The 55793-nt window shown below is 67.2% G+C and carries 52 protein-coding genes and 1 tRNA gene (2 of these 53 cut by a window edge); 34 read left to right on the top strand and 19 right to left on the bottom strand.

Annotation, left to right across the window (positions count from 1 at the left end; translation table 11 throughout):
* Positions 1–364: the beginning of an A/G-specific adenine glycosylase gene (mutY, locus tag SLG_RS15770; RefSeq protein WP_014077499.1), read on the bottom strand. It extends 704 nt beyond the left edge of the window; 364 of the gene's 1068 nt are visible here — the first part of the coding sequence; its start codon is at positions 362–364; its stop codon lies off the left edge, out of view.
* A 47-nt stretch (positions 365–411) separates the two neighbouring features.
* Here mutY and SLG_RS15775 point away from each other — a divergent pair, with 47 nt between their 5' ends.
* The 5 genes from SLG_RS15775 (at position 412) to SLG_RS21065 (ending at position 7191) form a co-directional block, all read left to right on the top strand.
* Positions 412–972: a DUF721 domain-containing protein gene (locus SLG_RS15775; RefSeq protein ID WP_041392119.1), complete on the top strand. Its 561-nt coding sequence runs from the start codon at positions 412–414 to the stop codon at positions 970–972.
* 59 nt (positions 973–1031) lie between these two features.
* The gene (locus tag SLG_RS15780; protein ID WP_014077501.1) at positions 1032–1742 is read left to right on the top strand and encodes a thioredoxin domain-containing protein; all 711 of its coding nucleotides are present in this window, start codon (positions 1032–1034) and stop codon (positions 1740–1742) included.
* A gap of 48 nt (positions 1743–1790) precedes the next feature.
* Positions 1791–2534: a thioredoxin domain-containing protein gene (locus tag SLG_RS15785; RefSeq protein WP_041392120.1), complete on the top strand. Its 744-nt coding sequence runs from the start codon at positions 1791–1793 to the stop codon at positions 2532–2534.
* 72 nt (positions 2535–2606) lie between these two features.
* On the top strand, positions 2607–6047 hold the full coding sequence (gene smc, locus SLG_RS15790; RefSeq protein WP_014077503.1) for a chromosome segregation protein SMC: 3441 nt from the start codon (positions 2607–2609) through the stop codon (positions 6045–6047).
* Between the two features lie 367 nt (positions 6048–6414).
* Positions 6415–7191 (top strand): sulfotransferase domain-containing protein, encoded by a 777-nt coding sequence (locus SLG_RS21065; RefSeq protein WP_158512733.1) that lies wholly within the window; start codon positions 6415–6417, stop codon positions 7189–7191.
* Between the two features lie 439 nt (positions 7192–7630).
* Here the strand turns inward: SLG_RS21065 and SLG_RS15800 are convergent, their stop codons facing one another.
* The 4 genes from SLG_RS15800 to SLG_RS15815 form a co-directional block, all read right to left on the bottom strand.
* Positions 7631–8059 (bottom strand): VOC family protein, encoded by a 429-nt coding sequence (locus tag SLG_RS15800; protein ID WP_014077505.1) that lies wholly within the window; start codon positions 8057–8059, stop codon positions 7631–7633.
* Between the two features lie 207 nt (positions 8060–8266).
* Entirely contained in the window at positions 8267–8818 is a 552-nt protein-coding gene (locus tag SLG_RS15805) for a hypothetical protein (RefSeq protein ID WP_014077506.1), read from the bottom strand.
* 427 nt (positions 8819–9245) lie between these two features.
* Positions 9246–10157, bottom strand: a complete 912-nt coding sequence (locus SLG_RS15810; protein ID WP_014077507.1) for a TauD/TfdA dioxygenase family protein — start codon at positions 10155–10157, stop codon at positions 9246–9248.
* 160 nt (positions 10158–10317) lie between these two features.
* The gene (locus SLG_RS15815; protein WP_041392122.1) at positions 10318–10668 is read right to left on the bottom strand and encodes a hypothetical protein; all 351 of its coding nucleotides are present in this window, start codon (positions 10666–10668) and stop codon (positions 10318–10320) included.
* A 250-nt stretch (positions 10669–10918) separates the two neighbouring features.
* On the opposite strand from SLG_RS15815, the gene uvrA reads away from it, so the two are divergent.
* The 3 genes from uvrA to SLG_RS15830 all read left to right on the top strand — a co-directional run bounded on the left by uvrA (position 10919) and on the right by SLG_RS15830 (position 14955).
* Positions 10919–13942: an excinuclease ABC subunit UvrA gene (uvrA, locus tag SLG_RS15820; RefSeq protein ID WP_014077509.1), complete on the top strand. Its 3024-nt coding sequence runs from the start codon at positions 10919–10921 to the stop codon at positions 13940–13942.
* A gap of 235 nt (positions 13943–14177) precedes the next feature.
* Positions 14178–14540 carry a glycine zipper 2TM domain-containing protein gene (locus SLG_RS15825; protein ID WP_014077510.1) on the top strand — a complete coding sequence of 121 codons (363 nt, stop codon included), beginning with the start codon at positions 14178–14180 and terminating at the stop codon, positions 14538–14540.
* A gap of 112 nt (positions 14541–14652) precedes the next feature.
* Entirely contained in the window at positions 14653–14955 is a 303-nt protein-coding gene (locus SLG_RS15830; RefSeq protein WP_014077511.1) for a hypothetical protein, read from the top strand.
* Positions 14956–15033: 78 nt separating this feature from the next.
* On the opposite strand, the gene SLG_RS15835 is transcribed toward SLG_RS15830, so the two are convergent.
* Entirely contained in the window at positions 15034–15444 is a 411-nt protein-coding gene (locus tag SLG_RS15835; RefSeq protein ID WP_041393524.1) for a low affinity iron permease family protein, read from the bottom strand.
* Between the two features lie 165 nt (positions 15445–15609).
* On the opposite strand from SLG_RS15835, the gene SLG_RS15840 reads away from it, so the two are divergent.
* The 4 genes from SLG_RS15840 to SLG_RS15855 all read left to right on the top strand — a co-directional run bounded on the left by SLG_RS15840 (position 15610) and on the right by SLG_RS15855 (position 19169).
* Positions 15610–15966 carry a hypothetical protein gene (locus SLG_RS15840; RefSeq protein WP_231848691.1) on the top strand — a complete coding sequence of 119 codons (357 nt, stop codon included), beginning with the start codon at positions 15610–15612 and terminating at the stop codon, positions 15964–15966.
* A gap of 110 nt (positions 15967–16076) precedes the next feature.
* Positions 16077–17273 (top strand): ADP-forming succinate--CoA ligase subunit beta, encoded by a 1197-nt coding sequence (sucC, locus tag SLG_RS15845; protein WP_014077514.1) that lies wholly within the window; start codon positions 16077–16079, stop codon positions 17271–17273.
* A gap of 220 nt (positions 17274–17493) precedes the next feature.
* Entirely contained in the window at positions 17494–18243 is a 750-nt protein-coding gene (locus tag SLG_RS15850) for an electron transfer flavoprotein subunit beta/FixA family protein (protein ID WP_014077515.1), read from the top strand.
* Positions 18240–19169: an electron transfer flavoprotein subunit alpha/FixB family protein gene (locus SLG_RS15855; RefSeq protein ID WP_014077516.1), complete on the top strand. Its 930-nt coding sequence runs from the start codon at positions 18240–18242 to the stop codon at positions 19167–19169. Before SLG_RS15850 ends, SLG_RS15855 begins: the two co-directional genes overlap by 4 nt.
* A 360-nt stretch (positions 19170–19529) precedes the next feature.
* Here the strand turns inward: SLG_RS15855 and SLG_RS15860 are convergent, their stop codons facing one another.
* The 3 genes from SLG_RS15860 to SLG_RS15870 form a co-directional block, all read right to left on the bottom strand.
* Positions 19530–21374 carry a gamma-glutamyltransferase family protein gene (locus tag SLG_RS15860; protein ID WP_014077517.1) on the bottom strand — a complete coding sequence of 615 codons (1845 nt, stop codon included), beginning with the start codon at positions 21372–21374 and terminating at the stop codon, positions 19530–19532.
* A 136-nt stretch (positions 21375–21510) separates the two neighbouring features.
* Entirely contained in the window at positions 21511–23907 is a 2397-nt protein-coding gene (gene lon, locus SLG_RS15865; RefSeq protein ID WP_148276625.1) for an endopeptidase La, read from the bottom strand.
* Positions 23908–23915: 8 nt separating this feature from the next.
* Entirely contained in the window at positions 23916–24338 is a 423-nt protein-coding gene (locus tag SLG_RS15870) for an Hsp20/alpha crystallin family protein (protein WP_014077519.1), read from the bottom strand.
* Between the two features lie 230 nt (positions 24339–24568).
* On the opposite strand from SLG_RS15870, the gene SLG_RS15875 reads away from it, so the two are divergent.
* Both SLG_RS15875 and SLG_RS15880 read left to right on the top strand, forming a co-directional pair.
* Positions 24569–24835 (top strand): type II toxin-antitoxin system ParD family antitoxin, encoded by a 267-nt coding sequence (locus SLG_RS15875; RefSeq protein ID WP_014077520.1) that lies wholly within the window; start codon positions 24569–24571, stop codon positions 24833–24835.
* A complete protein-coding gene (locus SLG_RS15880) occupies positions 24832–25131 on the top strand; it encodes a type II toxin-antitoxin system RelE/ParE family toxin (protein ID WP_014077521.1) in 300 nt (99 codons plus the stop codon). The genes SLG_RS15875 and SLG_RS15880 overlap by 4 nt, the downstream gene beginning before the upstream one ends.
* 109 nt (positions 25132–25240) lie before the next feature.
* Here SLG_RS15880 and SLG_RS15885 read toward each other — a convergent pair.
* Positions 25241–25324 (bottom strand) — tRNA-Leu (locus tag SLG_RS15885).
* Positions 25325–25577: 253 nt separating this feature from the next.
* Here SLG_RS15885 and zwf point away from each other — a divergent pair.
* The 5 genes from zwf to SLG_RS15910 all read left to right on the top strand — a co-directional run bounded on the left by zwf (position 25578) and on the right by SLG_RS15910 (position 31715).
* On the top strand, positions 25578–27044 hold the full coding sequence (zwf, locus tag SLG_RS15890) for a glucose-6-phosphate dehydrogenase (RefSeq protein WP_014077522.1): 1467 nt from the start codon (positions 25578–25580) through the stop codon (positions 27042–27044).
* Positions 27037–28872, top strand: coding sequence for a phosphogluconate dehydratase (gene edd / locus SLG_RS15895; protein ID WP_014077523.1), 1836 nt, complete (start codon positions 27037–27039; stop codon positions 28870–28872). The genes zwf and edd overlap by 8 nt, the downstream gene beginning before the upstream one ends.
* The gene (gene glk, locus SLG_RS15900; RefSeq protein WP_014077524.1) at positions 28869–29840 is read left to right on the top strand and encodes a glucokinase; all 972 of its coding nucleotides are present in this window, start codon (positions 28869–28871) and stop codon (positions 29838–29840) included. Before edd ends, glk begins: the two co-directional genes overlap by 4 nt.
* Complete coding sequence (gene eda, locus SLG_RS15905) at positions 29837–30466, top strand: bifunctional 4-hydroxy-2-oxoglutarate aldolase/2-dehydro-3-deoxy-phosphogluconate aldolase (protein WP_014077525.1); 630 nt, start codon at positions 29837–29839, stop codon at positions 30464–30466. Before glk ends, eda begins: the two co-directional genes overlap by 4 nt.
* Positions 30467–30773: 307 nt before the next feature.
* The gene (locus tag SLG_RS15910) at positions 30774–31715 is read left to right on the top strand and encodes an IS630 family transposase (RefSeq protein ID WP_014077526.1); all 942 of its coding nucleotides are present in this window, start codon (positions 30774–30776) and stop codon (positions 31713–31715) included.
* Between the two features lie 18 nt (positions 31716–31733).
* On the opposite strand, the gene SLG_RS15915 is transcribed toward SLG_RS15910, so the two are convergent.
* Both SLG_RS15915 and SLG_RS15920 read right to left on the bottom strand, forming a co-directional pair.
* Entirely contained in the window at positions 31734–32567 is an 834-nt protein-coding gene (locus tag SLG_RS15915; RefSeq protein WP_014077527.1) for a helix-turn-helix domain-containing protein, read from the bottom strand.
* 190 nt (positions 32568–32757) lie between these two features.
* Entirely contained in the window at positions 32758–33228 is a 471-nt protein-coding gene (locus tag SLG_RS15920; RefSeq protein ID WP_014077528.1) for an SH3 domain-containing protein, read from the bottom strand.
* A gap of 139 nt (positions 33229–33367) precedes the next feature.
* Here SLG_RS15920 and SLG_RS15925 point away from each other — a divergent pair, with 139 nt between their 5' ends.
* The 4 genes from SLG_RS15925 to SLG_RS15940 all read left to right on the top strand — a co-directional run bounded on the left by SLG_RS15925 (position 33368) and on the right by SLG_RS15940 (position 37265).
* Positions 33368–34366, top strand: coding sequence for a 2-hydroxyacid dehydrogenase (locus SLG_RS15925; protein WP_083853468.1), 999 nt, complete (start codon positions 33368–33370; stop codon positions 34364–34366).
* Between the two features lie 107 nt (positions 34367–34473).
* Positions 34474–35766 carry an ammonium transporter gene (locus tag SLG_RS15930; protein WP_014077530.1) on the top strand — a complete coding sequence of 431 codons (1293 nt, stop codon included), beginning with the start codon at positions 34474–34476 and terminating at the stop codon, positions 35764–35766.
* A 1-nt stretch (position 35767) separates the two neighbouring features.
* Positions 35768–36637, top strand: coding sequence for a glycosyltransferase family A protein (locus tag SLG_RS15935; protein ID WP_014077531.1), 870 nt, complete (start codon positions 35768–35770; stop codon positions 36635–36637).
* Between the two features lie 124 nt (positions 36638–36761).
* Positions 36762–37265 carry a nuclear transport factor 2 family protein gene (locus tag SLG_RS15940; RefSeq protein ID WP_014077532.1) on the top strand — a complete coding sequence of 168 codons (504 nt, stop codon included), beginning with the start codon at positions 36762–36764 and terminating at the stop codon, positions 37263–37265.
* Positions 37266–37496: 231 nt separating this feature from the next.
* Here the strand turns inward: SLG_RS15940 and SLG_RS15945 are convergent, their stop codons facing one another.
* The 4 genes from SLG_RS15945 to SLG_RS15960 form a co-directional block, all read right to left on the bottom strand.
* Complete coding sequence (locus SLG_RS15945; protein ID WP_041393529.1) at positions 37497–37697, bottom strand: DUF2093 domain-containing protein; 201 nt, start codon at positions 37695–37697, stop codon at positions 37497–37499.
* An 8-nt stretch (positions 37698–37705) separates the two neighbouring features.
* Positions 37706–39109 (bottom strand): NAD(P)H-dependent flavin oxidoreductase, encoded by a 1404-nt coding sequence (locus SLG_RS15950; protein WP_014077534.1) that lies wholly within the window; start codon positions 39107–39109, stop codon positions 37706–37708.
* 103 nt (positions 39110–39212) lie between these two features.
* On the bottom strand, positions 39213–40376 hold the full coding sequence (locus tag SLG_RS15955) for a glycosyltransferase family 4 protein (protein WP_014077535.1): 1164 nt from the start codon (positions 40374–40376) through the stop codon (positions 39213–39215).
* The gene (locus SLG_RS15960) at positions 40373–41269 is read right to left on the bottom strand and encodes an alpha/beta fold hydrolase (RefSeq protein WP_014077536.1); all 897 of its coding nucleotides are present in this window, start codon (positions 41267–41269) and stop codon (positions 40373–40375) included. The genes SLG_RS15955 and SLG_RS15960 overlap by 4 nt, the downstream gene beginning before the upstream one ends.
* 37 nt (positions 41270–41306) lie before the next feature.
* Between SLG_RS15960 and SLG_RS15965 the strand changes: the two genes are divergently transcribed.
* Both SLG_RS15965 and SLG_RS15970 read left to right on the top strand, forming a co-directional pair.
* On the top strand, positions 41307–42725 hold the full coding sequence (locus tag SLG_RS15965; RefSeq protein ID WP_014077537.1) for a protein adenylyltransferase SelO family protein: 1419 nt from the start codon (positions 41307–41309) through the stop codon (positions 42723–42725).
* 82 nt (positions 42726–42807) lie between these two features.
* Entirely contained in the window at positions 42808–44238 is a 1431-nt protein-coding gene (locus SLG_RS15970) for a succinylglutamate-semialdehyde dehydrogenase (RefSeq protein ID WP_014077538.1), read from the top strand.
* Positions 44239–44259: 21 nt separating this feature from the next.
* Here SLG_RS15970 and SLG_RS15975 read toward each other — a convergent pair whose 3' ends face one another.
* Both SLG_RS15975 and SLG_RS22260 read right to left on the bottom strand, forming a co-directional pair.
* The gene (locus tag SLG_RS15975) at positions 44260–44718 is read right to left on the bottom strand and encodes a VOC family protein (RefSeq protein WP_014077539.1); all 459 of its coding nucleotides are present in this window, start codon (positions 44716–44718) and stop codon (positions 44260–44262) included.
* A gap of 84 nt (positions 44719–44802) precedes the next feature.
* Positions 44803–45375 carry a PEPxxWA-CTERM sorting domain-containing protein gene (locus SLG_RS22260; protein WP_041392125.1) on the bottom strand — a complete coding sequence of 191 codons (573 nt, stop codon included), beginning with the start codon at positions 45373–45375 and terminating at the stop codon, positions 44803–44805.
* Between the two features lie 324 nt (positions 45376–45699).
* On the opposite strand from SLG_RS22260, the gene cobA reads away from it, so the two are divergent.
* The 9 genes from cobA to SLG_RS16025 all read left to right on the top strand — a co-directional run bounded on the left by cobA (position 45700) and on the right by SLG_RS16025 (position 54247).
* Positions 45700–46491, top strand: a complete 792-nt coding sequence (gene cobA, locus SLG_RS15985; RefSeq protein ID WP_014077541.1) for a uroporphyrinogen-III C-methyltransferase — start codon at positions 45700–45702, stop codon at positions 46489–46491.
* Complete coding sequence (locus SLG_RS15990) at positions 46488–46784, top strand: DUF2849 domain-containing protein (RefSeq protein WP_014077542.1); 297 nt, start codon at positions 46488–46490, stop codon at positions 46782–46784. The genes cobA and SLG_RS15990 overlap by 4 nt, the downstream gene beginning before the upstream one ends.
* A 2-nt stretch (positions 46785–46786) precedes the next feature.
* The gene (locus SLG_RS15995) at positions 46787–48418 is read left to right on the top strand and encodes a nitrite/sulfite reductase (RefSeq protein ID WP_014077543.1); all 1632 of its coding nucleotides are present in this window, start codon (positions 46787–46789) and stop codon (positions 48416–48418) included.
* A 48-nt stretch (positions 48419–48466) separates the two neighbouring features.
* The gene (locus SLG_RS16000; RefSeq protein ID WP_014077544.1) at positions 48467–48907 is read left to right on the top strand and encodes a DUF934 domain-containing protein; all 441 of its coding nucleotides are present in this window, start codon (positions 48467–48469) and stop codon (positions 48905–48907) included.
* Positions 48900–49679, top strand: coding sequence for a phosphoadenylyl-sulfate reductase (locus tag SLG_RS16005; RefSeq protein WP_014077545.1), 780 nt, complete (start codon positions 48900–48902; stop codon positions 49677–49679). Before SLG_RS16000 ends, SLG_RS16005 begins: the two co-directional genes overlap by 8 nt.
* A 95-nt stretch (positions 49680–49774) precedes the next feature.
* Entirely contained in the window at positions 49775–50359 is a 585-nt protein-coding gene (locus SLG_RS16010; RefSeq protein ID WP_014077546.1) for a class I SAM-dependent methyltransferase, read from the top strand.
* 89 nt (positions 50360–50448) lie between these two features.
* Complete coding sequence (locus SLG_RS16015) at positions 50449–51633, top strand: NAD(P)/FAD-dependent oxidoreductase (protein ID WP_014077547.1); 1185 nt, start codon at positions 50449–50451, stop codon at positions 51631–51633.
* A 141-nt stretch (positions 51634–51774) separates the two neighbouring features.
* A complete protein-coding gene (locus SLG_RS16020; protein WP_014077548.1) occupies positions 51775–53592 on the top strand; it encodes a DUF885 domain-containing protein in 1818 nt (605 codons plus the stop codon).
* A 166-nt stretch (positions 53593–53758) separates the two neighbouring features.
* Entirely contained in the window at positions 53759–54247 is a 489-nt protein-coding gene (locus tag SLG_RS16025) for a GFA family protein (protein ID WP_014077549.1), read from the top strand.
* Between the two features lie 163 nt (positions 54248–54410).
* Here SLG_RS16025 and SLG_RS16030 read toward each other — a convergent pair whose 3' ends face one another.
* A protein-coding gene (locus SLG_RS16030; RefSeq protein ID WP_014077550.1) for a replicative DNA helicase crosses the window boundary here: on the bottom strand, positions 54411–55793 show its 3' portion. The gene runs 108 nt beyond the window's last position; 1383 of the gene's 1491 nt are visible here — the last part of the coding sequence; its start codon lies beyond the right edge, outside the window; it ends in the stop codon at positions 54411–54413.

A 55793-nucleotide genomic window follows, 5' to 3' on the forward strand; every position in this document is an offset into this window, starting at 1 on the left:
CCACGCCCGGCAGCGCCCGCAGCCCCGCCTCGTCATCCGGGAAGCGCCCGCCCGGCAAGGCCGCGACATGGCGCGCACAGGCCAGCAGATTGCGCGCCCGCGCATAATAGCCAAGGCCCGCCCACGCAGCCATCAGGTCGCCATCCTCGGCGGCCGCCAGCGCCGCGACGTCCGGCCACCGCACCAGGAAGCGCTCATAATAGGGAATGACGGCCGCCACCGTCGTCTGCTGGAGCATGATCTCGGACAGCCAGACCCGGTAGGGATCGGGCGGCGGCTCCCCCGGCGGGCTGCGCCAGGGCAGCAGGCGGGCATGGCAGCGATAATGCGCGAGCAGAGCGGCCGCCACATCGCGCTGCGCCATCAATAATCCGTCGACGGGCATGGCCCGGCTATGGCATGGACCCGGGGATGACGGAAACCCCCGAGAAGAAGACGCCGCGTGCACGCAAGGCAAAGGCCGGCAACAGCGCCGCAACGGCCGAGCGTCCGCGTGTCGGCGCGCCGCGCGCCATCGCGGATCTCATGCCGGACATCGGCCGCGCGGCGTTCCGCAAGTTCGGCTTCATCCAGTCGAGCATCGTCACGCGCTGGGCGGAGATCGTCGGGCAGCGTTATGCGGAACTGACCAGCCCCGAATCGATTCGCTTCCCGACCGGCCGACGTTCCGGCGGCACATTGCAGCTCGTGGTCGCCAGCGGCCATGCGCCCATGGTGCAGCATGTCGTGCCGGAGATCATCGAGCGGGTGAACCGCTTCTTCGGCTATGACGCCGTGTCCCGCGTGGCGATGCGCCAGGGTCAGGTCGTCCCCAGCGAGCCCGTGCGCCGCCCGCCGCCCGCCATGCTGCGCCCCATCCCGCAGGAGCTGGGCGAGGGCCTGCGCGAAGTGAGCGATCCGGAACTGCGCTCCGTCCTCGAATCCATGGCGCGCGGTCTTGCCAATGCGCCCCGGCCGCCGCGAATCAGCTAGTTTGATGCGCGGGGCCGCCGCCTGTTTCCCACCAGCCTGCTTCGGGAGGTTTTGACGAGATGCTGCGCCGTTTCCTCTCCTGCCTTGTCCTGCCCTTCATGCTCGCGGCGCCGGCCGCCGCGCCGGCCCAGCAGCGGGCGGCGGCCACGGACTGGACCAGCACCGTCACCATCGGCCCCAATGGCGCCTTCATCCTGGGCAATCCCAAGGCGCCCAACCGGCTCGTCGAATATCTGAGCTACACTTGCTCGCACTGCGCGCATTTCCAGGCGGAAGGCGCGCCGCAGCTCAAGGCGCAGTGGATCCGGCGCGGCCTGCTCAGCCTCGAATTCCGCAATTATGTGCGCGATCCCTTTGACCTTGCCGCCGCGATGCTGGCGCGCTGCGGCGGCGCCGCGCGGTTCGCAGGCAATCACGAAACGCTTTTCGCCGGCTTCGACGACTGGATGAAGCGGGCGCAGGCTTATGCGGAGACGCAAAAGGACGCCGCGCCCGCCGAGGACCGGGTCGCCCAGATCACCGAGATCGCGGACAAGACCGGCCTGATCGCCCGCCTCGCTCCGCGCGGCCTCACGCCCGCCGCCCAGCGCCAGTGCCTTGCGGACAAGCAGGCGCTGAGCCAGGTCCTCGCCCTCACCGCAAGCGCATGGGATTCAAAGGAATTCACCGGCACGCCCTTCTTCATTCTCAATGGCAGGCCGCTGGCGGACGTGCATGACTGGGCCGGGCTGCGGCCCCTGCTGCCGGCATTGCCCCGCTCCGGCAACTGAGCTAGACCCGCCGCATTTCCCGTCTCTACCTTCATTATGAGGCCCATCATGAAACGCCTTGTCGCTCTCCCCGCCACTCTGGCCCTGATCGCACTTGCCGGCTGCGGCCAGCAGGATAGCGGCGCGAACGCAAGCGCGCCCGGCGGCAATGTCGCCGCCAAGGCCGCACCGGCGGGTTCGAGCTGGGCGCAGCAGGTCGTCGCGACGCCCGAGGGCGGCTTCCGCATGGGCAATCCCGATGCGCCGATCAAGCTCATCGAGTTCGGCTCCTACACCTGCCCGCACTGTGCCGACTTCACCGAGCAATCGCACGAGCCGCTGGAGCGCGATTATGTGAACAGCGGCAAGGTGAGCTTCGAATATCGCAACTTCGTGCGCGATCCGCTGGATATCGCGGTGGCGCTGCTCGCGCGCTGCAGCGGGCCGGAAGCCTTCTTCCCGCTCAATGTCCAGTTCTTCGGCTATCAGGAAGGCATGATCCGCCAGCTCCAGTCGCAAGGCGAAGGCGCCTATCAGGCCGCCCTCACCTCGCCGCCCGAGCAGCGCTTCATCAAGGTCGCCGAGCTGGGCGGCCTGATCGAGTTCGCCAAGCAGCGGGGCATCCCCGAGGAGAAGGCCCGCCAGTGCCTGGCCGACGTCAAGACCGCCGAGGCGCTGGCATCGGGCGTCCAGCGGGATTCGGAAAAATATCAGATCACCGGCACGCCCACGCTCATCCTGAACGAGAAGCGGCTGGAGAATGCCGCGACCTGGCAGGGTCTCGAGGAGCAGCTCAAGGGCGCGGGCGCCTGATTGGACGCGGCCGGCGCACAGGGCGGCGCGATCGACCCGGCGCCGGAAACGGCCGGCGGCCCCGGCCGGGCGATGGAGCTGCGCCGTCTTAAGCTGACCGGCTTCAAGAGCTTCGTCGAGCCCACCGAACTGCGGATCGAGATCGGGCTGACCGGCATCGTCGGCCCCAATGGCTGCGGCAAGTCCAATCTGCTCGAAGCCATTCGCTGGGTGATGGGCGAATCCAGCCCCAAGTCCATGCGCGGCGGCGGCATGGACGACGTGATCTTCGCGGGCACGGCCACGCGTCCGGCGCGCGATTTCGCCGAGGTGAGCCTGCTCGCCGTTCAGCCCCCCGGCATCGTGCTGCCATCCATCGATCTCGGGCCGGAAGGCGAGCTGGAAGTCGTGCGCCGCATCGAGCGGGGCGCCGGCAGCGCCTATCGCGCCAATGGCCGCGACGTGCGCGCGAAGGACGTCTCGCTCATCTTCGCCGACGCCGCCACTGGCCCGCACAGCCCGGCGCTGGTCAGCCAGGGCAAGATCGCCGCCGTCATCGCTGCCCGGCCCGCCGAGCGCCGCGCGATGCTGGAGGAAGCGGCCGGCATCGCAGGCCTGCATGTCCGCCGCAAGGATGCCGAGCAGAAGCTGCGCGCCAGTGCCGCCAATCTCGCCCGGCTCGATGACATCCTCGCCGAGATGGACGGGCGCGCCGCCAGCCTGCGCCGCCAGGCCCGCGCGGCGGAGCGCTACACGGAGCTCAGCGAGAAGATCCAGCTGGCCGAGGGCCGCGCCCTGTTCGCGCGCTATCGGGAAGCCGCACAGGCCGCCGATCAGGCCGCCCGGGACGCCGAGACTGCCGAGGCGCTGGTGCGCACCGCGCAGGACGCGCAGGCCGCCATCGCCGGTGAGGCCCAGCAAGCCATCGATGCGCTCGCGCAGGCCCGCGCCACCGCCAACAGCGCGCGCGAGGCTGCGGCGGAAGCCCGCTTCCGGCTCGAACGCCTGTCCTCGGAGCGGGACGAGTTCGTCCGCCGCATCGCTGATCTCGAAGGGCAGCTTGCCCGCATGGCGCAGGATCAGGAGCGCGAAGGCGCGCTTGCCATCGATGCCGCCGGGGCGATCGAGCGGCTGCAGGCGGAAGAGACGACGCTTGCCCAGCGCCTGAAGGAAGCGCGCGGGTCCCTCCCCGCTTTCGCCGCGCGCCTCGCCGAGGCCGAGCGCGCCAGCCGGGACAGCGAGGTTTCGCTCGCGCAGGCAATGGCACGGCTCGCCGGCGAGCAGGCCGAGCGCCGCGTCGCGGAGGCCCGCCTCGCCACCGCCCGCCAGAAGCTGGCGCGCGCACAAGGCGAGGTCGAGCGCATCGCCACCGCGCTTGCCCAGCTGCCCGATCCGGCCCCGCTGGCAGAGCGGCAGGGCGCGGCCGAGCAGGCCCGCACGCAGGCCCTCGCGGACCGTGCCGCTGCCGAGCAGCTCATGGCCGCCGCCGCCCTCGCCCGCGAGACGCAGACAGAGGCCGTCGCCACCCAGCAGCGCGTGCTGGCGGCGGCGAAGGCCACGGCAGCCGCGCTCGACAGCGAGGCGCGGGCGCTGGAGAAGGGGCTTGAAGGCGCGGGCAAGGGCGATCGCGCGATCGACAGCATCGGCGTCGATCCCGGCTATGAGCGCGCGCTGGCCGCCGCGCTCGGGGACGATCTCCAGGCCGCCCTCGGGGAGAATGGCCGCGCCCGCTGGTCCGGCGCCGCGATCACCACGGACGATCCGCCGCTGCCGGCCGATTGCGAGCCCCTCGCCGCGCATGTGCGCGCGCCCGACGCGCTGGCCCGGCGGCTGGCGCAGATCGCCGTCGCGCCCGAGGATGGCGGGCAGCCACTTCATGTCGGCCAGCGCCTCGTCACGCTGGACGGGCGCCTGCGCCGCTGGGATGGCTTCGTCGCGCAGGAAGGCGGCGCGGCCGCTGCCGAACGCCTCATTCGCATCAATCGGCTGGAGGCCATCGCGCGGGAGCGGCCCGGCATCGTGGCGGCGGTGGACGCGGCCGGTCAGGCGCTGGCTGCGGCGGAAGAGGCGCTGCGCGAGGCCAATGCGCAGGAGCGCGCCGCCCGCGCCGCCGCATCGGCCGCCGAGGATGCCGCGCGCGGCGCCGAACGCACGCTGGCCGAGGTCGCGACCATGCTGGAGCGTGTGGCGGGCCGCCGCGCCGATCTGGACCGTCGCGCCGCCGAAGCCGCTGCCGATCACGCCGCGGCGGAGCAGGAAATGACCGGCGCCCGCGCCGCCCTGGATGCCTTGCCGCAGGGCGAGGAAACCGCTGCCGAGGTCGCGCTGTTCAAGACCGCTGCCGAGCGGTGTCGCGCCGCCATCGGGCAAGTGCAGGCCGAGCAGACCATGGTCGAGCGGGCGATCGGCACGGACGAGGAGCGTCACAAGGCGATCCGCGCGGAAGTCTCCGGCTGGCGCGCGCGGGCGGGTGACGCGGCGCGGCGCATCGCCGACATGAAGGCGCGCGCCGAGACGCTGGGCAATGATCTTGCGGCGATACGCGGCCGGCCCGAAGCCCTGTCCGCCGAACTCGACGCGCTTGCCCTGAGCGCGCGCGAAGGCGCCGAGCGCGCGGAAGAGGCCCGCCTCGCCGAGGCCGCCGCGCAGGATGCGCTCAGCGCGGCGGAAAAGCGCCTCGCCGCCGCCAATGAGGCGCTGTCGGCCGCGCGCGAGGCCCGCGCCGGGGCGCTGGCCCGCGCCGAGCATGCCGTCGCGCGCCGCAAGGATATCGGCCAGGCCTGCGGGGAGCGCTTCGCCTGCCCGCCGCCGGTGCTACCGGGCAAGCTCGGCTTCGCCAGCGAGGAGGTGGGCCATGCCGCCGACGAGCAGGCCCGGCATGACAGGCTGGTGCTCGATCGCGAGCGCCTTGGCCCGGTCAATCTCGTGGCGGCCGCCGAGCTGGCCGAGCTTGAGGAGACGCAGGCGAAAAGCCGCGCCGAGAGCGAGGAACTCACCACCGCGATCAATCAGCTGCGCGGCTCCATCGGCCATCTGAACCGCGAGGGCCGCCAGCGCCTGCTCGCCGCGTTCGAAGCGGTCAATGGCCATTTCCAGCGCCTGTTCACCACCCTGTTCGAAGGCGGCAGCGCGCATCTCGAACTCATCGAGAGCGACGATCCGCTGGAGGCCGGGCTGGAGATCATGGCCCAGCCCCCGGGCAAGCGCCTCACCACGCTGACGCTGCTGTCCGGCGGCGAGCAGGCGCTCACCGCCGTGGCGCTCATCTTCGGGCTGTTCCTCACCAATCCCGCGCCGATCTGCGTGCTGGACGAAGTCGACGCGCCGCTCGACGATGCCAATATCGAGCGCTTCTGTGGCCTGCTCGACCAGATGGTGCGCGACACCGCGACCCGCTATCTCATCGTCACGCACAATGCCGTGACGATGAGCCGCATGCATCGCCTGTTCGGCGTCACCATGGTGGAGCACGGCGTGAGCCGGCTCGTCTCCGTGGATCTGCAGGCGGCCGAGGAGCTTCTGGCCGCGGAGTGACCGCTCTGCCGTGGAGAACCTGGTCCATAGCTCCCTCCGCTGTGACGATGACAAATTTACACCATCACATGCTGGGACCAAATATCTAACCCATCTCCAGCAGAACATGTTCGTTAATAGCTTCGCTTATGCGACGACCGCCTGAATGGGACGCTGATCTCATCGCTGGCCCACGATCGGCTGGCGCCGAGAAACTGGTGCGACGATTGCAACCATAAACGCCCAGGTAGCGCGATAGGAGGGGTAACGCCCGCAAATGCTGCCAAGTCGCTTGCATAACACCGCTCGGATCGGCACATGGCAACCTGGACCGCCAGTTATATGCTTCGCTGTCCTGCCTTTACAACCCAAACAGCAGAGTCCTTCGATGCAAGTTTACTGGATCGCTTCCTACCCCCGATCGGGCAACACGTTTCTCCGCATTGTTTTACATCGCTTGTTTTTCGATGCTCGCTCAAACCTGCTGGATGATCGTCTTCCCGAATATGACCCAGGAAACTCTATCGAATTTATCGCAAAGGCGGAACGGATTTCGGAATCGACAGGCGTCGTTTGGGGAAAGACACACGCGCCGGCCCCTCTCGAAAGCCCCTCGGTAAAAACCCGCGGAGCATGCTATATTTACCGTCACCCGCTCGACGTCTTTTTGTCAGGACTAAATTATATTTACCTTCAGGCAGATAATTCTCGCTTTCGAGAATACTTCATTGAGGGAATTCCAAAGTCCGTTAAGCAAATCGCGCACGATGGCGAGCTAGGACATTACTTCGATCTTTTTTTAAGAGAAGATGGCCTTCAGCCGTTCGAGGCATTTTCAGGAAAGTTATCCGAAAATTTGCAGAGCTGGGCGGAACGGCATTGGTCGGATCCGCAGCGCATTCTCATCGTCAATTATGGTCGACTTGTTTCCGACACCGAGGAAGTTATCAAACAATTGCTACAGTCCGCCGAAATTGACCGACCAGATGCAGAGATCGTCAAAGCCGTTGAGTTCGCCAGAGCCGTGACCAAGCCGGACGGTGCATTCTATTGGCGCGGCGAAGGCGGTACATTCCGGAAATATCTTACGGCTGAGCAAATTGACATGTATTTTAATCGGTATGAAACGACCTGGCGACGTTTTGGGATCGAATATCAACGGTGAAAACGATTCAGGTTGTTGAATATCTTGGGCGGTGGGGACAAATTCAAGGCAGAGCCATGTGCTTCGGTGAAGGCAGGCCTGTCCGTTGGAAAGCGAGCATAAGGCGGGAAGCATCCTCTTCTTCAGGGCGATAGCGCAGCTTGTCCCTGCGCGATGGCGAAATCGGGGCTGTCCTATTAGATCGGATCGAAGCATGAAATGTTTGAGCGCGGACGCCTTGGCTCTTTCTCTCCGCGAATACAGTAACATGCCGGCGAGCGCGCCGGGGCAATTTTTTCGCTGATAATGTGCCTTTCGTGTGACCTTTGGCATCGAGGCCGGCCGGTTTGACAGACGACCTGCAAGGAACCACCGCTCGAATCTGTCCACGCCGCCAAAACATTGGCAGGAAGGGTGCCTGTTCAACGGAAGAAATGAATGTCGATCAGCCCTAAGGGGGCTACATCTCGAACGTCAGCTTGACGGATGGCGCGCTGCGCCCGGCTTCGCCGTGATACACCGCTTCGATGTTGTTGCCGTCGGGATCGAGCAGGAAAGCGCCATAATAACCGGGATGATATCTTGCCCGCACCCCGGGCGCGCCATTGTCCCTGCCGCCCGCTTCGAGACCAGCCGCGTAGAAGGCGTCCACCATCGCGCGGTCGGCCGCCTGGAAAGCGAGATGATGGCGACCGGTCAGGACACCGGCAGCCTCCGGACCGTCGGGCCCGGAGACGAACAGCTCGTCCGCCCAGAAATCATGCGGAGAATTGCTCTCCACCGGAATGTTCAGCACCTTGAGGATCGCCTCATAGAAACGCCGGCTCGCTGCCAGATCGGCAACCACCAGTTGCAGATGATCGATCAGTCGCCCGCGATGCAGTTCCATCGGACCTCCTCCTTCGTCCCCTCGCAACGCAACGGTCGCTCTTCGGCTTCGCCGCAAAAATGCCGGATGCCCGATCGGATCGCAAGGCGGTCATGCCCGGCGCAGCACAGGGAAGATCCGAATAGGAAGGCGGGCGAAGGCTATCCGGCCTTCGCTGCACTTTACCGCCGGGCGGTCTACGGGCCCGGCGGCAGTTGTCTCAACGTCTCAGTTCGGCGCCTTGCTGATGTCCACCTTTTCCACCCATTCGGGATAGAAGGTCGGCTCGCGCGTGGACCAGCCGGCGGCGGTCGCGGCGGCTTCGCTGATCGACTGGAGCAGCGCGCGGCGGCGCTCGGGGTGGAGATGCGGCAGGCTGGCGGCGGCGCAGAAGGCGCCCGGCAGCCACGGCCGCGAATGTGCGCCGATCAGCCGCTCGTAGAGGAAGCGATAGGCAGAAAAGCTGTTGAGCCGGTTCTGCCCGAGATCGAAGGCTGAGACAGTGACCAGCGGCGCCATGAACGGCTCGACCTGATCGAGGCCGCTGTCGTCCGGCACCCGTGCCTTGATTTCCTGGAGCCTGTCATAGAGGCGGGTCTGTGCGCGAATGCTGGCTTCCTCCACCACGTCGCGTCCCCAGGTCTGCATGGGTTCGCCGCGATGCAGGGCCACGTCGAGCGAGCGGCGGATATAGCGCTGGGTCGCGGCGGGGAAGGACGCGAATTCGCGCAATTCCGCCAGGGCGATGGCTCCGTCCGTCGGCTTAGCGTGCTGACCCATAGCTGCCTCCATCAATCGTGTCGTAACGTGATGATGAGCCCGAAATGGTTACTGGGACCTTAAGCATCCGTTACGCAACATTCATGCAACATATGGGATCAGATTCCCTTGTGCGCCGCAACAGAAAAATGCGAAACATCGCACCGGGGCGGCACAAATTCTCGCCTTGAGTGGCAGAAAAAGGACAAATTCCGGGAGAAAACGACGCGTCGGGCCCTTCGCTCCACGAATGCCGCATCGCGAAAGAAAAACAGCGCCTCATCGCCAGTCCGCGACCGAACCCGCGCCCCGGTCACAGGCCGGGTGCGGAAAGTCTAGCCGCTCGCCGCGCAGGTTCAAGCCCCGCCGCCTCGGTTCGTCGCATCGCAGCTACGCCACGACTCATCGATCCGGCGAAGTCCCGGTTCAACCCGGGGATGGGCCGCCTTCAGATCGCCTTTGCCGGCTCGATCCGGGGCGCGCTCCTGAACAGTTCGCCGAAAGGATCGTCCTCGCCCTCGGGAGCGGGCGCCTCGCGCACGGTCGCGCGGCGCATGTCGCGCCGCTCGTTCCAGTCGAACTGGCCGCCCTTGTGGAACACGGCGAGATTGTCCCAGATCACCATGTCGCCAGGCGCATAGTCGACGCTGATGACATATTTGTCCTGGGTCACGAAGTCGTTGAGATAATCGATGAGCTCGCGGCTCTCTTCCCAGCTCCAGCCGACCACGCGATAGCAATGCGCGCCGGCGTAGATCATCTTGCGGCCCGAGCCTTTGTGCGGGGAAACGAGCTTGTGCACCGGCCGGTGGCGCTCCTCGATCTGCGCGCGCGTGATGTCCGCGCCGCCCTGCTTGCGCGACCACCAGAGGCTGTGCTCGCATTCGAGCGTCTCGATGCGGTCCTTCACATCCTGGGGCAGGTCGTCATAGGCCGAGCGCGCGTCGGCAAACCAGGTCGGCCCGCCGGTCGAGGGCACCTCGACCGCGCGCAGCATCGAATAGGATGTGCGCAGGTCCATGAAGGACGAATCGGTGTGCCAGATCTGGTCGCCCTTGCGATAGGTCGTGGCAGCCGGGTCCCAGTTGATCTCGCCCTTCGCGTTGAGATTGCCGGCATTGAACAGATAGAGGCGCGGCCTGTCCTCGCGGGGCGGCAGGCTTTCGAGATGGCCGAAGTTGCGCGCGAAGGCGATCTGCCCGTCATCGTCGAGCCCGGTATCGCGATAGACGGTGACGCCCCATTGGTCCTGCAGGGCAATGAGCTGCTGCACCGTCTGCGGGTCCAGCGGCTTGCTGATGTCCACGCCGGAAATCTCTGCGCCGAAGCGGGGGGTTATGGGTGTAGCGGTAACAGCCATGACAACTCTCCTATCACGATAGGTATCTGTCGTGAATTGCGCTAGTTGTCAAGTTCCACTCTGGAAACGCGCTTGTCCCAGCCGGAAACCGGCCATCCCCGACAAGGACCGGGCACCCGTTACGGCGCCCGCCCCTCATGCGGGGCGATGGTCCGGACGATCAGGGCTGGCGCGGTCCGCACTGGCTGTAGTCGCCCGCCTTGCAGGCCGCGACCGCCGCTTCCCAGCGCGCCTGGTCCTCGGCGGCCTTGGCCTTGATGGCGGCAACCTGCGCATCATGCTCGCGCAGCGCCCGCTTGTAGGCGACGTCCCGTGCCGCCTGCTCCTCGGCCACGGCCGCCTTGCGCGCCTGATAGTCCGCGACCAGATCGGCGGCGAGCTTCGCCTGCTCGGCATTGAGCGCGCGGCGTTCCTCCTGGATTTCCGGCGGGTCCTGCGCCAGCGCGCCGCTTGCCATGCTCAGCAAGGCTGCCGTAAGAAAAGCGCCCCGCATCAAGCTGCCATGTCGCATGTCTGTCTCCTTGCTATCCATGTTCGCTGCCGTCCCGCCCGCGCGCCTTCCGGCGAACGCCGCAGGGCAGAGGCTGCCCCTGAAATAGAGCCCGCCACCTTGACCTGCCATGACCAGGATCAAGACGGCGCGCCTCCCCTTGGCGCGAGACCATGCGACGACCCGTCGCCACCTGCCCTTGTTATTGCCCCCCTGCACTTCCTATCTTGCCCTCTGGATTCCCCGGAAGAACGAAGATAGAACAGCGGACATGAGTCTCACGACAATTTCCGTGCGCGGCGCGCGCGAGCACAATCTCAAGGGCGTGGACGTCGATCTGCCGCGCGATGCCCTCATCGTCATCACGGGCCTGTCGGGTTCGGGCAAGTCCAGCCTTGCCTTCGACACCATCTATGCCGAGGGCCAGCGGCGCTATGTCGAGTCGCTCTCGGCTTATGCGCGCCAGTTCCTGGAGATGATGCAGAAGCCGGATGTCGAGCATATCGACGGTCTCTCGCCGGCCATCAGCATCGAGCAGAAGACGACGAGCCGCAATCCGCGCTCCACGGTCGCCACCGTCACCGAGATCTACGATTATATGCGCCTGCTCTGGGCGCGTGTCGGCATCCCTTATTCGCCCGCGACCGGCCTGCCGATCAGCGCGCAGACGGTGAGCCAGATGGTCGACCGCGTGCTGGCGCTGCCGGAAGGCACGCGGCTCTACCTGCTCGCCCCGGTCGTGCGCGGCCGCAAGGGCGAGTATCGCAAGGAGCTGGCGGAATGGCAGCGCGCCGGCTTCACGCGGGTGCGCATCGACGGGGAATTCTACCCGATCGAGGAAGCGCCCGCGCTCGACAAGAAGTACAAGCACGACATCGAAGTGGTGGTGGACCGCATCGCGGTGAAGCCGGACATCGCCCAGCGCCTCGCCGAGAGCTTCGAGACCGCGCTCAAGCTGGCGGATGGCCTCGCTTATGTCGATCTGGCCGATGGGACGCTCGACTCCCTCGCCCCTTCAGGGGAGAGGGCCGGGGAGAGGGGCAGCGCGTCCGAATTGCGCGAGATGCCGCAGAGCTTCAGCGCCGAGTCTTCCCCCCTCCCAACCCTCCCACCTGAGGGAGGGAGGGCTAACAAAGGCATGAAGAACGCCGGCATCCCGGCCAACCGCATCATCTTCTCGGAAAAATTTGCCTGTCCGGTCAGCGGTTTCACCATTCCCGAGATCGAGCCGCGCCTGTTCTCCTTCAACGCGCCGCAGGGTGCCTGCCCGGCCTGCGACGGCCTCGGCGAGAAGCTGGAATTCGACGAGCAGCTTGTCGTCCCCAATGAGGCGCTGAGCCTCAAGAAGGGCGCCATTGTTCCCTGGGCCAAGTCCAATCCGCCCTCGCCTTATTACATGCAGGTGCTGGCCTCGCTCGCGAAGGAGTTCGGCTTCAGCCTCGAGACGCCGTGGAACGAGCTGCCCGGTGAGGTCCGCCTCATCATCCTGCATGGCACGGGCGGCAAGCCGGTCACCCTCACCTTCCAGGACGGCCGCAAGTCCTATGACGTGCGCAAGCCGTTCGAAGGCGTGATCGGCAATCTCAATCGCCGCATGCTGCAGACGGAAAGCGCCTGGATGCGCGAGGAGCTGGGCAAGTTCCAGACCGCCCAGCCCTGCGAGACCTGCGGCGGCGCGCGCCTCAAGCCCGAGGCGCTGGCGGTCAAGGTCGCCGGCACGGATATCGCCACGCCCACCCGCATGTCGGTCGTGGACGCGCTGGCCTGGTTCGCCGCGCTTCCCGCCCAGCTTGGCGAGCAGCAGAATCAGATCGCCCGCGCCATCCTCAAGGAGATCGACGAGCGGCTCGGCTTCCTCAACAATGTCGGCCTCGATTATCTCAATCTGGATCGCACCAGCGGCACGCTCTCCGGTGGCGAAAGCCAGCGCATCCGCCTCGCCAGCCAGATCGGTTCGGGCCTCTCGGGCGTGCTGTACGTGCTGGACGAGCCCAGCATCGGCCTGCACCAGCGCGACAATGACATGCTGCTCGTGACCCTCAAGCGCCTGCGCGATCTCGGCAACACCGTCATCGTCGTGGAGCATGACGAGGATGCGATCCGCGCCGCCGACCATGTCGTGGACATGGGGCCGGGCGCGGGCGTGCATGGCGGCACCATCGTCGCGCAGGGCAGCCTTGCGGACGTGCTGGCGACGGAAGGCTCGCTCACGGCCGATTATCTCACTGGCGCGCGCGAGATCGCGGTGCCGGCGCGGCGCCGCAAGGGCAGCGGCAAGAAGCTTACCGTCAAGGGCGCGCGGGCGAACAATCTCAAGAGCGTGACCGCGAGCATCCCGCTCGGCACTTTCACTTGCATCACCGGCGTCTCCGGCTCGGGCAAATCGAGCTTCACCATCGACACGCTTTATGCCGCCAGCGCCCGCACGCTCAATGGCGCCCGCGTCATCGCCGGCGCGCATGACAAGATCGAGGGGCTGGAGCATCTCGACAAGGTGATCGACATCGATCAGTCGCCCATCGGCCGCACCCCGCGCTCCAACCCGGCGACCTATACCGGCGCCTTCACCAATATCCGCGACTGGTTCGCGGGCCTGCCCGAGGCACAGGCGCGCGGCTACAAGCCGGGGCGCTTCTCCTTCAACGTGAAGGGCGGCCGCTGCGAGGTCTGCCAGGGCGACGGCGTCATCAAGATCGAGATGCACTTCCTGCCGGACGTCTACGTCACGTGCGAGGAATGCCACGGCAAGCGCTACAATCGCGAGACGCTGGAAGTGAAGTTCAAGGGCCACAGCATCGCCGACGTGCTGGACATGACGGTGGAAGACGCGGTCGAGTTCTTCAAGGCCGTGCCGCCCATTCGCGACCGGATGGCCATGCTCGCCGAAGTGGGCCTGGGCTATGTGAAGGTCGGCCAGCAGGCGACGACGCTCTCGGGCGGCGAGGCCCAGCGCGTCAAGCTCGCCAAGGAGCTGAGCCGCCGCGCGACCGGCAACACGCTCTACATTCTGGACGAACCCACCACCGGCCTCCATTTCGAGGATGTCCGCAAGCTGCTCGAAGTGCTTCATGCGCTGGTCGAGCAAGGCAACAGCGTCGTCGTCATCGAGCATAATCTCGATGTCATCAAGACGGCGGACTATATCATCGACCTCGGGCCGGAAGGCGGCGTCAAGGGTGGCGAGATCGTCGCGACCGGTACGCCCGAGCAGGTGGTGAAGGAGAAGCGCAGCTACACCGGCCACTATCTCGCGCCGCTGCTGGCCAAGGGCAGCGCGAAGGTCGCAGCGGAGTAATTTTCCGCCCCGTCGGGGGAATGGCAAACGAGGCGCTGCGCGAGGCTGTGGGAGCGCAGGGCATTGGCGCGCCTTGCTCGCTCTCCTCCCACATTGCGACGGACGAGGATCACGGCTCCCACGGCAGGCGGGTTAGCCTCCCTTGCGGAACCGCCTGCCGCGCCCGACCATTCTCCCCGGTGGAGAGGCGGACGCTCTGTGCCCGTCCTCCGCTCTGCAATGAAAGGCCAGACTCATGACTATTCCCCACGCCCGCGCCCTTTTCCTCGCGCCCGTCGCTCTTGTCCTCGCGCTGCCGCTCGGCGCCTGCAGCGACTATGGCAATGACCGGCCGCGTTACGGCTATCGCGGCGACGGCCATCGCGGCGGCGAGCATGTGATGGGCCGGGGCGACCGGGTCTATCGGGATCGCGACGGCAATTATTACTGCCAGAAGCCGGACGGCACGCGCGGCACCATCATCGGCGGTCTCGCCGGTGGCGTGCTCGGCAACGTCATCGCGCCGGACGGCAACAAGACGCTGGGCACCATCCTCGGCGCGGCGGGTGGCGCGGTCATCGGGCGCGAGGTGGATCGCGGCCAGGTGCGCTGCCGCTGAGACGCGGCGGGCGGCGCGGGCCGGCCCTGCCCTCCCGGCAGGAACCGGCCCTGCCGCCGCACGTTGGCTGCTGGAGAGCGGGGCGCATTCGCCCCCACGAAAGGAGAGAATCATGCTGAGGACTTTTCTGACCGGCGCCGTCGCTGCGTTCATCGGCAGCCGGCTCATCCGGGCGAACCGGGAGGGCAAGCTCGAAGGGCCCAAGCAGCGCCTGCGCGAAGGCGCGGAACGAGCGCGCTCCAGGCTCGATCAGCGCTGGAGCGATGCGGCCAAGAGCGCCTCGTCCGCCCGCCGCGCGCCGCCTGCCACGCCCAAAAGCAAGGCCACGAAAACGCCGGCGATGGACGATGTCTCCAGCCCCGCCGCTGCCCATCCCTGGCCGGTCGATCCCAAGGCGATGCCGCAGGAAAGCTGAACCGCCCGCCCGGGCTTCGCCGCGTCCGCGAGGGAAGAGCACCCCGCCGCCCAATGACATGGGGCGGCGGCGGCCCGTTCAGCGGCGCTCGACCAGGCGAATCAGCGCCTCGCTCTGCTGCCTGCGCAAGGCCCCTTCGATGCCTTGGTCCTTTTCCAGCGCTTCCCGGATGCGGCAGATCTCGATATCGGTCAGATGCTCGATGCCGATATAGTCATTGCGCGCGGTCTTCATCGCGCGGATGAGCTCGTCGAGCTTCACCTGCATGGCGCTCGCGTCGCGGTTCTGGGCGTTCTGGATGAGGAACACCATCAGGAAGGTGACGATCGTCGTCCCTGTGTTGATGACCAGCTGCCAGGTGTCCGACCACTGGAAGATCGGGCCGCTGATGCCCCACACGATGATCGTGCCCAGCGCCAGGAAGAAGGTTTTCGGCTGACCGGCCAGTGTCGCCATGCGGCTGGCGATATCGGAGAAGAAGCGATCCATGGACATGCAGCTCCATCGGCGGGCGACCATGCGGCCCGCGGGGTAACCCATGCGATGCGTCGGCGCGGCGCGCGCGTCAATCGGCTTCTCCCCCGCCGGGCTGCCGCCGGATCGCCCTGCCCCTTTGCGCGCACCACGCGGCGATCTATAGGAAGCCCCATGCCCATGCCCGCCCCACTCGTTCACACGCCCCGTCCCGCCCTCTCGCGCCGTGCCGCTTTCGCTCTGGCGCCGCTTTGCGCCCTCCTCGCGCTTTCCGCCTGCGCCACGCCGGAAGCGCAGCTGCGCCAGGGCCTCGTCAATGCCGGGCTCAGCGAGCCGATGGCGCGCTGCATGGCAAGGCCGATGGTCGAGAAGCTCAGCACCGGCCAGCTCATGAAGCTGCGCTCGCTCGGCAGGACAGCCGATCTCGATCCGAGCCGCACCAGCTATAACGAACTGATGCGCCACCTGCGCGCGATGCAGGATCCGGAGATCATTCGCGTCACTGCGTCCGCGGCGCTGGGCTGCTCGCTCGGCTGAGCGGCGCCTGCCGGCCAGCGTCCGGCCGGATCACTTCGCAACTTTGCAACGCACTTTCCGGCGCAGGGCGCTATGGCGCTCCCATCCCTCTCGCTCAGGAAAATGCGTCCATGAACATTCATGAATATCAGGCCAAGGAACTGCTCGCCAAGTTCGGCGCCCCCGTGCCCGCCGGTTTCGCCGCGCTCACCGTGGAGGAAGCCGTCGAGGCCGCGAAGAAGCTGCCCGGGCCGCTTTATGTGGTGAAGGCGCAGATCCACGCGGGCGGCCGCGGCAAGGGCAAGTTCAAGGAACTCGGCCCCGATGCCAAGGGCGGCGTCCGCCTCGCCAAGACGCTCGAGGAAGTCGAGGCCCATGCGAAGGACATGCTCGGCAACACGCTGGTGACGATCCAGACCGGCGAGGCCGGCAAGCAGGTCAACCGCCTCTACATCACCGATGGCGTCGACATCGACAAGGAATTCTACCTCGCCCTGCTCGTCGACCGCGCGAGCGGCCGCATCGCCATGGTCGCCTCGACCGAGGGCGGCATGGATATCGAGGAAGTGGCGCATTCGACGCCCGAGAAGATCCACACCATCACCATCGATCCCGCGACCGGCTTCATGCCGCATCATGGCCGCCGCGTGGCTGCCGCGCTGGAGCTTTCGGGCGATCTCGCCAAGCAGGCCGCCAAGGTCGCGGGCGCGCTCTACAAGGCGTTCCTCGGCACCGATGCCAGCCAGATCGAGATCAACCCCCTCGCGATCGCCGGCGGCAAGATCCAGGTGCTCGACGCCAAGGTCGGCTTCGACGGCAATGCCCTGTTCCGTCACCCGGATCTGATGGACCTGCGCGACGAGACCGAAGAAGACCCGATGGAGTTGGAGGCGAGCAAGTACGACCTCGCCTATATCAAGCTGGATGGCGACATCGGCTGCATGGTCAACGGGGCCGGCCTCGCCATGGCGACGATGGACATCATCAAACTGAACGGCATGTTCCCCGCCAACTTCCTCGACGTGGGCGGCGGCGCCTCCAAGGAGAAGGTGACGGCGGCGTTCAAGATCATCCTGTCCGACCCGGCCGTGAAGGGCATCCTCGTCAACATCTTCGGCGGCATCATGCGCTGCGACATCATTGCCGATGGCATCGTCGCGGCCGCCAAGGAAGTGAACCTCTCCGTGCCGCTGGTCGTGCGCCTCGAAGGCACGAACGTGGCGCAGGGCAAGGAAATCCTCGCCAACTCCGGCCTCGCCATCGTGCCGGCCGACGATCTGGGCGATGCCGCCCGCAAGATCGTGGCCGAGGTGAAAAAGCTGGGCTGAGCGCTTTCGCGCTGCCGCTACGGAACGGGCGCTCCCGCGAGAGGGGGCGCCCGCTTCGCATCCGCTCAAGCCGGAACAACGGCGGCGCAAAGCAAAATTTCGCTGATTTCCGGCGCGCTGCGCTCTATAGACAGCGCGTGAAGGCGGGCCGCGAGGCCTGTGCAATCGCGCAAAATGCTATATAGAATAGCGATCAGGCAATGTCTTGCGGAGAGCTTCCATGAAGATTCTTGTCCCGGTGAAACGGGTGCTCGATTACAATCTCAAGCCACGGGTGAAGGCGGACGGCAGCGGCGTGGACCTCGCCAATGTCAAGCAGAGCATGAACCCGTTCGATGAGATCGCGGTGGAGGAAGCCATCCGCCTGAAGGAGAAGGGCGTGGCGACGGAAGTCGTCGCCGTCTCCATCGGTGAGCCCAAGGCGCAGGATACGCTGCGCACCGCGCTGGCGATGGGTGCGGACCGCGCGATCCTCATCACGCATGAAGGCGTGGCCGAGCCGCTCGCGGTCGCCAAGCTGCTGAAGGCCGTGGCCGATGAGGAACAGCCCTCGCTCGTCATCCTGGGCAAGCAGGCCATCGATGATGACAGCAACCAGACCGGCCAGATGCTCGCCGCGCTGCTCGGCTGGGCGCAGGGCACTTTCGCCAGCAAGGTCGAGGTGTCCGGCGACACCGCCAATGTGACGCGCGAAGTGGACGGCGGCCTCGAGACGGTGGCGCTCAAGCTCCCCGCCATCGTGACCACGGACCTGCGCCTCAACGAGCCGCGCTATGCCTCGCTGCCCAACATCATGAAGGCCAAGTCCAAGCCGCTCGCGCAGAAGACGCCGGCTGACTATGGCGTGGACATGACGCCGCGCATCACCACGCTCAACGTCAGCGAGCCGCCCAGCCGGCAGGCCGGGATCAAGGTGTCCAGCGTGGACGAACTGGTCGAGAAACTGAAGGCTCTGGGAGTTGCGGCATGAAGACGCTGGTTCTTGTCGAGCATGACAATGCAAGCCTGAAGGACGCGACGCTCCACACCGTGAGCGCTGCAGCCAAGCTGGGCGAGGTCCATCTGCTGGTCGCCGGCGCGGGCTGCGCTGCCGTGGCGGAAGCGGCCGCGAAGATCACGGGCGTGGCAAAGGTCCATCTCGCCGATGACGCGGCCTATGCGCATCAGCTGCCCGAGAATGTGGCGCCGCTGGTCGCAACGCTGATGGCCGATCATGACGCTTTCCTCGCCAGCGCGACGACGAACGGCAAGAACATCGCCCCGCGCGTGGCTGCCCTGCTCGACGTGATGCAGATCAGCGACATCATCGCGGTGGACGGGCCGGACATGTTCACGCGGCCCATTTACGCGGGCAATGCCATCGCGAAAGTGCAGACGAGTGACAAGAAGCTCGTCATCACCGTGCGCGGCACGGCCTTCGAGAAGGCAGCGGCCGAGGGCGGCACCGGCACGGTGGAAGCCGTCGCGGGCGCGGGCGAAAGCGGCCTTTCGAGCTTCGTCTCCGAGGAACTGGCCACGTCCGAGCGGCCCGAACTCACCGGCGCGAAGATCATCGTCTCGGGCGGTCGCGGCCTTGGCAGCGGGGATAATTACCACGCGATCATCGAGCCGCTGGCCGACAAGCTCGGCGCCGCCGTGGGCGCCAGCCGCGCCGCCGTGGACGCGGGCTATGTGCCCAATGACTATCAGGTCGGCCAGACCGGCAAGATCGTGGCGCCGGAGGTCTACATCGCCGTCGGCATCTCGGGCGCGATCCAGCACCTTGCGGGCATGAAGGACAGCAAGACCATCATCGCCATCAACAAGGACGAAGACGCCCCGATCTTCCAGATCGCCGACATCGGCCTGGTCGCGGACCTCTTCAAGGCCGTCCCGGAGCTCACCGAAAAGCTCTGAACGCCCCGGCGGAACGCCCGCCAACCAGAAGACAGGAGCGGGCCGGGCAACCGGCCCGTTTTTTTTATGCGGGGGGCGAGAGACGGGGAATGGCGATCCGATTCCGGCCTTGCCCGCAAGCCGCCCGCCGGCGGCGGCAATGCAATGCGGCATTAATCCTTCCGGCGCTCTACTGACTTCGGTTCACTGAAACTCAGACGCACGCCGCTACCGCACCCGTTGCCAAAAGAAGCCCTGTGCCGGCTGGGCAGCAACGCAGGCACAGGCCAGCGCAATCGATATCCTCCGCATAAATCCCTATTCGTCCAAATCACGTCACTGCGCCGTTCCCGGGATTGAGACCGGAGCCCCCCACCCCCCTCAATAAGCCAGCGCGCAGCCATCCGCCCGCATCTCGCTGGCGGCGGCATAGACGCGGGTATCGCCATCCATGCGGTGCTCCACGCATTGATAGCGCCCGAAGCCGCCATCGGACTCGCCGAGCGTCCAGCCCATGCCGGCCAGCGCCTGCTTGGTCGCTTGCGGGACGCCGCTTTCCAGCCGCAGCAGGCCTTTGGGGCCCATCGTGGGATCATCCTCGCCCATGGTTTCGGACGAGCCCTCATGATGCCAGCGCGGCGCATCGCCGGCGGACTGGATCTCCAGCCCATAGTCGACACGATTGACGATGACCTGCGCCTGCCCCTGCGGCTGCATGTCGCCGCCCATCACGCCGAAGCTCATCCACGGGTCGTCCCCGCGCGTGGCGAAACCGGGGATGATCGTCTGGAAGGGCCGCTTGCCGGGCGCGTAGATGTTCGGGTGGCCATCCTGCAGGCTGAAGAGCTGCCCGCGATCCTGGAACATGAAGCCCAGGCCGTCCGCCACCAGCCCTGATCCCATGCCCCGGAAATTCGACTGGATCATCGACACCATCAGCCCCGAGGCATCGGCGCAGCTGAAATAGGTGGTGTCGCCCCGGCTCGGCGCCTGTCCGGGATGGACCGGCGTCAGGATGCGGTCCGGGCGGATGAGCTTGGCGCGCTGCGCGGCATAATCCTTGGAGACCAGCCACTCGACCGGCACCTGCGCGAATTGCGGATCGGCATAATAGCGCGCCCGGTCCTCATAAGCGAGGCGCTTGGCCTCGATCTGGAGATGGATCGACAGGGGCGACTGGAAGCCGGCCGCGTCCATGTCGAAATGCTCCAGGATGTTGAGCATCTGCAGCGTAGCGATGCCCTGCGTGTTCGCGCCGATCGCGTGGACGGTGGCGCCGCGATAGTCCGTGCGCGCCGGCTCGATCCATTCGGAGCGATGCGCCGCCAGGTCCGCCTTGCGCAGCCAGCCGCCGATGCGCTGGAAATAGCGGTCGATCACATCGGCGATCTCGCCCTGATAATAAGCGTCGCGCCCCCCGGCCGCGATCGCCCGGTAGGTGCGGGCGAGGTCGGGATTGCGGAACACCTGGCCCGCGCGCGGCCCCTTGCCGTCGGCCATGCCCCATGTGCGCAGCGCGTTGGCGGTCTCCTCGATGCCGTTGCCGCTGCGGGCGAACAGCGCCATGCCGCGCCGGATGTAGAAGGCGATCATGTCCGGCACCGGCGCACCGGCTTCGGCCAGTGCGATGGCGGGCTCGAACAGGCTCGCCCAGGGCAGCTTGCCGTAGCGCTGGTGCATGGTCCACCAGCCGTCGACCGCGCCGGGGACGGACACGCTGATCGCGCCGTGCGAGGGAAGCACGCCATTCTTCGCGCGGCTGCGCACTGTCTCCAGCGAGAGGCCACGCGGCGACCGGCCCGATCCCGCGAGGCCCACCACCTTGTGCTGCGCCGGGTCCCAGATCATCGCATAGACATCGCCGCCGATGCCGCAGGCCGTGGGCTCCAGCAGGCCTAGGCAGGCATTGATGGCGATGGCCGCGTCCACGGCCGATCCGCCGCGCCGGAGAATGTCGATGCCCACCTGCGTCGCGAGCGGGTGCGACGTGCCTGCCGCGCCGTTCAGCCCGTAGACCGCCGTGCGCGAAGCGAAGGACGCGCCGATCGGCCGGTCGCCGGCATGGACGTCCGGCCGCATATAGCGATCCTCGCCGGCCGGCCATGCGGGCGCTTGCGGCGCGGCGGCCTCGCCTCCGGACGCGCCCGCTCCCTGCGGACGGGCAGCAGCAAGGGCAGGCATGGTGGCGGCGGCCGGCAGGGCGGCCAGGAACGTGCGACGGCGCATGGCGGGATCTCCTCTTTGCGCCATCCTCATCGCTCGATCGCGGATGGGCAACAGGAATATCGCGCGCGCCGGTCAGGGCCGGTCAGGAAGGCCGGTCAGGGAGAGGACGGACGCCCGCCCCTGCCCCGCCGTCACGTCAGGATGGCGCCCCGGCCTCCGGTTCCTCTTCCAGCCCAGCCGCCAGCGCATCCTCGACCGTCTCCAGCCAGATGAATTCCAGCTTGTCGCGGGCGCTGACCGGGATGTCGTCGAAGTCCCGCCGGTTGCGGGCCGGCAGCATCACGCGAGTGATGCCGGCGCCCGCCGCCGCCACGACCTTCTCCTTGATGCCGCCCACCGGCAGCACCAGCCCGCGCAGCGAGATTTCGCCGGTCATCGAGGTGTCGCTGCGCACCGTGCGCCCGGTGAACAGAGAAGTGAGCGCCAGGAACATCGCCACGCCCGCGCTCGGCCCGTCCTTGGGCGTCGCGCCAGCGGGCACATGGACGTGGACGTCGTTCTTCTCGAACGTCTCGCGCGCGATGCCCAGCGCGTCGGCGCGGCTCTTGACGAGGCTGAGCGCAGCCTGCACGCTTTCCTTCATCACGTCGCCCAGCTGGCCGGTGAGGATGAGCCGGCCATTGCCGGGCATCATCGTCGCCTCGATGAACAGGATGTCCCCGCCCACCGGCGTCCATGCCATGCCGGTCGCCACGCCCGGCACGCTGGTCCGCTGCGCGACTTCGTTCTCGAAGATGCGCCCGCCGAGGATCTCCTGCAGATCGTCGGGCGTGATGTCGACATGGCTGGCCGTTCCCTCGGCGATGCGCACGGCGGCATGGCGGATGGTCTTGCCGATCTCGCGCTCCAGGTTCCGCACGCCCGCCTCGCGGGTGTAGAAGCGGATGATCGCTTCCAGCACCGCGTCGCTGACAGTGACTTGCTCGGCTGTCACGCCGTTCGCCTCGAGCTGCCGCCGCACGAGGTAGCGGCGCGCGATGGCGAGCTTCTCTTCCTCGGTATAGCCGGCGAGACTGATGATCTCCATGCGATCGCGCAGCGGGCCGGGAATGGAGTCCAGCATGTTGGCGGTCGCGATGAAGACGACCCGCGAGAGGTCGAACGGCAGCGCCAGATAATTGTCGCGGAACGTGCCGTTCTGCTCGGGATCGAGCACTTCCAGCATGGCGGCGGAGGGGTCGCCATGCATGCCCTGCCCCAGCTTGTCGATCTCGTCGAGCATCATCACGCAGTCGCGCGTGCCGGCCTTGCGGATCGCCTGGATGATGTTGCCCGGCAGCGCGCCGATATAGGTGCGCCGGTGGCCCCGGATCTCCGCTTCGTCATGGACGCCGCCCAGGCTCACCCGCACGAACGGTCGGCCCATCGCCCGCGCGATCGACTGGCCGAGCGAGGTCTTGCCCACGCCGGGCGGGCCGACGAAGCACAGGATCGGCGCCTTGCCTTCCGGCGCCAGCTTGCGCACCGCGAGATACTCGACGATGCGCCGCTTGATCTTCTCCAGCCCGTAATGGTCCGCGTCCAGCACCGCCCGCGCCTGCGCGATGTCGATCGGCTTTTCCTCGGGCAATTGCCAGGGAAGCTCGGTCAGCCAGTCGAGATAGGTGCGGATGATGCCGTGCTCGGCGGCGCCGTCGGGCGTGCTCTCCAGCCGGCGCAGTTCCTTGCGTGCCTGCGCCTCCACGTCCGCCGGCATGCCGGCTTTCTCGATCTTCTCGCTGATTTCCGCCACTTCGGCGGCCTTGCCGTCATCCTCGCCAAGCTGGCGCTGAATCGCGGCCATCTGCTCGCGCAGCAGCGCCTCGCGCTGCCGCGAGCCGAGCGTTTCCTGCACGTCCCGGCCGATCTCCGCGGAGAGGCGCAGCACCTGCAGGCGCTGGGCCAGCGCGCGCGACACCTTGTCCAGCCGCACGTCGAGCGCGACGGTTTCCAGTATCTCCTGCTTCTCGTCCGCGCCCATGTCGAGATAGGCCGCGACCGTGTCCGCCAGCGTGGACGCCGAGCCGATGTTGCGGATCGCGTCGCCCAGGCCCTGCGGCGCCTGCGGCAGAAGCTCCACCGTCTCCAGCGCCTGCCGCCGCAGGTTGATGATCCGCGCCTCGATCTCGGGGGCGTCGCTTTCCGGTTCGGCCACGCGCGCGACCCGCGCCACGAGGAAAGGCCAGCCCTCCAGGAACTCGACCACGCGAAAGCGCGTCTCGCCCTGCAGGATGAGATGATGCGTGTCGTCCTGCGCCGTGACGTAGCGCAGCACATTGGCGATGGTGCCCATGCGGTGCATGTCGTTGGGCGCGGGATTGTCCACGCCGGCATCCCGCTGCGCGAGGATACCCACTGGCAGGCTCTGGCGCACGGCGGCCTGCGCCGCATTGATGGAGGCGGGCCGCCCGATCGCCATCGGCATCACCACGTCCGGGAACATCACGAAGTTGCGCACCGGCACGATGATGATCGCGTCCTCGGGCAGCTCGGGCAATTGCGGTCCGCTCGCGCCGGGCGCCTGCACCGGCTCCGGACTTTTCTGTTCGGTCATGCTGTCCATCACCACTGGCCTCCGCCATTCACCTTGTGCAGGGTGACCAGCAGGCACCCGTGCGCGCTCGTCCGGCTCACATCCTGATAACGGCCACGGGGCAGCGCGAGACGCCGCTCGAAGCGCCCCTGCGGCAGTTCCAGCCTATGGATGCGCGCGGTGCGGATCTCCGGCGGCAGCACGCGCTGGCCCCGCACGACCAGCACGCCATCCTCGATGAAGGCCTCGGCCTGCTCCGGATCGACGCCGGGCAGTGCGACCAGCACGAGCACTTCATGATCGGTCTCGATGATGTCCACGGGGGGCTCCCAGCCCACGCCGCCACGCCCCGCGCGCGCCGGGGAATAGCCTTCCCGGTGCAGGCGCTCCATCTTGTCGATGAGGCCGACCGCGTCAGCCCACATCCATTGCCGCGACCGACCTGAACTCATCTTCCTCACCCCGCGATCCGCTGGCGCGGCACACGCCGCTCATGCGCTAATAAGGAAATGCGGGAGGCCATTTTCAAGCCGCGCGGCAAAATGGGCGCGCGCGACGCGACGACGGGGACGCCCCGATCCCGCCACCCCGGGGCACCGCGATGGCGTTGTCGACGCGGAAAGGGAGACCATCCTTGATAATAGTTATCGGATGGCGATATTCCTGACTCCGGAGGTGCCCCATGGCCAGCAGCGTCGATCTCGGAAAACAGCTCGAAACCTTTGTGGCCCGGCTCGTGAAGACCGGACGCTACAACTCCCGCAGCGAAATCCTGCGGGAAGGCGTGCGTCTGATCCACGAACGCGAAACTCGCCTTGCGGCGCTCGATGCCTCGATTGCGCGCGGGCTGGCCGATGCCGACGCCGGGCGCGTGCTGAGCCTTGACGATGCGGCGGCGCGCCTTGACGCCCGCTATGCGGACGCCGGAGCCGTGCGCGACGCGCCATGAAGGTCGTCATCACCGCCGAAGCTCTTTCCGACCTGGAGACGATCGGCGACTACATCGCGCTGGACAATCCCGCGCGCGCCCGCACGTTCGTGGCGCAATTGCTGGACAAGGCGCGTGGCCTTGGCGATCTCCCACAAGGATTTCCGCTGGTGCCACGCTATGAGCATCTGGGCATCCGCCGCAGGGTTCAAGGCAACTATGTGATCTTCTACCGCGCCGATGAGCATCAGGTGACAGTCATTCACATCCTGCACGGCGCGCGCGATTACGAGGCACTCCTGTTTCCAGATGCGTAATGCGCGCGATCAGGCTGGACGCTATCCCTCTGCGCCCGGAATGAAGGCGTCGAACCGCCCTATTCTCTTCACCCTCAAGTGTCAGGGCTGAACATTCGGCGGAAGGAATTGGTGCGGGCGGTCGGACTCGAACCGACATGGATTGCTCCGGCGGATTTTGAGTCCGCTGCGTCTACCATTTCGCCACGCCCGCGCGCCGCGATGGTGCGGCCATAAGCGGCAGACCGGTTCGCGTCCAGAGGCTTCACCGTTCGGGGCATCTGCGCGCCTTCGACCATGGTCCGGGCGCGCCCGCCCCGTGAAATGGCGGATTCAAGCGGGATTCCGGCGCATGGACTGCCGGCGCGCCTTATTGTGCGGTTGCGCAATGAGTCCGCGACTGTAAAGCTGACCCCTGAAGCTGCTCACGCGCGGCCCTGTCCGCGCTTCGCTATGATGAGGGTCCCTTGGCCGAAAAATCCACGGTTCTGATTTTGTTCGGGGCGACGGGCGATCTTGCCCATCGCATGTTGTTTCCCTCACTTTATCATCTGCTGTGCGACGGGCTGCTGCCGGAGCCGTTTCACATCATGGCCTCGGGCCGGACCCGGATGGACGACGCGGCGTTTCGCGACACGATCGCGGAAGCGCTCAAGACCTATGCCCAGGCGGAGCTGCTGGACGAGGACCGCATCGCCGGATTTCTCGAGCGCATCGTCTACTGCCCCGTCTCGGCGGGCGATGAAGCGCAGTTCGCTGCGCTGGCGGAACGGGCCCGCTCGCTCAGCACCGGGCCTGTCGCCGTCTATCTCTCGACGCCCCCGTCCCTCTTCGCGCCGACCGCGCAGGGCCTGGCCGGCGCCGGGCTGATCGGCGCGGACACGCGCATCGCCATGGAGAAGCCGATCGGCAAGGATCTGGCGTCGTCGAAGGAAGTGAACGACGCCATCGGCGCGCTCTTCCCCGAGGAACATATCTTCCGCGTCGACCATTATCTGGGCAAGGAGACGGTCCAGAACCTCATGGCGCTACGCTTTGGCAACCGGCTGTTCGAGCCGCTGTGGAATTCCAGCGCGATCGATCATGTGCAGATCACCGTCGCCGAGACGGTGGGGCTGGAAGGCCGCGTCTCTTATTATGACGGCGTTGGCGCCCTGAAGGACATGGTGCAGAACCACATGCTCCAGATCCTGTCCATCATTGCCATGGAGCCGCCCGCGCGGATGGATTCGACGGCAGTGCGCGACGAGAAGGTGAAGGCGCTGCGCTCGCTGCGCCCGATGGAGCCGGACAGCGTGCGCACCCACAGCGTGCGGGGACAATATCGGGAAGGCGCGGTAGGCGGCAAGCTCATCGCCGGCTATGCCGAGGAGCTGGGCAAGCCTTCGGACACCGAGACCTTCGTGGCGCTCAAGGCCCATATCGACAACTGGCGCTGGACGGGCGTTCCTTTCTATCTGCGCACCGGCAAGTGCATGCCCAGCCGCCAGTCGGAGATCCTGATCCAGTTCAAGCCCGTCACCCACAGCATCTTTCGCCGCAATGGCTATGGCGATGCGCTGGAGCCCAACCAGCTCATCATCCGCCTGCAGCCGGACGAGAATATCCGCCTGTGTATCATGGCCAAGCGACCCGGCCTCGATCGCGACGGAGTCAAGCTGCAGGAAGTCGGGCTCGACGTCAGCCTCGCCCATGCCTTCGCCAATGAGCGGCGGCGGATCGCCTATGAGCGGCTGCTGCTCGATCTGATCGAAGGCGATACGACCCTGTTCGTGCGCCGCGACGAAGTGGAAGCGCAATGGACATGGATCGACAGCATCACCGCCGGCTGGAAGGAATCCGGGCAGAAAGTGGTGCAATATGCCGCCGGGACCTGGGGTCCCTCGGCCGGCATCGCGCTGATCGAGCGGGACGGAGCAAGCTGGTATGACTGACCTTCATCCCGTCATCGCGAGAGTGACCGAGCGGGTCACGGCGCGCAGTGCCGCGAGCCGGCTGCGCTATCTCGACCTCATCGAGCGCGGGCGCGACGCCGGCACGAACCGGGACATGCTCTCCTGCGGCAATCTGGCCCATGGCTTCGCGGCGAGCGGCGAGGACAAGCCCGCGATCCGCACCGGCCGGGCCATGAACATCGGCATCGTCACCGCCTATAACGACATGCTCTCGGCCCATCAGCCTTATGGGCGCTATCCCGAGGCGATCAAGATCGCCGCGCGGGAAGTGGGCGCCACCGCGCAGGTGGCCGGCGGCGTGCCTGCCATGTGCGACGGCGTCACGCAGGGGCAGGCCGGCATGGAGCTCTCGCTCTTCTCGCGCGACACCATTGCCCTCTCGACCGCCATCGCGCTCAGCCATGCGATGTTCGAAGGCGCGCTGATGCTGGGCATCTGCGACAAGATCGTGCCGGGGCTGCTGATGGGCGCGCTGCGCTTTGGCCATCTGCCGACCATCTTCGTGCCGGCCGGCCCGATGCCCTCGGGCCTCGCCAACAAGGAGAAGCAGCGCATCCGCCAGCTCTATGCCGAGGGCAAGGTCGGCCGCGAGGAGCTGCTGGAGAGCGAATCCGCCAGCTATCACGATGCCGGCACCTGCACTTTCTACGGCACTGCCAACACCAACCAGATGATGATGGAAGTGATGGGCCTGCACATGCCGGGCGCCGCGTTCGTCAATCCGGGCACGCGGCTGCGCAGCGAGCTGACTCGTGCCGCCGTGCATCGCGTGGCGTCGCTCGGCTGGGACGGCGAGGATTATCGCCCGCTCGGCCATTGCGTGGACGAGAAGGCGATCGTGAATGCCGCCATCGGCCTGCTCGCCACCGGCGGCTCGACCAACCATGCCATCCACTTGCCCGCCATCGCCCGCGCGGCCGGCATCCTCATCGACTGGACGGACCTGGCCGAGCTGTCCTCGGTCGTGCCGCTGCTCGCGCGAGTCTATCCCAATGGCGCGGACGACGTGAACCATTTCCACGCTGCCGGCGGCATGGCGTGGATCATCACGGAGCTGCTCGGCAATGGCCTGCTCCACCGTGACATCATGACCGTCGCGCGCGCTGACCTCACCGATTATGGCCGCAGCCCCATGCTGGTGGACGACGCGCTGGTCTGGGACGAGCCGCCCACGGCGCCCGGCAATGACGCGATCCTGCGGCCCGTCTCCGATCCCTTCAGTGCCGATGGCGGCATGAAGCTGCTCGCCGGCAATCTCGGCCGCTGCATCATGAAGACCAGCGCGGTGGACCCGGCGCGCTGGACGATCGAGGCGCCCGCCCGCGTGTTCGCCGGGCAGGACGAGGTCATGGAAGCCTTCAAGGCCGGCGAGCTGGACCGCGACGTGGTCGTGGTCGTCCGCTTCCAGGGCCCGCGCGCTAATGGCATGCCGGAGCTGCACAAGCTCACCCCGCCGCTCGGCGTGCTGCAGGACCGGGGCTTCAAGGTCGCGCTGGTGACGGACGGGCGCATGTCCGGCGCGAGCGGCAAGGTGCCTGCCGCGATCCATCTCTCGCCCGAGGCGCTGGGCGGCGGCCCGGTCGGCAAGCTGCGCGATGGCGACATCGTGCGCGTCTGCGCCGTGGAAGGCCGGCTGGAAGCGCTGGTGAACGAGGCCGAGTGGGCCGCGCGCCCGCAGGCCGAGGCCCCGCCCCCGCCGTTCGACACCGGCCGCGAGCTGTTCGCCCTGTTCCGCCATCACAGCGATGTCGCGGAGGCCGGCGCCTCGCCCATCCTGGCGGCAATGGACCGGGACATCGCGCTGTGACGCAGATCATCGCGGCCGATGTCGGGGGCACCAATGCCCGCTTTGCCCGCGCCACGCTGGATGCCGATGGCGTGCCCACGCTCGGCACCGTGCGCAAGTACAAGGTGGCGGATTATCCCAGCCTCGCGGCCTGCTGGCGTGCCTATCAGCGCGAGGAAGGCGGCGACCTGCCCGACCGGCTTTCCATCGCCTTCGCCGCGCCGATCGCGCGGGAGACCATCAAACTCACCAATTCGAGCTGGATGGTCCGCCCGGCCAGCCTGGCCGCCGATCTCGGCCTTGCCTGCGTCCGGCTGGTCAATGACTTCGAGGCCGTCGCCCATGCCGTGGCGCGGCTACCGATGCGCGACCTGCCGCTGCTGTTCGGGCCGGAGAAGCCCTTCCCCACCGATGGCGGCGTCACCATCCTCGGCCCCGGCACGGGCCTCGGCGTCGGGCTCGTCGCGTTCGACGATGGCGTGCCACACATCGTCGCCACCGAGGGCGGCCATGTCGATTTCGCGCCGCTCGATGCGCTGGAAGGCCGCATCCTCGATCTCCTGCGCGCCGATTTCGTCCGCGTGTCCACCGAGCGGATCGTCTCGGGGCCCGGCCTCAACAATCTCTACAAGGCACTGGCAACGCTCAGCCACGAGCCGGTCACCCTGTGGTCCGATGCCGATCTCTGGGCGGCGGCGCTGGACGGCAGCAATCCGCTGGCCCGCTCCGCGCTGGAACGCTTCTGCCTTTCTTATGGCGCCGTGGCGGGTGATCTGGCGCTCGCGCATGGCCCGCATCAGGTCGTGCTGGCCGGCGGCCTCACCCAGCGGATGCGCGACTTCCTGGTCAACCAGAGCGGCTTCCACAGTCGCTTCACCGCCAAGGGCCGCTATGAAGGGCTGATGCGGACGATCCCGGTCCGCCTCGCCATCCACCCCGAGATCGGCCTTTACGGCGCAGCCGCCGCCTGGCGCGAGAAGAAAGCATGAGCATGACAGTCGATGATGTGATGGCGCTGGCGCCGGTGATCCCGGTGCTGATCGTGGAGCGCGTGGCCGATGCCGTGCCGATCGCGCAGGCGCTGGTCGCGGGCGGCCTCCCCGCGCTGGAAGTGACCATGCGCACACCCGTGGCGCTGGAGGTCATGCGCGAGATGGCGCAGGTGCCCGGCGCGGTCGTCGGCGCGGGCACGGTGCTCAATCCCAGGATGCTCGATCAGGCGCTCGAAGCGGGTGCCCGCTTCATCGTCTCGCCGGGCCTCACCGAGCCGCTGGGCACAGCCGCGCACGCCGCGGGCACGGCGCTGCTGCCCGGCGTGGCGACGGCGGCGGACATCATGCGCGGGCTCGATCTTGGCCTTGATCGCTTCAAATTCTTCCCGGCCGCGACCAGCGGCGGCCTCCCCGCGCTCAAGGCCCTCGCCGCGCCGTTCCACATGGCCCGCTTCTGCCCCACCGGCGGCATCAGCGCCGACACCGCCGCCGACTGGCTCGCCCAGCCGTTCGTCGGCTGCGTCGGCGGCAGCTGGGTCGCCCCCAAGGGCACCCCCGACCCCGCGCAGATCGAACAGCTCGCCCGGGAAGCGGCGGCGCTGCCCCGACCCGCACAGGGCTGAACGAGCGTCTGGAAAGACTGTCGGCGCTTGCGCGACCCCGGCCCGACAACCTCTTGGGGCTGATCGCCATTGTCCTACGGACGCCTTCGGCTCCAGATGATGGCGTGGCGAAAATGGTGGTTTTTCGGGACCCGGAGCGCAGCGTACTTACGGCACGTGAGCACCGGAAGCTCGGGAAACCGCCATTTGCAGCCCGCCAGCGCTGGATGTCGATTAGAGCGTGATCTTGTTTGATTGAATCGATTGGGGATTCACGCGGGCTGATTTTTCTGATTCAACCTGCTGGCTGGGCAGGAGGCCAGCAGGGATGAGCCGAGCCTATTCGATTGATCTTCGTGAGCGGGTTGTTGCTGCGATGGCGTCGGGCGCTTCCGCCCGAACGGCAGCGGCGCAGTTTGGCGTGAGCGTTGCGAGCGCTGTGCGTTGGTCTCAGCGCCAGCGCCGGACTGGCGGGGTTGTCCCAGGCAAACTGGGCGGGCACCGCAAGCCGGTGTTGCTGCCGGAGCGGGAGTGGCTGCTGGCGCGTGTTGCAGCAGAACCCGATCTGACGCTGCGTGGCTTGCTGGCCGAACTGGCAGACCGCGGGGTGAAGGCGAGTTATGGCGCGCTGTGGTTGTTCCTCGAACGCGAGGGACTGTCGTTCAAAAAAAGCCTGTTCGCCAGCGAGCAGGATCGTCCCGCCATCGCCCGCCGACGGATGCAGTGGCGCAAGTACCAGAACCGGCTTGATCCATCGCGCCTCGTCTTCATTGACGAGACCTGGGCCAAGACCAACATGACCCGCACCCACGGTCGCGCCTGGCGCGGACAGAGGCTGCACGCGAAAGTGCCGTTCGGTCACTGGCGCACACTGACCTTCCTCGCCGCGCTGCGCCACGACCGGATCGATGCCCCGTGCGTGCTCGACGGACCAATCAACGGCCAACTCTTCCTTGCCTATGTCGAGCAGTTCCTCGTCCCTACGCTTGCCCCGGGCGACATCGTCATCATGGACAACCTCGGCAGCCACAAAGGCCAGGCCGTGCGTGAGGCTATCCGCAGCTGCGGGGCCAAGCTCCTGTTCCTGCCGCCCTACAGCCCTGACCTCAACCCAATCGAGCAGGTCTTCGCCAAGCTCAAGACGCTCTTGCGAAAGGCAAACGAACGATCAGTCGAGGCAACATGGAAGCGCATCGGATCACTGCTCGACGCCTTCTCCCCCACCGAATGCGCAAACTATCTCAGAAATAGTGGCTATGCTTCAACCTAAGATGATCACGCTCTAGCCCTAGGCAAGCCCGTCGGCGCGCAGCTTGAGCCCCGCCGTGAACAGCGGCGTCGTCACCTTGTCGAACTGCCCCGGCGTCAGCTGGAAGAAATGGCGGAACTCGCGATTGCGATGGCTCTGGTCAAAGTAGCGCAGCGCCGCGAGCTGCTCCGCGCTCGGCTCGCTGAAGCCGCGCATCGCCTGCGCCATGTCCAGGAAGCGGCTGCGGCGCAGGATGACCTTGGGGCTGTGGCCGAAGCTCGCATAGCATTGCCGCTCGAACTGGCGGACCGACAGGCCGACCTGCTGGGCTGCCCGCGCCACGGGAATCGTGCTGTCCTCGCGTGCGATTTCCTCGAAGGCCGCCATCGCCGCCGAGGGCGGCGGGCCGCAATATGTCGCGAGCCGCTGCCGCAGCACCCGCTCGATGGCCTCGACGACGGCATGATCGTCCGGCGCCGCCGCGACGTCCCGGTAAAGCCGCTCGCCCAGATCGCCCCATAAGGCCATCAGCGGCCGGGCGCCGTCGGCGATCGCGCGGGCCGGCTCGGCGAAGAGGCTGGCCCAGCCGCCCGGCCGGATGGCCACGCCGACGACGAGAAACGGCCCGCGCACCCGCACGCGCCAGGGGATGCCGTTGGGCCCCATGAGGGGAATCGGCCCGAAGTTCGACCATTGGTCCGGCCCGGTCTCCGCTGCCCAGTCGCCCTGCAGCAGAATGCGGATGATCGCCGTCTCGGACATGAGCTTGTCGATCAGGACGAAGTCGTCCGGCAGCGGCGCATGGAAAACATAATGGCGCCGGACATAAGCCGCGAGATCGGCCGACGGCGCATAATTGCGAGACAAAAGCATCCGTGCCCACCCCACCGGAAACCCGTCTCCCGGTTCTTGCACCCGGGCGCAGCCGGAGCAACAGCCTTGTCGGCGGATCGCGACGAACCGCAGCCTTCCGGAGCACGCAGCTCGGGCCTCACCGGGCGCGCGCGGCTTTCGGCCGCAGCGAAACCGCCCCGCCAGCCGCATCATGCGGACAATCAGGATGCTACTGGATCGCGCCCCAGAGGCTCTGCGCAGGCACATAGCCGCGCTGGTTGCCCACCGCCACGGAGCACCAGCCGTCCGAGCAGCCCGAGACACGGCCCACCACGCCCGGCTCCAGCCGGTAAAGCAGTTTCGCGCCGGTCGAGGGGCGCTCGCGCATGTCGGCGATGCCGCCGCGCACGATGGCGGTCGGCTCGTCCTTGAGCAGGCGCACATGCATCCAGCCCTGCGTGCCGTCGGGGTCCTCCACCTTGCGCCAGTTCGAATAGACTTCCACCACCTTGAGCGGCAGGTCGCGGCGCTGGTAGATCCAGCTTGCCGGATAATCGAGGCTCGGCCCCACGCGCATGCGCGCCTCGCCCTTGGCCAGCGAGGCCCAGTAAGGCACTCGCTTGCCGGACTGCGCGTCCGCGCTTCCCCCGGCGGCGACGATCAGCATCGCACAGGCCAGATGCGCCCATGGCCGCTTCATATCTCGTCGCCCTCCCATCATCGCCCACATGTTCACTCTGGCGCTTTGCCACGCGCGCCGCGCCCCTTCAACCGTCCCGCAAGGGTCGGACGCATTTGCCGCTTGACCTCCGCCCGCCCGCCGGAGCATGCGCGGCCTCATGACCAGGCGCCCCCGGCCCGCCCGACCCCGTGTCGTCGTCACGCGGCAGCTGCCGCAAGCGGTGGAAACGCGCATGGCCGAGCTGTTCGACGTGCGCTTCAATGCCGCCGATCACCCGATGAGCCGCGCCGAACTGCACGAGGCGATGCAGGCCTGCGACGTGCTCGTCCCCACCGTCACCGATGACATAGACGAAGCCCTGATCGCGCAGGCGGGCGAAGGGCTCCAGCTCATCGCCAATTACGGCGCCGGCGTGAACCATATCGCGCTGCAGGCCGCGCGCGCGAAGGACATCATCGTGACCAACACCCCCGGCGTGCTGACCGAGGATACGGCGGACATGACGATGGCGCTCATCGTTTCCGTCCCGCGCCGCCTCGCCGAGGGCGAGAAGCTGGTGCGGTCGGGCCAGTGGACCGGCTGGAGCCCGAGCAACATGCTGGGCCACCGCATCGGCGGCAAGGCGCTGGGCATCGTCGGCATGGGCCGCATCGGCCAGGCTGTGGCGCAGCGCGCCCGCGCCTTCGGGCTCTCGATCCATTATCACAATCGCCACCGGCTGCCGGCCGTGCTGGAAGCGCAGCTGGCCGCGACCTGGCATGCCGATCTCGACGAGATGCTGGAACGCATCGATATCCTCACCATCCACACGCCCCTCAATGCCGAGAGCGTGAACCTGATCGATCGGCGCCGCATCGGCCTGCTGCGCCGCCATGTCTATCTCATCAATGCTTCGCGCGGCGGCATCGTCGATGAGGAAGCGCTGGTGGAAGCGCTCGAACAGGGCCGGATCGCCGGCGCCGGGCTGGACGTCTGGACGTTCGAACCACGCATCGATCCCCGCCTGCTCGCCCTCCCCAATGTCGTCATGACCCCGCATATGGGCTCCGCGACGTTCGAGGGGCGCATCGCCACCGGCGAGCGCGTCATCACCAATATCCGCATGTGGGTGGGCGGCGACAGGCCACCAGACCAGATTCTCGAAGGCTGGGTGTAAGAGAAAACACAGAAAGCTGCGCTAGGAGTGCCTGCAGGGATGCGCTTTTTCCTGTGCTTCCCCGGAATTCGCCCTCGCGATTTCCGGCACAACAGCGGAGCGGAGCGATGGCAAAGAGAGTGACAGGCATGAAAGCGGGGGCCGCGCTGCTGGCGTTGCTGGCCGCGCGCCCGGCGCTGGCGCAGCCACCCGGCGCGGACAGTGGGGACAATGCCTGGCTGCTGGCCGCGAGCGCGCTGGTGCTGCTCGCGGTTCTGCCGGGCCTCGCGCTCGGCTGGGCCGGCGTCGTGCGGGGGCGCAATCTCCTTCCGGTCTTCACGCAGGGCTTTGCGAGCGTGGCCGCGGTGTCCCTGCTGTGGGCCGTCGCGGGCTACAGCCTCGTCTTCGCGCCCGGACCGTCCGTGATCGGTGGCCTGCAGAATCTGGGCCTTGCCAATCTCGCCGAGCTGCGTCTGGGAACGGCGGTGTCCGAGCCCGTCTTCGCGCTGTTCCACATGATCCTTGCCGCGCTGGCGCCCACGCTGATCGTCGGCGCGCTGGTGGAGCGCGTCCGGCTGGGCTGGCTGGTGCCGTTCCTGCTGCTCTGGTCGCTGTTCGTCTATGTGCCGGTCGCGCGCTGGCTGTGGGGCGGCGGCTGGCTCGCGCAGCTGGGGACGCTCGATTATGCCGGTGGAATCGTCATTCACACCACGGCCGGCATCTCCGCGCTGCTGCTCGCCATTCTCATCGGCAAGCGCGCCTATCCCGCGCCCGTCGCGCCACACAGCCCGGTGCTCAGGCTGGCCGGCGCCGGTCTGGTCTGGGTCGGCTGGTTCGGCCTCACCGGCGGATCGGCGCTCGGCGCGTCCGCCGACGCGGGCTTCGCGCTTCTCAACACGCATCTGGCGGCCGCGTCCGCCGCCTTGTGCTGGATGGCCGCCGAGCGCATCCGCCACGGCGGCACCGGCCTTGCGGGCTTTCCGACCGGCGCCCTCGCCGGCCTTGCCGCCGTCACGCCCGCCGCCGGGCTGATCGGCCCGATGGGCGCCATCGGCCTTGGTGCCCTTGCGGGCATCCTCTGCTTCATCATGGCCGATCTCGTCCGCCGCCGGTTCGACATCGACGATGCCTCGAACATGTTCGCCGTGCACGGGGTCGGCGGCATGCTGGGCGCCTTGCTGCTCGCACCGCTCACCGCCGTGGCGCTGGGCGGCGTCGGCTATGGGGAGGACAGCGGCGTGCTGGTGCAGCTCGTCGCGCAAATCGTCGGCGTCGCTGCCGTGCTGCTCTGGACGACCGTCGTGACTCTGCTGCTCGCGCTGGTCGTCTCGCTGTTCCTGCCGATGCGCGTGCCGACGGAGATGGAGCACGGGAGCCCGGACCCGGCGGGCAACCATCCGGCGGACCCGACTGCCGACTGACATGGCAGGCACCGCCGTCGCCATCTTCGCGCATGACGAGCAGCGCCGGATCGCCGCATGCCTGGCGAGCCTGCCGCTCGACCGGCCCGGCACGGCATTCCACCTGCTCGTCAACGGTTCGACGGACCGGACGGCCGACATTGCCCGGGCAGTCGCCGCGCGGCATCCGGCGCTCATCGTGCATGAATGGCCGCAGGGCGGGAAGGCGCGCAGCTGGAACCGCTTCGTCCACGAGCTGCTGCCGGCCGACATGCCCGAAGCCGTGATCTTCATGGATGGCGACGCGGAAATCGCGCCCGGCTCGCTCGACGCCCTCATTGCCGTCCTGCGCGAGCGGCCGCATGCCAATGCCGTTGCGGGCCTGCCGTTCAACGGCCGCCGGCACCGCGTCTATCAGGCCTTGCTGCGCGAGGAAGGCGGCCTTTTCGGCGATCTCTATGCGCTGCGCGGCGACTTCCTGCGCCGCCTGCGCGCGCGCGGCCTGCGGCTGCCCGTCGATCTGGTGGGCGACGATGGCCTTGTCGCCGCATGGGCCGCGACCGATCTCGGCCCGGATGCCGACTGGGATCGCGCACGACTCGCGCATGCCGATGCCGCCGGGTTCCTCTGCGAACCCGTCCGCCTGCTGAGCCCGCGCGGCTGGCGCCTCCAGTATCGGCGGATGGTCAGCTATGCCGTCCGCCATTTCCAGAACCGCATGGTCAGCCGGATCATGGGCACGCAAGGTCCCGCCGGCCTCCCCGAGCGCCTGAGCAGCCTCTATGCCGGGGAACTGCCGGCGATGAGGCCGCGCCCCGGCCTCGCCAATGCCCTGTTCGACCGCCTCGCGCTGCGGCGGATGGCACATGCGGCGATGCCATCCCGGTCCTGAGAGACTCTCCCGGACGAGGGTTGATCGGCCGGCCGTTGCGGAGCGGTAGCGCCCCCTGTAGATCAACAATGTTCGACAACGGCCGCCACAGGCCGGCGAACATCCAACAGGAGAGGCCCTGACTATGATCCGACCATCCCTGACGGCGCTGGCCGTCCTGCTCGCCATGTGCGCCCCTGCCGCCGCGCAAACCCCTGCGGACGCGGACATCCTGCGCGAGACGCAGGACCGCGTCGCCATCACCGAACTCATGTGGAACTATGTCCGCGCGATCGATTCGCTGAATGAGGACGCCTATCCCACCGTCTTCACGCCGGACGGCTCCTTCGGCGAGGCCAAGGGGCCGGCAGCACTGCGCAAGATGGTGGCCGATCTCAAGCGCAGTCAGGCCGAGCGGCGCGCCAAGGGCGAGACCATCCCGGCAATGCATCACATCATGAGCAATGCCCATATCGAGTTCATCGACCGGGACCATGCCCGCTATCATTATTACTGGATGACCGTGTTCGCCGGGTCGCCCTACACCCAGCCGCCGCGCCTCGCCGCCGCCGGCCGGGGCGTGGACGAGGTGGTGCGGTTGAACGGCAAATGGCTGATCCGCTCGCGCAACGTCGCCCCCACGGACTGAGGGGCGCCGCGGGACGCGCCGGGCGGGCGGGAAGCCGCCGGATGCCGCATCCAACACTTCGAATTCAAATGATTGGACCCGCGCCTGCGCACGCGCGGGACCTGTCCTGCTTTCGGGGCCGGTTCAGCCCGGTGCCGGCACGCGCTCAGGCCCGGATTCCCGCCGTTTCCGGCAGCAGGCAGGCCCGATGCGCGACCTTCCTTTCATATGTCCTGAAATGTCCGGAAATGCTCAGGACGTAGCGAGGGCCCGCGTCGCTTCCGGCGCGCTGCGATAGGCCTCCTGCCGTGCTTCGCTCCAATAGGCCAGTTCGCCCAGCGGGATCTCCGCGCCGCTCACGGCGCAGATGACGAACCGGCCGGGGCGAAGCACCTGATAGTCCGCCGCGCGGTAACGCAGCAGGGCAAGGCCGGGCATGTCTGGCGCGCGCATCACGGACATCAATCCCCGGTCAGGATGCGGTCGACGAGCTGCTTCACCGTCGGCACGAATCCGTTGGAATAGAAGGGGTCCTGCTTGAACCGGTAAGCGCTGTGGCCGGCGAACAGGAGATTGCGGTCGATGTCGCCGCCATGGATCGCGTTCTGCAGGGCCTTCTGGATGCAGAAGCTGCGCGGGTCGGCCAGGCGCCCGGTCGAGAAATCGTCATGGTCCTTCCAGGACGAGAAGGCGCAATGGGAAAGGCAGCCCATGCAATCCGTCTGGTCCTTGCGGATTTCCGCCCGTTCCTCGTCGGTGACGAAGACCAGCGTGTTGTCCGGCGTCTTGAGCGCGTTGGTGAAACCCTGCAGCACCCATTCCCGCGCGCGCAGCAGGTCATTGCGCGTCACCCAGAAATTGCGGCCCTTCACGCCCACGTCGAGCTGATGAGTGTGGTCGCCCGCTTCCTCCATCGAGAAAGCGATCTGCCGCTCCGAGCGCGCTTCCAGCTCGCGCAGGAAGGGATTGCGGATCGCCGAGCTGTAGAAGCCCGTCGGCGAGAAGCGGTGGAGCAGCACGTCGCCTTCATCGAGCGTGGTCAGCTTGTCCTTCCACGCCTGCGGGATCGGGCTCTCCTGCGTGAGCAGTGGCCGCGTGCCGAACTGGAAGGCGATGGCGCCCAGCTCGGGATTGTCGATCCAGTCGTTCCAGTCGCGCAGATGCCAGACGCCGCCGGCCATGACGATCGGCACGTCATCGCTGATGCCGCCTTCCCGCATGGTCTCGCGCAGCGCCTTCACGCGCGGATAGGGGTCCTCGGGCCGCGTGGGGTCCTCGGCATTGGAGAGGCCATTATGCCCGCCGGCCAGCCAGGGGTCCTCATAGACGACCGCCGCCAGCCATTCCGCCGCCTTGTGATAAGCGCGCTTCCACAAGGCGCGGAACGCACGGCCGGAACTGACGATCGGCAGATAGCTCACATTGTGCTGCGCCGCGATCTCGCTGAGCTTGTAGGGCATGCCGGCACCGCAGGTGACGCCGGAGATCATGCCCTTGGTCCGCTCGAGCACGCCTTGCAGCACGCGCTGCGCGCCGCCCATCTCCCAGAGGACATTGATGTTGATGGCGCCCCTGCCGCCGGCGATGTCGAAGGCACGCCGCACCTGCTGGACCGCGCCGTCGATGGCGTACTGGATCAGCTCCTCGTGGCGAAGCTGGCGTGTGCGGCCATGATAGATCTGCGGGATGATGTTGCCGTCCAGATCATAGCTGTCGGCATTGACGGCAGAGACAGTGCCGATGCCGCCGGCCGCGGCCCAGGCGCCCGAGCTCATGTGATTGGAGACCGCAACGCCCTTGCCACCTTCGATCAGCGGCCACACTTCGCGACCGCCATAGACGATCGGCTTCACGCCCTTGAACAATTGAAACTCCTTAGTCGCCCGTTCGCGCTCCGCCCCCGGAGCCGCGCGAGACGCGCCCATAACAGCTTTTCGTTCGCACAGGTGGCTTAATTTGCCATAAAGCTCAGATCAATGCCAGTTCGTCCCGGATCGCCCCGCCGTAGAGACGCGCATAGAGCTGGAACATGACGGTCTCGTCGAAGCACTGCATTGCCCGCGCCCGATTCGCTTCGCCGATCCGCGCGCGCAGGTCCGCGTCGGCGGCGAGTTCGCTCAGCGCCGCCGTGAAGTCGCCAGGGTCGTCCAGCGCCACGATGAAGGGCCGATTGCTCGCCGAGACCATGGCGGAGATATCGCCCACGTCCGTGGCCACCACCGGGAGACCGGCCGACATGGCTTCCGCCAGCGAGATGGGAAACTGTTCGCTGTCCGATGACAGGGCGAAGATATCGAAGGCACCCACATAATCCTGCGGGCGGGGCAGGAACCCCGGCAGCAGCATGTCGTCCATGCCCAGCGCCGCCGCCTCGGCCAGTATGGCCTCGCGCTCCTCGCCTTCGCCCACGATGACGAGGCGCACCCTGTCCCGCAGGGGCGCCACGGCGCGCACCAGCCGCCGCAGGTTCTTGACCGGGCGCAGCCCCGCGAGCGTGCCGACGATGAGCCGGCCATCCGGCACCAGCCCCGGAATGGCCGTGGCCGGCCGCTTGCCCTGGTAGGACGCCACATCGATGCCGTTCGGGATCTGCCGGACCTTGCCGGCGCTCTGGTGCCACTCGCGCTGGGCGATGCGGGCGAGCTGGTTGGAGGGCACGACCAGCGCATGGGCGCTGCCGAGCGCGATCCGGCGATAGCGGTTGCGGAACTCGCTGCGCGTGTTCGCTTCATCCTCGTTGAAGCCGTCCTCATGGTGGATGAGCGGCGGCAGGCGCTTGACGAGATGGAAGAGGCGATGGGCCATCACGCCGTCCATCGCACCCCAGTTGAAACTCAGGATGAGGTCATAGCCCTGCATGGCGCGCGCGAGCGCCATGTAGCGGGGCGGCAAAGGCGGCCCGAACAGCGGAGGCGAAAAGAGAAACCGCACCGGCACTTGCGAGTCGATCCCGGCCCGCGCGCCCGTCGCGTCCGGATCGCCGATCAGCAGGTCATGGCTGGCCCGCGCGCCCCAATGGTTCATGAGGCGCACGACCCGCGCTTCCTTGCCGCCCTGATCGAAGGTGCCATGGAGCTGCAGGATGCGGATCGGCCCCGTCCTGCCGGCCTTGCAAAGCGCCGCGCCGATCATGAGCGCGCCGCCGCGTCGGCGGGCAGGCGCGCCAGCACGTTCGCGAGGAAGGCGTCGATGGCGGCCATCGCGTCGGGCTCCTCGAGCGTTGGCGCATGACCGACATTCGGCACGGTCACCAGTTCGAGCTGCGGCAGGCGCGCCTGCATCGCAGTGGCGGTCTGCGGCGCCAGCAGGTCGCTCAGCGCGCCGCGCACCAGCGTCAGCGGAATGTCGCCGAATGCCTCGAAGGCCGGCCACAGGTCGAAGCCGGCTTCGCTGCCCGGCGCGCGAAAGGGCTCGGCGATGCGCTGGTCATAATCCAGGACGATCCGCCCCTGGCTGGTCAGCTTGTAGAGCCGCTTGGCCAGCCGCAGCCAGTCCTTGAGCCGGTAGCGGGGATAGATCATGCCCTGCACCTCCGCCAGGCTGCGGGCGGCATGGACCCAGGTGGGGTGATGATTGCCCGAGCCGACATTGCGGCGGATGCGCTCCAGCCCCTCGGGCGCGAGATCGGGCCCGATGTCGTTCAGCAGCGCGCCGGCAAGGCACCCCCGCCGCGTCGCCGCCATCAGCATCAGCATGATCCCGCCGAGCGAGGTGCCGATGCCGACCAGCCGGGGCACGCCCAGCTCATCGACGAGGCGCAGCAGGTCCTGCAGATAGACGAGCGGCACATAGCTCATCGGATCCTTGGCATAGGCGCTTTCGCCCCGGCCGCGCAGCTCCACGCAGATTACGCGCCATTCGCCGGCGAGCCGCTCGGCAACCGGTTCGAAGTCCCGCGCGTTACGTGTGAGACCCGGCAGACAGAGGATCGGCGGTCGATCCTGGCCCTGCGGGCCGGGATAGTCGCGATAGTGGAGGCGCAGGCCATCCTGCGACCACCAATATTTGTCCTCATATCCCGCCAAGCTTGATCCTTTTCCCCCGGAGCGTCCATATCAACCCATGGAACACAGCCTGCAAGCCAGCAATTACCGCCCGGAGCGGAAGATCGACGAAATTGCCGACTTCATGGCCGATGCGGTCAGGCCGGCCGACTTTCCCGACCATGTCCTGCGCTTCCGCAATGATCGCGCGGCCGCCACAGTGGGCCTCGAGTCCCTGGATGATGCAAGCTGGATCGACCATTTCGGCCGCTTCCAGCCCTTGCCGCAGGCCCAGCCCGAGCCGCTGGCCCTGCGCTATCATGGCCACCAGTTCCGCGTTTACAATCCCGATCTGGGCGACGGGCGCGGTTTCCTGTTCGCCCAGCTTCGCGAGGACGGAGACGCCGGCGGGCGCCTGCTCGATCTCGGCACCAAGGGTTCGGGCCTCACGCCCTACAGCCGCACGGCGGATGGCCGCCTGACGCTGAAAGGCGCCGTGCGCGAGATCCTCGCGACCGAGATGCTGGAAGCGCTCGGCGTCACCACGTCCCGCAGCTTCTCGGTGATCGAGACCGGCGAAGCGCTGGTCCGGGGAGACGAGCCCTCGCCCACCCGGTCGGCCGTGCTGGTGCGCCTCAGCCATGGCCATATCCGCATCGGCAGCTTCCAGCGGCTCGCCTATCGCGGCGAGCGCGATCATCTCGTCCGCCTCATCGATTATTGCCTGCATCATCTGCTGGCCCGCGAGCCGGGCCCCGTGCCGGCGCTCACGCTGCTCGATGCCGTTGTCGAGCGCACGGCCGATCTCGCCGCCAGCTACATGATCGCCGGCTTCGTCCATGGCGTGCTCAACAGCGACAATATCGCGATCACCGCCGAGAGCTTCGATTATGGCCCATGGCGGTTTGCCCCGCGCTGGCAGCCCGGCTTCACCGCCGCCTATTTCGACCAGAGCGGCCTTTACGCGTTCGGGCGTCAGGCCGAGGCGATCCACTGGGACGTGGCGCAGCTTGCCCAGTCGCTTGTCGAACTCGCCGAAACGGATGCGCTGGTCACCTCGCTGCGCCGCTTCCCGGAAATCTATGTCGCGCGCATGAGCGAGCGCTTTCTCTGGCGCCTCGGCCATGACGCGCCCGATGGGGAAAGCGCGCAGGCCTTCGTCATCGCGGCGATCGGCGCCCTTCAGCAAAGCGACGTCGCGATCGATCGTTTCTTCTTCGACTGGCGGCACGGACCACGGGCGGATGGGCCCTATGCCGGCACGCCGTGGGAGACTGTGCGGGACGCCATGGCGCCCCTGATCCCCCGCCCGGGCGCCCTCGATCACGACTACTGGCGCGGCGGCGCCCCCTGCTCGATGCACATCGACGAAGTGGAAGCGATCTGGAGCGCCATTGCCGAACGGGACGACTGGACGCCCCTTGCGGCGAAGGTCGATGCGGTCCGCGCGATGGGTGCGGCCCATGGCGCACCGCCACCCGCCCCCGGGCGCATCTGACGCGGCGAATTTCCCGGATTCTCTGCCTCCACTCCCCGGATCGTCAACAGGCTGGCAACCAATTCGGGCGCATAGCCCGGCCATGTCGCAACCCATCAGATCCTTCGAACCGGCAACCGGCCACCTGCTGTGGGAAGGGCGGCCGAGCGACCTGGCGGCGCAGGTGCAGGCCGTCGCGCGCTGCTGGCCCGCCTGGGCCGCGATGCCGTCCTCCTATCGCGTCGAAACGATGCGGCGCTTCGCCAATGGCGTGCGCGCCGAGGAGGACGCCTTTGCCGACCTCATCGCGCGCGAGACGGGCCGCCCGCTCTGGCATGCCCGGGACGAAGTGACGGAGCTGATCCAGCGGGTGGACAAGGCCATCCACGCCTGTTCGGAGCGCACTGGCCAGCGGCGCCTCGAAGGGGCGCTGGGCGCCCGCATGGCGCTGCGGCACAAGCCGCACGGCGTGATGGCCGTGATCGCACCGCATGTGTTTCCCGCCCGCATCCCGGCGGACCATATCGTCCCGGCCCTGCTGGCGGGCAATGGCGTCGTCTTCAAGCCCTCCGAGAAAGCGCCGGCGACGGGCGAGATGCTGGTACGACTCCTGCACGAGGCAGGCGTCATCGAGGATCTCGTCCAGTGCGTCATCGGCGGCGAGGCCGCGGGCGCGGCGCTTGCCGCGCATGAGGCCGTGAACGGCGTGCTGTTCACCGGCTCCACGCACACCGGCCTCGCCATCGCCCGGCGATGCGCGGCGAACCCCGCCCGGCTGGTGGCGCTGGCGATGAGCGGCAACAATCCCCTCGTCGCCTGGGACACGCCGGACATACCCGGCGCCGCGGCGCTGATCGTCCAGTCCGCCTTTGGCGCGACCGGGCAGCACTGCCTCTCGGCACGCCGGCTCATCGTGCGCGATACGCTGCGCGGGCCGCTGGTGGAGGAAGTGAAGGCCCTCGCCGACCGGCTCATCATCGATCACCCGCATGCGGCGGCCACGCCCTTCATGGGACCGGTCATCGACATGCAGGCGGCGGACGGCCTCACCGAGAGCTTCCTTTACCTGATGAGCAATGGCGGGCGGCCGATCAAGCACATGCAGCGCCCGTTCGAAGACCTGCCCTTCGTTACCCCGGCGATGATCGATGTGACCAACATGAAGGAGCGCCCCGACATCGAGCTGTTCGCCCCGCTGCTCCAGATCGTCTCCGTCTCGCGGTTCGAGGAAGCGATCGCGGAAGCGAACAACAGCCGCTACGGCCTGTGCGCGACGCTGGTCGGCGGCAGTCCGGATCTCTATGATCGCTTCTGGTCGGCCAGTCGCGCCGGCATCGTCAACTGGAACCGGCCTTCCTGGACCAGCGCGCCCAATGCGCCGATCGGCGGCATCGGCCTCTCCGGCAATCATCATCCCGGCGGCCATTATAGCGCGGATCATTGCGCTTATCCGGTCGCCTCGGCCGAGATGGATCAGCCGCGTGCCGCCATCGGCATTGGCCTGCGGCAGATCGAGATCGTGGCGGACCGGTAAGGCAGAGCCGGGCCGGACGCTTCAGTCCGTTCCCTTCGCCGCCCGTTCCCGGGCCAGCCGGGCGCGGCGCTTTTCCTTCTCGACGAAGTGCATCGCCTCGAGCTTGAGGCCATCGGGATCGAGGAAAAAGACGGCATAATAGCCTTCGCCATAATCCGGATAGTCGGCCGGCGGATCGACGATGCGGACGCCCTGTTCCAGCAGGAAGGCGTAGAGCTCGTCCACCTCCTCTCGGGAGGCCAGCTCGAAGGCATAATGATGGAAGCCGATATCGCCCGTGTGGTGCGGATGGGCCCTGCCGGCATCGTCGGCCTGGGTGATCCAGAACATCGTCTCCCAGTTGTTCCAGCCCACGACCTGCCCGAATTCCCATTCGCGCACGAAGCCCATGAAACCCAGCAGCGCATCATAGAATCGCTTCGAGCGGGTGAGATCGCTCACCCGGATGGCGAGATGGTCGATGCCGACGACGCGGACCATGATTGCCTCCCCAAGGCTTTACCCAAAGAAAATGCCGCCGGTCCGGGACCGGCGGCACCTCATACACCATCGGGACGAGAAAATTCAGCCGAAGCTGATCTTCAACGACTTCTGTCGCCGCAACGCATAGCCCACTGCCCCGAGGCCGGCGAGCATCATTCCCCAGCTTGCCGGTTCCGGAACGACAGTAACCGGGGGAACCGCAGCGCCCGGCCCCGTGATGACCAGCGCATATTTGCCGAAGTCGAAGTTGCCGAAGCCGGTCGTCACTGCGAAATAGGTGATGCCCGTCATCAGCGAAATGCCGGTGAAGCCGGAGATGCCGATTGCCCCGAAATCGTCATTGCCGACCACGCCGTTGGCAAAGGGCGCCAGCGGGTCGAAAGAGCCCGCATAGAGAAACAGATAGTTATCCCAGGAATCCTCGGCGTCAGCCACTTCCAGAAAGTCGTAGAGGCCCGAAACCGTGACCGTGAAGCTGTCCGCGACATAGGCAACGTCCGTCCCGACTGCCGACAGGGCGGAGAAATCCTCAAGCGGCCGGTTCCAGGTCGGCGCGCCTTCGGTCGTTCCCTCGAAAATGGTGATGGCCGCCTGCAGGGGGGCGGCTGCGAGGCCGAGCAGCAGCGCTCCGGCCAGTCCTATGGTCTTCAACATGTCTAGTCTCCCACGCCTGATGCACAAAGGCCCAGAGGCGCCTCTCCCCAACATGCTTCGTTTTTCCCGAAGAGTTTCGGTTTACCATGTTTTCGCAGTGCAGCGAAGCGGCAAAATGCGGCGCAAAGGGCGGACATCCGGGGGCTGATCCTGCGCAGGCACCATTCCGTCGGCCCGTGTTATCACGCGGGCGCGAAAGAGCTGAGAAACAGCGGCGCCGCGAGGCTGCCTCCCGATCCTCATTTTTCCGGCCAAAGTTTCGCTACGAGCGCCTAAAGCAAGCGTCGGTTGCGGGTGGACCCCCGCGAACGCATTTAGAGGTACATGGCAAATCTCGTCCCTTCCCGACCGGGCACGGTCTATCTCGTGGGTGCCGGCCCCGGTGATCCGGAGCTGCTCACGCTGCGCGCCGCGCGCCTCATCGGCAGCGCGCGCCTGATCGTGCATGACGGGCTGGTCGACCCGGCGATCCTCGCGCTCGCACCGGCAACCGCGGAACTGATCTCGGTCGCCAAGCAACGCTCGCGCCATTCGATGAAGCAGGACGCGATCAACTCGCTGCTCGTCGCCGAAGCGCTTGCCGGGCGGGACGTCGTGCGGCTGAAGGGCGGCGACCCGTTCATCTTCGGGCGGGGCGGCGAGGAGCAGGATGCCTGCCGCGAGGCTGGTGTGCCATGCGAGGTCGTGCCCGGCATCAGCGCGGCGATCGGCGGCGGCGCGAGCGCGGGCCTGCCCCTCACGCATCGCGACGATGCCAGCATCGTCAGCTTCGTCGCCGGCCAGTGCAAGGGCCTTTCCGGCCAGAACTGGTCCGGCCTTGCCGGGGCCGGGCGGACGCTGGTCATCTACATGGGCCTCGCGACTGCGCAGGACATTGCCGAGAAGCTGATGGCCGACGGCCTCTCGCCACACACGCCGGTGGCGATCATCGAGAATGCCACGCGGCCGGGGCAGCGCGTGCTGCGCACCCTGCTGGCCGATCTCGGCGATCTCGTCGCCCGGGCCGGCGTCCGCAGTCCGGGTCTCATCGTCGTCGGCGAGGTGGCCCTGCGCGCGGATGCCGTGGATTGCCTGATGCGCACTCAGCCTGCCAATATTGGAGCCATGCAGCCATGAAGATCCTTACCGGCAACGACCTCGCGACCGGGGACGTCATCTGGTGGACCGGCGAGGACTGGTCCCTCCATGTGGACGATGCCGTGGACGTGGGCGACAAGGGTGAAGAAATCGCCCAGGCGCAAGCCGCCGCCCGCAACGTCGTCGTGCCTTATGTCATCGAGGCACAGCGTGACGGCACCGGCATCCGCCCCGCGCACATCAAGGAACGCATCCGCGCACTCGGACCGACGGTGCGCCTCGATCTCAGCCTCAAACCCGCCGACCCTTCGGCCGGCAACTGGGTGATCTGACCATGTATCGTTACGACCAATATGACCAGGCCATGGTGGACGCGCGCGTCGCCGAGTTCCGTGACCAGACGCAGCGCCGCCTTGATGGCCAGCTCAGCGAGGAGCAGTTCCGGCCGCTGCGGCTGATGAACGGCCTCTATCTCCAGCTCCATGCCTATATGCTGCGCGTGGCTGTCCCCTACGGCACGCTCAGCGGGCGGCAGATGCGGATGCTGGCGCATATCGCCCGCAAATATGACCGGGACTACGGGCATTTCACGACTCGCCAGAACATCCAGTTCAACTGGATCAAGCTGTCCGACGCGCCGGACATCCTGGCCGAACTGGCGACGGTGGAGATGCATGCCATCCAGACCAGCGGCAATTGCATCCGCAATATCTCATCGGACCAGTATGCGGGCGTTTCGGCGGACGAAGTCGCCGATCCGCGGCCGCTTGCCGAACTGCTGCGCCAGTGGTCGAGCTTCCACCCGGAATTCACTTATCTGCCCCGCAAGTTCAAGATCGCGGTGATCGCGAGCTCCACGGATCGCTCGGCGATGCGGCTGCACGACATCGGCCTCGAACTGGTCAAGCGGGACGGCGTCATCGGCGCGCGGGTGTTCGCCGGCGGCGGCATGGGCCGCACGCCCATGATCGCGCCGGAAATCCGCGACTTCGTGCCGTTCGGGGAAATAGTCTCCTATCTGGAGGCGTGCCTGCGCGTGTATAATCGCCACGGCCGGCGCGACAACAAGTACAAGGCGCGCATCAAGATCCTCGTCCACGAGATGGGCCGCGACGAATATCGCCGGCAGGTCGAGGAAGAGTTCGCGCATATGAAGACGCTCGGGCTCGATCCGCCGCTGGCCGAGCTGGAGCGGATCGCCGCGCAGTTCGCGCCGCCGCCTTATGAAGCCGGCCTGCCGGACGAGATCGACCTGTCCGACCGCGATTTCGCCCAGTGGGTGGAGACGCAGGTGAAGCCGCACAAGGTGCCGGGCTATGCGATCGTCAACATCAGCCTCAAGCCGATCGGGGGCATTCCGGGCGATGCCTCGTCCGCCCAGATCGATCTCATGGCCGATCTTGCCGAGCGCTACAGCTTCGACGAGCTGCGCGTGACGCATGCCCAGAACATCGTGCTGGCGCATGTGAGGAAGGCCGATCTCCATGCGATCTGGCGGGCGCTGGAAGCAGCCGATCTGGCGACGCCCAATCTGGACCTCATCAGCGACATCATCGCCTGCCCCGGCCTGGATTATTGCAGCCTCGCCAATGCGCGCTCGATTCCCGTCGCGCAGAAGATCGCGCAGCGCTTCGCCGATATCGACCGGCAGAAGGAGCTGGGCGAGCTCAAGCTCAAGATCAGCGGCTGCATCAATGCCTGCGGCCACCATCATGCCGGCAACATCGGCATTCTCGGCGTGGACCGCAAAGGGGTGGAGAATTTCCAGCTCCTCCTCGGCGGGTCGGGCGCGGAGGATGTCGCGCTCGGCCAGATCGTCGGCCCCGGCTTCGATGAGAACGGCGTCGTGGACGCGGTGGAGAAAGCCACCGACGTCTATCTGGCGCATCGCATCGATGGAGAGCGGTTCGTCGACACGTTCCGCCGGATCGGCATGGCGCCGTTCAAGGAGGCGATTTATGCCTGAACATGCTTCACACGCGGTCCGCTCCGGCCGGATCCCCGGAGAAACCGCATGATGGAATTCCTGTCCCTGAGGGAAAGTGGCGAAGCGGCCGAATTGCCGGCCGTGACGCTGGAAGCCTTTTCCGGCCAGAGCAACGCGACCGCGGTGCGGATCGAACCCGGCGAGGATGCGCGGGAGCTGCTGCCGCACCTGGAACGGATCGCGCTGGTCGAGATCAACTTCCCGAGCTTCGGCGACGGGCGCGGCTATTCGGCGGCGCGCATCCTGCGTGAGGCGGGCTATACGGGCGAGCTGCGCGCGGTGGGCGATGTCGCGGTCGATCAGCTCAGCCACATGATCCGCTGCGGCTTCGACAGCTTCACGCCCGACAAGCCGCTCGACCCGGCGCTGGTGGACGCGACATTGGCCCTCTTCCCCTACCGCTACCAGAAAGCGGTCGATGCCACGCGGCCTGTCTGGGCCCTCCGGCATGGACAAGATCATGGGTGAGGCCGCGCGCAAGATCGATCGGATCGACACTGCCCCGCGCTGGACGCAGGCCGATGCCGATGCGCTCAACGCCCGCTTCGAGGGTGTGGATGCCGGCACGATGCTGCGCACCTTGCTGCGCGAAGGCAATCTGGGGAAAGTCGCGGTCGTCTCGTCCTTCGGGACGGAAAGCGCCGTGCTGCTACATCTGGTCGCCGAGGCGGATCGGGACACGCCGGTCGTCTTCGTCGATACGCTCAAGATGTTCCCCGAGACGCTGGAATATCGCGACACACTCGTGGGCATGCTGGGCTTCACCCACAGCGAGGTCGTGACGCCCGACCCCGAGATGCTGGCGCGGAAGGACGACAAGGGCCTGCGCTGGTCCTATGATCCGGATGGCTGCTGCGCCATCCGCAAGGTCGAGCCGCTTGCCCGCGCTAAGGCCGGGCTGGACACCTGGATTTCCGGCCGCAAGGCTTTCCAGTCCGTCACCCGGCAGAATCTGCCGCGCTTCGAGATCGAGGACGGCCGGCTCAAGATCAATCCGCTGGGCGACTGGGACAAGGCCGCGCTCGACGCCTATTTCGCGGCGCATGCGCTGCCCCGCCATCCGCTGGAAGCCCAGGGCTATCTTTCCATCGGCTGCGAGCCCTGCACCAGCAAGGTGATGCCGGGCGAAGACCCCCGTGCGGGGCGCTGGCGCGGCTGGGACAAGGTGGAATGCGGCATCCACACCATTTCCACGCCGAGAGGCGACCCGGACGATCCGGCCAACCAGCCGGCGTTCTGAGGGGCGCCCCCCGGACTGACGGTCGAAAGCGCAATGCCCCGCAGCGGCGCCTCTGCTAAAGCGAGCGCCTCCCATCACGGAAGGCGCCGCGCGGCATGAGCATCGACCGATCGCAGGGCTGGGACGCCATTGCCGATCAATTCATGGCAGTGCGATCCGCCATGGGCGCCACGCGCGTGCGCGACTGGGCGCGAGACGCCCTGCCCCCGGGCGCCGCCATCCTGGATCTGGGATGCGGATCGGGCATGCCGATGGCCGAGACGCTGATCGACGCGGGCTTCGAGCTGTTCGGGATCGATGCATCGCCCCGCATGATCGAGGCGTTCCGCGCGCGCTTTCCGGACAGGCCGAGCGCATGCGAGGCTGCGCAGGACAGCACCTTCTTCCACCGGCCCTTCGATGCCGTCATCGCGATCGGCCTGCTGTTCCTGTTGCCGCCGGAGGATCAACGGGCATTGGTGAACCGCGTGGCCGGGGCCCTGCATCCCGGCGGGCGCTTCCTGTTCACCGCGCCACGGCAGGCCTGCGATTGGCAGGACCGGCTGACCGGGCGCCGCTCGGTCTCGCTGGGCGAGCATGTCTATGAGGAGATGCTCGCCGCCGCAGGCCTGTCGCTGCTTGACCGCTTCACGGACGAAGGCGGAAACCTCTATCATGACGCGGCAAGGCCGGGACTCTGAAGCACGATCGGGAAGGCGAGGGCCTTCGATGAAAGAGCACGCCCCAGCTTTTTCGAGACGTTCGAGTTTCGGCACGCTAAGGCGCGCCCATGCCTTCGCCGCCCGCCCCTTATGATGCGATCATTCTCGGCGCGGGTGCGGCGGGGCTCATGTGCGCGGCGGTGGCCGGGCAGCGCGGGCGGCGGGTCCTCCTGATCGATCATGCCGATGCACCGGGCAAGAAGATCCTCATCTCGGGCGGCGGTCGCTGCAATTTCACCAACATATATACCGCGCCCGACCGCTATCTCTCGCAGAACCCGCATTTCGCCCGCTCCGCGCTCAGCCGCTACACCGCGCAGGATTTCCTTGCCCTGGTGGAGAGCCACGGCATCGCCTGGCACGAGAAGACGCTGGGGCAGCTCTTCTGCGATGGGTCCGCGCGGCAGATCGTCGCCATGCTGCTGGAGGAATGCGCGAAAGGCGCGGTCGAGCTGCGCTGCGGGCAAGCCGTCGGCGACGTCGATCATGCCGATGGCCTGTTCCGCGTTCTGGCGGGCGGGCAATCCGCCACGGCCCCCGCGCTGGTGATCGCGACCGGCGGCCCTTCGATACCGAAGATGGGCGCCACCGGCTTTGCTTATGAACTCGGCCGCCGCTTCGGCCTGAAGATCGTCCAGCCCCGGCCCGCGCTCGTGCCCCTGACCTTGAGCGGAGCGGACGCGCTGTTTCGCGACCTGTCGGGCGTCTCGACCCCGGTCGTGGTGCGCTGCGGGAAAGTGGCGTTTCGGGAAGCAGCCTTGTTCACGCATCGCGGCCTTTCCGGCCCGGCGATCCTGCAGATTTCCTCTTACTGGAAACATGGGGAAGACATCGCCATCGACTATCTGCCCGATCACGCCGCCGACTGGTTGCTCGGCGCCAAGCGGACGAGCCCCCGCGCGACCGTGCGCCGCGTGCTGCGCCACGCCCTGCCGGAGCGACTGGCCGATGCTCTCGACGCGCGGCTCGCGCTCGCCGGCGATCTCGGCAATCTGTCGGACCGCGCGCTTGGAGCCGCGCAGGCGCGCCTTGCCGACTGGCGGTTCGCCCCGACCGGCTCGGAGGGTTTCGCCAAGGCCGAGGTCACCGCAGGCGGCATCGATACCGATGGCCTCTCGTCCCGCACGATGGAAAGCCGCCGCCTCCCCGGCCTCTATGCGATCGGCGAGGCCGTGGACGTCACCGGCTGGCTCGGCGGCTATAATTTCCAGTGGGCATGGGCCAGCGCGCGGGCAGCGGCCGAGGCGCTGTAAGCTACCAAAGAGCGGGCATCGCGTAGTCTGGCGGCCGCGACAGGCGGTGCCCGCCGGAAAATACGCGCCACGAAATTATGTTGCGACAAGCCGCCAGAACGCTACGTTCCCGCCATCCCGCAATCGACGGAGCCGCCCAATATGAAACGCCGCGATTTTCTCCTCACCACCGCCGCAACCGCGCTCGTCAGCATGACGCCACGCGCCTTCGCGCAGAGCGCCGCGCCTTCGGACGGTCTGCCGGCCCTCGATGCCACGTTCGAAAAGATCTTCGAAATGATGGTCGACAATTCGCCGCAAATGGCGACGCAGCTTGGCCTCGACAAAGGTCCGCGCGCGCCGATGAAGGCGAAGCTGGACGATAACAGCCTGCAGGCCGTGGCGGACGATCTCGCCCTGACCCGCCGGGCGCTCGCCATGCTCGACGCGTTCAAGGACCGGCCGCTGGGCGACAAGGATGCGCTGAACCTCGCCTGCGTGCGCTACACGCTCGAGCGTGGTCTGGTGGCTGGCGGAAAGTACGACCTGTCCTCCATCGGTCGGCCCTATCGCATCTTCCAGCAGGGCGGCGCCTATTTCAGCACGCCCGACTTCCTGAACAGCGCGCACACCATCGCGACGAAGACGGATTGCGAGGCCTATCTCTCGCGCCTCGCCGCCTTTGCCACCGAGCTGGACAATGACAGCGAGGTGCAGAAAGCCTATGCGCAGCGCGGCTATCTCGCGCCGGCCTGGTCGCTTGATCTGACCCTAGGCCAGATGCGGACCCTGCGCGGGCAGCCGGCCGCAAGCTGCTCCATGACCAGATCGCTGGCCGATCGCGCGGCGAAGGCGGGCGTCGCGGGTGACTGGGCTGCCGAGGCCGCGAAGATCGTCGCGGAGAAGGTCTACCCCGCGCTCGATCGGCAGATCGCGCTTGTCGAGCAGCTGAAGCCCGGCTCGGCGGCAGGGGACGGCGTGTGGCGCGTCCCGCGCGGCGACGAGATCTATGCCGATGCGCTGGCCCAATCCACCACCACCACGATGAGCCCGGACGAAGTCCACCAGATGGGCCTCGATCAGGTCCGCGAGATCAGTGCCGCGCTGGACGTGATCCTGCGTGACAACGGCCTGACGCAAGGCAGCGTGGGCGCCCGCCTGACCGCGCTCAATGCTCGCCCCGACCAGCTTTATCCGGACACGGCCGAGGGCCGCGCCGCACTGCTCAAGAGCCTCAACGCCGATTATCTCAAGTGCAAGGCGCTGCTGCCCAAGGCGTTCAACAACCCCAGCAATGCCCCGCTGGAAATCCGCGCGGTGCCGGTCGAGATTCAGGACGGCGCGTCCAACGGCTATTATCGCCGCGCCGCGCTGGATGGATCGCGTCCCGCCATCTATTACATCAATCTCAAGGACGTGGCCGACTGGCCGAAATATGGCCTGCCCGCCCTCACTTATCATGAGGCGGTGCCTGGCCATCATCTCCAGATCTCGACGATGCAGGAAGCCGGCGCGCTGCCCACGCTGCGCCGCGTGGGCGGCTTCAGTGCCTATAGCGAGGGATGGGCCCTCTACGCCGAGGAAGTCGCCGACGAGCTGGGCGCTTATGCAACGCCGCTGGAGCGGGCGGGCTATCTCCAGTCCTTCCTCTTCCGAGCCGCGCGCCTTGCCGTGGACACCGGCCTGCACGCCAAGCGATGGACTCGCGAGCAGGCGACGCAATACATGGTCGATGTCACGGGCTTCGCCGAGCCGCGTTGCCAGCGCGAGGTCGAGCGCTATTGCACGCAGCCCGGCCAGGCATGCAGTTACAAGGTTGGCCACGCCGCCTGGACGCGCGCACGCGCCAAGGCCCAGGCAACGCTGGGCGATCGCTTCGACCTCAAGACCTTCCATGAAGTGCTGAAGGACGGCGCCATGCCGCTCACCATCCTCGAGCAGCGCATCGAGGCCCGCACGGCAGCGCTCCTGAAGGCCTGATCTCACGGCGAGGCTCCCGCCCCCGCGCGGGAGCCGCCATGCGGCGGGGGGATGGCGCGGCGCCCCTTCCCGCCGCTTGCCTTATGTCGACGCGTCGGGAAATTGACGGCGGAAAAGCGGAACCGGCCCGCCGCTCCATCCGTTTGCCCGGCGAAAGGATCTGGCCATGCCTCTCGCGCTTCATGGATCATGCCGCTGCGGCAAAGTTCGCTTCTCCGCGCAAAGCCATGCGCCGGTCCCCTTCATGCGCTGCTATTGCTCGATATGCCGCAAGACCGCCGGCGGTGGCGGATATGCGATCAATCTTCACGCCGACAGCCGCACGCTGAAGGTCGAGGGGGAAACCGCCGTCTATCATGCCACGCTGGACGACGGCGAAGGCGGATGCAGCACCAGCACCGGCGAGCGCCATTTCTGCGCCGCCTGCGCCAGCGCCTTGTGGGTGTTCAGCCCGGAATATCCCGCGCTTTTCCATCCCTTCGCCTCGGCCATCGACAGCGAGCTGCCCAGGGCGCCGGCACTGGTTCACATGATGCTCGGGTCGAAGGCAGGCTGGGTCAACCCGGAGATCGGCCCGGACGACCAGTGTTTCGAAGCCTATCCCGACGAGACGCTGGAAGACTGGCACCGGGCGCGGGGCCTCTGGGTCGATTAGGCGGCGCGGACAATTCCGAGGCCATGGCAGCGCACCATATCGTCATGAACGACGTCATCCCGGACTCGATCCGGGATGACGAACAAAATGGCTGAAAAGCTGGCTCCTGGCTTCGTCAGAATCCGCAAATTTGCGCGTGCTGCCGAATGCCCCGGCGCTTCGCTCAATCGTCGTAGGCAGCCGCCATGCCGTCATCGGCAAGATCGGTGAAGCGGGTGATCTTGGCATCGAAGTAGAGCCGCACCTTGCCGGTCGCGCCATGACGCTGCTTGGCGACGATCAGCTCGGAATGGCCCTTGATGCGGTCCATTTTCTCGACCCAGGCGGCATAAGCCCCCTCTTCCTCGATCTTGGGCTCCTTGCTCATCTCGTAATAATCCTCGCGGTAGAGGAACCAGACCATGTCCGCGTCCTGCTCGATGGAGCCTGATTCGCGAAGGTCGGAGAGCTGGGGGCGCTTGTCCTCGCGGCTTTCCACCGCGCGGCTGAGCTGGGACAGGGCAATCACCGGCACGCTCAGCTCCTTGGCCAGCGTCTTGAGGCCGCGACTGATCTCCGAGATTTCGTTGACGCGGCTCTCGCCCATCTTGCCGGTGCCTTGCAGAAGCTGGAGATAGTCGACCACGATGAGCCCGATATTGTGACGACGCTTCAGGCGCCGCGCGCGGGTGCGCATCGCCGCGATGGTGAGGCCTGCGGTATCGTCGATATAGAGCGGAAGATCCTGCAACTCACGCGAGGCGCGCACGAGATTCTGGAAATCGCCATGGCTGATCTTGCCCATGCGCAGGGCCTCGCCGCTGATGCCGGACTGCTCGGCGAGGATACGCGTGGCGAGCTGGTCGGCCGACATTTCGAGGTTGAAAATGGCGACGGGCGCCCCGATGGATTTCTCCGGCGGGATGCCGTCCGCCAGGTCGCGCACCCAGCGCCGCGCGGCATTATAGGCGATGTTGGTGGCAAGCGAGCTCTTGCCCATACCCGGCCGTCCCGCGACGATGATGAGATCGGACGGGTGAAGGCCGCCGGTGCGTGTGTTGAGCCCGTCCAGCCCCGTGGTGATGCCCGAGACATGGCCCCCGGAGTTGAGCGCTTTCTCCGCCATCTCCACCGCGAGGCGCGTGGCCTGGGCGAAGGTCTTCATGCTTCCCGTCTCGCCGCCCGCTTCCGCGACGGCATAAAGCGCCATTTCGGCATGCTCGATCTGCCCGCGCGGATCGATGGATTCGGAGGTGTCGAGCGCCTTGTCCACGAGATCGCGGCCCACGCCGACCAGTTCACGCAGCAGCGCCAGATCATAGATCTGCCGGGCGAAATCGCGCGCGCCGATGACGGCCGCGCCGCTGCCGGTCAGCTGGGCGAGATAGCCCGGGCCGCCCAGTTCCTTGAGCGCCGGGTCGCTTTCCATCAATGGCTTGAGCGTCACCGGGTTGGCGACCATGTTGCGATCGACCAGCTTCAGGATGGCGTCATAGATGCGCCCGTGCAGCGGCTCGTAGAAATGCTGGGCGCGCAGATCCATCTGCACGTCCTCGACGATTCGATT

Source organism: Sphingobium sp. SYK-6 (assembly GCF_000283515.1).
GTDB lineage: Bacteria > Pseudomonadota > Alphaproteobacteria > Sphingomonadales > Sphingomonadaceae > Sphingobium > Sphingobium lignivorans.

What these genes read in the sequence shown, in the direction of transcription:
- SLG_RS15910 (WP_014077526.1), top strand. Translation starts at nt 30,774, where the DNA reads ATGAGCCGAGCCTATTCGATTGATCTTCGTGAGCGGGTTGTTGCTGCG.
- SLG_RS15995 (WP_014077543.1), top strand. Translation starts at nt 46,787, where the DNA reads ATGTATCGTTACGACCAATATGACCAGGCCATGGTGGACGCGCGCGTC.
- SLG_RS15810 (WP_014077507.1), bottom strand. Translation starts at nt 10,157, where the DNA reads ATGGCTGTTACCGCTACACCCATAACCCCCCGCTTCGGCGCAGAGATT.
- SLG_RS16005 (WP_014077545.1), top strand. Translation starts at nt 48,900, where the DNA reads ATGGGTGAGGCCGCGCGCAAGATCGATCGGATCGACACTGCCCCGCGC.
- lon (WP_148276625.1), bottom strand. Translation starts at nt 23,907, where the DNA reads ATGACCGAACAGAAAAGTCCGGAGCCGGTGCAGGCGCCCGGCGCGAGC.
- smc (WP_014077503.1), top strand. Translation starts at nt 2,607, where the DNA reads ATGGAGCTGCGCCGTCTTAAGCTGACCGGCTTCAAGAGCTTCGTCGAG.
- SLG_RS15840 (WP_231848691.1), top strand. Translation starts at nt 15,610, where the DNA reads ATGCCCGCCCCACTCGTTCACACGCCCCGTCCCGCCCTCTCGCGCCGT.
- cobA (WP_014077541.1), top strand. Translation starts at nt 45,700, where the DNA reads ATGGCAAATCTCGTCCCTTCCCGACCGGGCACGGTCTATCTCGTGGGT.
- SLG_RS15975 (WP_014077539.1), bottom strand. Translation starts at nt 44,718, where the DNA reads ATGGTCCGCGTCGTCGGCATCGACCATCTCGCCATCCGGGTGAGCGAT.
- SLG_RS15800 (WP_014077505.1), bottom strand. Translation starts at nt 8,059, where the DNA reads ATGGAACTGCATCGCGGGCGACTGATCGATCATCTGCAACTGGTGGTT.
- SLG_RS15945 (WP_041393529.1), bottom strand. Translation starts at nt 37,697, where the DNA reads ATGCGCGCGCCAGACATGCCCGGCCTTGCCCTGCTGCGTTACCGCGCG.
- SLG_RS15870 (WP_014077519.1), bottom strand. Translation starts at nt 24,338, where the DNA reads ATGAGTTCAGGTCGGTCGCGGCAATGGATGTGGGCTGACGCGGTCGGC.
- SLG_RS15925 (WP_083853468.1), top strand. Translation starts at nt 33,368, where the DNA reads ATGACCAGGCGCCCCCGGCCCGCCCGACCCCGTGTCGTCGTCACGCGG.
- SLG_RS16000 (WP_014077544.1), top strand. Translation starts at nt 48,467, where the DNA reads ATGATGGAATTCCTGTCCCTGAGGGAAAGTGGCGAAGCGGCCGAATTG.
- SLG_RS15835 (WP_041393524.1), bottom strand. Translation starts at nt 15,444, where the DNA reads ATGGATCGCTTCTTCTCCGATATCGCCAGCCGCATGGCGACACTGGCC.
- SLG_RS15915 (WP_014077527.1), bottom strand. Translation starts at nt 32,567, where the DNA reads ATGCTTTTGTCTCGCAATTATGCGCCGTCGGCCGATCTCGCGGCTTAT.
- SLG_RS15830 (WP_014077511.1), top strand. Translation starts at nt 14,653, where the DNA reads ATGCTGAGGACTTTTCTGACCGGCGCCGTCGCTGCGTTCATCGGCAGC.
- SLG_RS16020 (WP_014077548.1), top strand. Translation starts at nt 51,775, where the DNA reads ATGAAACGCCGCGATTTTCTCCTCACCACCGCCGCAACCGCGCTCGTC.
- SLG_RS15875 (WP_014077520.1), top strand. Translation starts at nt 24,569, where the DNA reads ATGGCCAGCAGCGTCGATCTCGGAAAACAGCTCGAAACCTTTGTGGCC.
- SLG_RS15930 (WP_014077530.1), top strand. Translation starts at nt 34,474, where the DNA reads ATGGCAAAGAGAGTGACAGGCATGAAAGCGGGGGCCGCGCTGCTGGCG.
- SLG_RS15955 (WP_014077535.1), bottom strand. Translation starts at nt 40,376, where the DNA reads ATGATCGGCGCGGCGCTTTGCAAGGCCGGCAGGACGGGGCCGATCCGC.
- SLG_RS15780 (WP_014077501.1), top strand. Translation starts at nt 1,032, where the DNA reads ATGCTGCGCCGTTTCCTCTCCTGCCTTGTCCTGCCCTTCATGCTCGCG.
- SLG_RS15920 (WP_014077528.1), bottom strand. Translation starts at nt 33,228, where the DNA reads ATGAAGCGGCCATGGGCGCATCTGGCCTGTGCGATGCTGATCGTCGCC.
- SLG_RS16025 (WP_014077549.1), top strand. Translation starts at nt 53,759, where the DNA reads ATGCCTCTCGCGCTTCATGGATCATGCCGCTGCGGCAAAGTTCGCTTC.
- SLG_RS15935 (WP_014077531.1), top strand. Translation starts at nt 35,768, where the DNA reads ATGGCAGGCACCGCCGTCGCCATCTTCGCGCATGACGAGCAGCGCCGG.
- SLG_RS16010 (WP_014077546.1), top strand. Translation starts at nt 49,775, where the DNA reads ATGAGCATCGACCGATCGCAGGGCTGGGACGCCATTGCCGATCAATTC.
- SLG_RS15850 (WP_014077515.1), top strand. Translation starts at nt 17,494, where the DNA reads ATGAAGATTCTTGTCCCGGTGAAACGGGTGCTCGATTACAATCTCAAG.
- SLG_RS15775 (WP_041392119.1), top strand. Translation starts at nt 412, where the DNA reads ATGACGGAAACCCCCGAGAAGAAGACGCCGCGTGCACGCAAGGCAAAG.
- SLG_RS22260 (WP_041392125.1), bottom strand. Translation starts at nt 45,375, where the DNA reads ATGTTGAAGACCATAGGACTGGCCGGAGCGCTGCTGCTCGGCCTCGCA.
- SLG_RS15965 (WP_014077537.1), top strand. Translation starts at nt 41,307, where the DNA reads ATGGAACACAGCCTGCAAGCCAGCAATTACCGCCCGGAGCGGAAGATC.
- eda (WP_014077525.1), top strand. Translation starts at nt 29,837, where the DNA reads ATGAGCATGACAGTCGATGATGTGATGGCGCTGGCGCCGGTGATCCCG.
- sucC (WP_014077514.1), top strand. Translation starts at nt 16,077, where the DNA reads ATGAACATTCATGAATATCAGGCCAAGGAACTGCTCGCCAAGTTCGGC.
- SLG_RS15880 (WP_014077521.1), top strand. Translation starts at nt 24,832, where the DNA reads ATGAAGGTCGTCATCACCGCCGAAGCTCTTTCCGACCTGGAGACGATC.
- SLG_RS15825 (WP_014077510.1), top strand. Translation starts at nt 14,178, where the DNA reads ATGACTATTCCCCACGCCCGCGCCCTTTTCCTCGCGCCCGTCGCTCTT.
- SLG_RS15785 (WP_041392120.1), top strand. Translation starts at nt 1,791, where the DNA reads ATGAAACGCCTTGTCGCTCTCCCCGCCACTCTGGCCCTGATCGCACTT.
- SLG_RS15815 (WP_041392122.1), bottom strand. Translation starts at nt 10,668, where the DNA reads ATGCGACATGGCAGCTTGATGCGGGGCGCTTTTCTTACGGCAGCCTTG.
- SLG_RS15990 (WP_014077542.1), top strand. Translation starts at nt 46,488, where the DNA reads ATGAAGATCCTTACCGGCAACGACCTCGCGACCGGGGACGTCATCTGG.
- SLG_RS15805 (WP_014077506.1), bottom strand. Translation starts at nt 8,818, where the DNA reads ATGGGTCAGCACGCTAAGCCGACGGACGGAGCCATCGCCCTGGCGGAA.
- SLG_RS15855 (WP_014077516.1), top strand. Translation starts at nt 18,240, where the DNA reads ATGAAGACGCTGGTTCTTGTCGAGCATGACAATGCAAGCCTGAAGGAC.
- SLG_RS21065 (WP_158512733.1), top strand. Translation starts at nt 6,415, where the DNA reads ATGCAAGTTTACTGGATCGCTTCCTACCCCCGATCGGGCAACACGTTT.
- SLG_RS15940 (WP_014077532.1), top strand. Translation starts at nt 36,762, where the DNA reads ATGATCCGACCATCCCTGACGGCGCTGGCCGTCCTGCTCGCCATGTGC.
- uvrA (WP_014077509.1), top strand. Translation starts at nt 10,919, where the DNA reads ATGAGTCTCACGACAATTTCCGTGCGCGGCGCGCGCGAGCACAATCTC.
- SLG_RS15970 (WP_014077538.1), top strand. Translation starts at nt 42,808, where the DNA reads ATGTCGCAACCCATCAGATCCTTCGAACCGGCAACCGGCCACCTGCTG.
- SLG_RS16015 (WP_014077547.1), top strand. Translation starts at nt 50,449, where the DNA reads ATGCCTTCGCCGCCCGCCCCTTATGATGCGATCATTCTCGGCGCGGGT.
- SLG_RS15860 (WP_014077517.1), bottom strand. Translation starts at nt 21,374, where the DNA reads ATGCGCCGTCGCACGTTCCTGGCCGCCCTGCCGGCCGCCGCCACCATG.
- edd (WP_014077523.1), top strand. Translation starts at nt 27,037, where the DNA reads ATGACTGACCTTCATCCCGTCATCGCGAGAGTGACCGAGCGGGTCACG.